55 protein-coding genes, 1 riboswitch and 1 other annotated feature (1 of these 57 cut by a window edge) are annotated in these 56,350 nt (G+C 54.9%); of the genes, 40 read left to right on the top strand and 15 right to left on the bottom strand.

Annotation, left to right across the window (positions count from 1 at the left end; translation table 11 throughout):
- Positions 1-1,696: the 3' portion of a hypothetical protein gene (locus DI44_RS02785; protein ID WP_033026075.1), read on the top strand. It extends 383 nt beyond the left edge of the window; 1,696 of the gene's 2,079 nt are visible here — the last part of the coding sequence; its start codon lies off the left edge, out of view; its stop codon occupies positions 1,694-1,696.
- A gap of 96 nt (positions 1,697-1,792) precedes the next feature.
- Entirely contained in the window at positions 1,793-3,751 is a 1,959-nt protein-coding gene (locus DI44_RS02790; protein WP_033026073.1) for a beta-propeller fold lactonase family protein, read from the top strand.
- A gap of 216 nt (positions 3,752-3,967) precedes the next feature.
- On the opposite strand, the gene DI44_RS02795 is transcribed toward DI44_RS02790, so the two are convergent.
- Together DI44_RS02795 and yidD are read right to left on the bottom strand one after the other, a co-directional pair.
- Positions 3,968-4,954, bottom strand: a complete 987-nt coding sequence (locus DI44_RS02795) for a metal ABC transporter substrate-binding protein (RefSeq protein WP_033026045.1) — start codon at positions 4,952-4,954, stop codon at positions 3,968-3,970.
- A gap of 103 nt (positions 4,955-5,057) precedes the next feature.
- Positions 5,058-5,303: a membrane protein insertion efficiency factor YidD gene (gene yidD / locus DI44_RS02800; protein WP_011232336.1), complete on the bottom strand. Its 246-nt coding sequence runs from the start codon at positions 5,301-5,303 to the stop codon at positions 5,058-5,060.
- Positions 5,304-5,516: 213 nt separating this feature from the next.
- On the opposite strand from yidD, the gene DI44_RS02805 reads away from it, so the two are divergent.
- On the top strand, positions 5,517-5,993 hold the full coding sequence (locus DI44_RS02805; RefSeq protein ID WP_011232335.1) for an S-ribosylhomocysteine lyase: 477 nt from the start codon (positions 5,517-5,519) through the stop codon (positions 5,991-5,993).
- Positions 5,994-6,015: 22 nt separating this feature from the next.
- Here DI44_RS02805 and ytzI read toward each other — a convergent pair whose 3' ends face one another.
- The gene (gene ytzI, locus DI44_RS18320) at positions 6,016-6,177 is read right to left on the bottom strand and encodes a YtzI protein (protein WP_080706505.1); all 162 of its coding nucleotides are present in this window, start codon (positions 6,175-6,177) and stop codon (positions 6,016-6,018) included.
- Positions 6,178-6,730: 553 nt separating this feature from the next.
- On the opposite strand from ytzI, the gene DI44_RS02810 reads away from it, so the two are divergent.
- From DI44_RS02810 to ytkD, 4 genes are all read left to right on the top strand, one after another.
- Positions 6,731-7,171 carry a Dps family protein gene (locus tag DI44_RS02810; RefSeq protein WP_011232333.1) on the top strand — a complete coding sequence of 147 codons (441 nt, stop codon included), beginning with the start codon at positions 6,731-6,733 and terminating at the stop codon, positions 7,169-7,171.
- A 153-nt stretch (positions 7,172-7,324) separates the two neighbouring features.
- Positions 7,325-7,720 carry a phage holin family protein gene (locus DI44_RS02815; RefSeq protein ID WP_011232332.1) on the top strand — a complete coding sequence of 132 codons (396 nt, stop codon included), beginning with the start codon at positions 7,325-7,327 and terminating at the stop codon, positions 7,718-7,720.
- A 61-nt stretch (positions 7,721-7,781) separates the two neighbouring features.
- Positions 7,782-8,114, top strand: a complete 333-nt coding sequence (locus DI44_RS02820) for a hypothetical protein (RefSeq protein ID WP_011232331.1) — start codon at positions 7,782-7,784, stop codon at positions 8,112-8,114.
- Between the two features lie 58 nt (positions 8,115-8,172).
- Complete coding sequence (gene ytkD, locus DI44_RS02825; RefSeq protein WP_033026044.1) at positions 8,173-8,640, top strand: RNA deprotection pyrophosphohydrolase; 468 nt, start codon at positions 8,173-8,175, stop codon at positions 8,638-8,640.
- Between the two features lie 115 nt (positions 8,641-8,755).
- Here ytkD and DI44_RS02830 read toward each other — a convergent pair whose 3' ends face one another.
- The 3 genes from DI44_RS02830 to DI44_RS02840 are packed head-to-tail and all read right to left on the bottom strand — an operon-like array spanning position 8,756 to position 11,363.
- Entirely contained in the window at positions 8,756-9,565 is an 810-nt protein-coding gene (locus tag DI44_RS02830) for an ABC transporter permease (RefSeq protein ID WP_033026041.1), read from the bottom strand.
- Positions 9,549-10,340: an ABC transporter ATP-binding protein gene (locus tag DI44_RS02835; RefSeq protein ID WP_033026039.1), complete on the bottom strand. Its 792-nt coding sequence runs from the start codon at positions 10,338-10,340 to the stop codon at positions 9,549-9,551. The genes DI44_RS02830 and DI44_RS02835 overlap by 17 nt, the downstream gene beginning before the upstream one ends.
- Before the next feature lie 18 nt (positions 10,341-10,358).
- A complete protein-coding gene (locus DI44_RS02840; protein ID WP_033026038.1) occupies positions 10,359-11,363 on the bottom strand; it encodes an ABC transporter substrate-binding protein in 1,005 nt (334 codons plus the stop codon).
- 291 nt (positions 11,364-11,654) lie between these two features.
- On the opposite strand from DI44_RS02840, the gene DI44_RS02845 reads away from it, so the two are divergent.
- From DI44_RS02845 to DI44_RS02855, 3 genes are all read left to right on the top strand, one after another.
- Positions 11,655-12,443 carry a prolyl oligopeptidase family serine peptidase gene (locus DI44_RS02845; protein ID WP_033026036.1) on the top strand — a complete coding sequence of 263 codons (789 nt, stop codon included), beginning with the start codon at positions 11,655-11,657 and terminating at the stop codon, positions 12,441-12,443.
- A gap of 92 nt (positions 12,444-12,535) precedes the next feature.
- A complete protein-coding gene (locus tag DI44_RS02850) occupies positions 12,536-12,778 on the top strand; it encodes a DUF2584 domain-containing protein (protein ID WP_033026035.1) in 243 nt (80 codons plus the stop codon).
- Positions 12,779-13,057: 279 nt separating this feature from the next.
- A complete protein-coding gene (locus tag DI44_RS02855; RefSeq protein WP_033026033.1) occupies positions 13,058-14,008 on the top strand; it encodes an Rpn family recombination-promoting nuclease/putative transposase in 951 nt (316 codons plus the stop codon).
- 272 nt (positions 14,009-14,280) lie between these two features.
- Here the strand turns inward: DI44_RS02855 and DI44_RS02860 are convergent, their stop codons facing one another.
- Positions 14,281-15,528, bottom strand: a complete 1,248-nt coding sequence (locus tag DI44_RS02860; protein WP_033026031.1) for an MFS transporter — start codon at positions 15,526-15,528, stop codon at positions 14,281-14,283.
- Between the two features lie 811 nt (positions 15,529-16,339).
- Between DI44_RS02860 and DI44_RS19505 the strand changes: the two genes are divergently transcribed.
- Positions 16,340-17,221 (top strand): HEXXH motif-containing putative peptide modification protein, encoded by an 882-nt coding sequence (locus DI44_RS19505; protein WP_025949573.1) that lies wholly within the window; start codon positions 16,340-16,342, stop codon positions 17,219-17,221.
- Between the two features lie 193 nt (positions 17,222-17,414).
- Here DI44_RS19505 and pckA read toward each other — a convergent pair whose 3' ends face one another.
- Positions 17,415-19,001 carry a phosphoenolpyruvate carboxykinase (ATP) gene (gene pckA, locus DI44_RS02865; protein ID WP_033026029.1) on the bottom strand — a complete coding sequence of 529 codons (1,587 nt, stop codon included), beginning with the start codon at positions 18,999-19,001 and terminating at the stop codon, positions 17,415-17,417.
- 218 nt (positions 19,002-19,219) lie between these two features.
- A riboswitch (SAM riboswitch) is annotated at positions 19,220-19,334 on the top strand.
- A gap of 129 nt (positions 19,335-19,463) precedes the next feature.
- Here pckA and metK point away from each other — a divergent pair.
- Positions 19,464-20,675, top strand: a complete 1,212-nt coding sequence (gene metK, locus DI44_RS02870; RefSeq protein ID WP_014196594.1) for a methionine adenosyltransferase — start codon at positions 19,464-19,466, stop codon at positions 20,673-20,675.
- Positions 20,676-20,697: 22 nt separating this feature from the next.
- Here metK and DI44_RS02875 read toward each other — a convergent pair whose 3' ends face one another.
- Complete coding sequence (locus tag DI44_RS02875; RefSeq protein WP_013144421.1) at positions 20,698-21,246, bottom strand: gamma carbonic anhydrase family protein; 549 nt, start codon at positions 21,244-21,246, stop codon at positions 20,698-20,700.
- 338 nt (positions 21,247-21,584) lie between these two features.
- Between DI44_RS02875 and DI44_RS02880 the strand changes: the two genes are divergently transcribed.
- On the top strand, positions 21,585-22,694 hold the full coding sequence (locus tag DI44_RS02880) for a tetraprenyl-beta-curcumene synthase family protein (RefSeq protein WP_014196592.1): 1,110 nt from the start codon (positions 21,585-21,587) through the stop codon (positions 22,692-22,694).
- A 57-nt stretch (positions 22,695-22,751) separates the two neighbouring features.
- On the opposite strand, the gene DI44_RS02885 is transcribed toward DI44_RS02880, so the two are convergent.
- On the bottom strand, positions 22,752-23,339 hold the full coding sequence (locus tag DI44_RS02885; RefSeq protein WP_014196591.1) for a class I SAM-dependent methyltransferase: 588 nt from the start codon (positions 23,337-23,339) through the stop codon (positions 22,752-22,754).
- 285 nt (positions 23,340-23,624) lie between these two features.
- On the opposite strand from DI44_RS02885, the gene DI44_RS02890 reads away from it, so the two are divergent.
- From DI44_RS02890 to DI44_RS02925, 9 genes are all read left to right on the top strand, one after another.
- Positions 23,625-23,888 carry a YtzC family protein gene (locus DI44_RS02890; RefSeq protein ID WP_011232317.1) on the top strand — a complete coding sequence of 88 codons (264 nt, stop codon included), beginning with the start codon at positions 23,625-23,627 and terminating at the stop codon, positions 23,886-23,888.
- An 18-nt stretch (positions 23,889-23,906) separates the two neighbouring features.
- The gene (locus tag DI44_RS02895; protein WP_011232316.1) at positions 23,907-24,071 is read left to right on the top strand and encodes a hypothetical protein; all 165 of its coding nucleotides are present in this window, start codon (positions 23,907-23,909) and stop codon (positions 24,069-24,071) included.
- A 210-nt stretch (positions 24,072-24,281) separates the two neighbouring features.
- A complete protein-coding gene (locus tag DI44_RS02900) occupies positions 24,282-25,481 on the top strand; it encodes an MFS transporter (RefSeq protein ID WP_015375657.1) in 1,200 nt (399 codons plus the stop codon).
- Positions 25,482-25,974: 493 nt separating this feature from the next.
- Positions 25,975-26,196 (top strand) — a binding site (T-box leader).
- Between the two features lie 76 nt (positions 26,197-26,272).
- The gene (gene leuS, locus DI44_RS02905) at positions 26,273-28,690 is read left to right on the top strand and encodes a leucine--tRNA ligase (RefSeq protein ID WP_014196589.1); all 2,418 of its coding nucleotides are present in this window, start codon (positions 26,273-26,275) and stop codon (positions 28,688-28,690) included.
- Between the two features lie 57 nt (positions 28,691-28,747).
- Entirely contained in the window at positions 28,748-29,062 is a 315-nt protein-coding gene (locus DI44_RS02910) for a rhodanese-like domain-containing protein (RefSeq protein ID WP_013144427.1), read from the top strand.
- A 345-nt stretch (positions 29,063-29,407) separates the two neighbouring features.
- The gene (locus DI44_RS02915; protein ID WP_014196588.1) at positions 29,408-30,682 is read left to right on the top strand and encodes a helix-turn-helix transcriptional regulator; all 1,275 of its coding nucleotides are present in this window, start codon (positions 29,408-29,410) and stop codon (positions 30,680-30,682) included.
- Positions 30,683-30,697: 15 nt separating this feature from the next.
- Complete coding sequence (locus tag DI44_RS19675; protein ID WP_014196587.1) at positions 30,698-30,826, top strand: hypothetical protein; 129 nt, start codon at positions 30,698-30,700, stop codon at positions 30,824-30,826.
- A 378-nt stretch (positions 30,827-31,204) separates the two neighbouring features.
- Positions 31,205-32,845, top strand: coding sequence for a M4 family metallopeptidase (locus DI44_RS02920; RefSeq protein WP_014196585.1), 1,641 nt, complete (start codon positions 31,205-31,207; stop codon positions 32,843-32,845).
- A 115-nt stretch (positions 32,846-32,960) separates the two neighbouring features.
- Positions 32,961-33,140, top strand: a complete 180-nt coding sequence (locus DI44_RS02925; RefSeq protein ID WP_008880941.1) for a sporulation protein Cse60 — start codon at positions 32,961-32,963, stop codon at positions 33,138-33,140.
- A 193-nt stretch (positions 33,141-33,333) separates the two neighbouring features.
- On the opposite strand, the gene DI44_RS02930 is transcribed toward DI44_RS02925, so the two are convergent.
- Positions 33,334-34,644: an NAD(P)/FAD-dependent oxidoreductase gene (locus DI44_RS02930; RefSeq protein WP_033026072.1), complete on the bottom strand. Its 1,311-nt coding sequence runs from the start codon at positions 34,642-34,644 to the stop codon at positions 33,334-33,336.
- A gap of 112 nt (positions 34,645-34,756) precedes the next feature.
- Between DI44_RS02930 and DI44_RS02935 the strand changes: the two genes are divergently transcribed.
- On the top strand, positions 34,757-36,382 hold the full coding sequence (locus DI44_RS02935; RefSeq protein ID WP_025039247.1) for a polysaccharide biosynthesis protein: 1,626 nt from the start codon (positions 34,757-34,759) through the stop codon (positions 36,380-36,382).
- Positions 36,383-36,598: 216 nt separating this feature from the next.
- Here the strand turns inward: DI44_RS02935 and DI44_RS02940 are convergent, their stop codons facing one another.
- On the bottom strand, positions 36,599-36,811 hold the full coding sequence (locus tag DI44_RS02940) for a hypothetical protein (RefSeq protein WP_011232307.1): 213 nt from the start codon (positions 36,809-36,811) through the stop codon (positions 36,599-36,601).
- Between the two features lie 104 nt (positions 36,812-36,915).
- Here DI44_RS02940 and DI44_RS02945 point away from each other — a divergent pair, with 104 nt between their 5' ends.
- Positions 36,916-37,662, top strand: a complete 747-nt coding sequence (locus DI44_RS02945) for a pseudouridine synthase (RefSeq protein WP_011232306.1) — start codon at positions 36,916-36,918, stop codon at positions 37,660-37,662.
- 95 nt (positions 37,663-37,757) lie between these two features.
- On the opposite strand, the gene DI44_RS02950 is transcribed toward DI44_RS02945, so the two are convergent.
- The gene (locus tag DI44_RS02950; RefSeq protein WP_008880936.1) at positions 37,758-37,979 is read right to left on the bottom strand and encodes a DeoR family transcriptional regulator; all 222 of its coding nucleotides are present in this window, start codon (positions 37,977-37,979) and stop codon (positions 37,758-37,760) included.
- A 250-nt stretch (positions 37,980-38,229) separates the two neighbouring features.
- On the opposite strand from DI44_RS02950, the gene pepV reads away from it, so the two are divergent.
- The 6 genes from pepV (at position 38,230) to DI44_RS02980 (ending at position 45,917) form a co-directional block, all read left to right on the top strand.
- Positions 38,230-39,645 (top strand): dipeptidase PepV, encoded by a 1,416-nt coding sequence (gene pepV / locus DI44_RS02955; RefSeq protein ID WP_081823193.1) that lies wholly within the window; start codon positions 38,230-38,232, stop codon positions 39,643-39,645.
- A gap of 68 nt (positions 39,646-39,713) precedes the next feature.
- Positions 39,714-40,898: a maltose permease gene (gene malA / locus DI44_RS02960; protein WP_033026027.1), complete on the top strand. Its 1,185-nt coding sequence runs from the start codon at positions 39,714-39,716 to the stop codon at positions 40,896-40,898.
- The gene (gene thpR, locus DI44_RS02965) at positions 40,895-41,473 is read left to right on the top strand and encodes an RNA 2',3'-cyclic phosphodiesterase (RefSeq protein WP_033026025.1); all 579 of its coding nucleotides are present in this window, start codon (positions 40,895-40,897) and stop codon (positions 41,471-41,473) included. The genes malA and thpR overlap by 4 nt, the downstream gene beginning before the upstream one ends.
- 11 nt (positions 41,474-41,484) lie before the next feature.
- The gene (locus DI44_RS02970) at positions 41,485-42,423 is read left to right on the top strand and encodes a hypothetical protein (RefSeq protein WP_014196578.1); all 939 of its coding nucleotides are present in this window, start codon (positions 41,485-41,487) and stop codon (positions 42,421-42,423) included.
- 101 nt (positions 42,424-42,524) lie between these two features.
- Positions 42,525-44,681 carry a type I pullulanase gene (gene pulA / locus DI44_RS02975; RefSeq protein ID WP_033026023.1) on the top strand — a complete coding sequence of 719 codons (2,157 nt, stop codon included), beginning with the start codon at positions 42,525-42,527 and terminating at the stop codon, positions 44,679-44,681.
- Positions 44,682-45,134: 453 nt separating this feature from the next.
- Positions 45,135-45,917, top strand: coding sequence for a phosphotransferase family protein (locus DI44_RS02980; RefSeq protein WP_031206346.1), 783 nt, complete (start codon positions 45,135-45,137; stop codon positions 45,915-45,917).
- A gap of 109 nt (positions 45,918-46,026) precedes the next feature.
- Here the strand turns inward: DI44_RS02980 and DI44_RS02985 are convergent, their stop codons facing one another.
- Positions 46,027-46,296, bottom strand: a complete 270-nt coding sequence (locus DI44_RS02985) for a YtzH-like family protein (RefSeq protein ID WP_033026022.1) — start codon at positions 46,294-46,296, stop codon at positions 46,027-46,029.
- Positions 46,297-46,504: 208 nt separating this feature from the next.
- Between DI44_RS02985 and trmB the strand changes: the two genes are divergently transcribed.
- The gene (gene trmB, locus DI44_RS02990) at positions 46,505-47,158 is read left to right on the top strand and encodes a tRNA (guanosine(46)-N7)-methyltransferase TrmB (protein WP_011232297.1); all 654 of its coding nucleotides are present in this window, start codon (positions 46,505-46,507) and stop codon (positions 47,156-47,158) included.
- 80 nt (positions 47,159-47,238) lie between these two features.
- Positions 47,239-48,087 (top strand): MBL fold metallo-hydrolase, encoded by an 849-nt coding sequence (locus DI44_RS02995; protein WP_015375642.1) that lies wholly within the window; start codon positions 47,239-47,241, stop codon positions 48,085-48,087.
- On the opposite strand, the gene DI44_RS03000 is transcribed toward DI44_RS02995, so the two are convergent.
- Positions 48,082-48,381: a PepSY domain-containing protein gene (locus tag DI44_RS03000; RefSeq protein ID WP_011232295.1), complete on the bottom strand. Its 300-nt coding sequence runs from the start codon at positions 48,379-48,381 to the stop codon at positions 48,082-48,084. The two genes, DI44_RS02995 and DI44_RS03000, sit on opposite strands and share 6 nt — an antisense overlap.
- Positions 48,382-48,497: 116 nt before the next feature.
- Here DI44_RS03000 and DI44_RS03005 point away from each other — a divergent pair, with 116 nt between their 5' ends.
- The 8 genes from DI44_RS03005 to DI44_RS03035 all read left to right on the top strand — a co-directional run bounded on the left by DI44_RS03005 (position 48,498) and on the right by DI44_RS03035 (position 56,271).
- Positions 48,498-49,574 (top strand): M42 family metallopeptidase, encoded by a 1,077-nt coding sequence (locus DI44_RS03005; RefSeq protein ID WP_011232294.1) that lies wholly within the window; start codon positions 48,498-48,500, stop codon positions 49,572-49,574.
- Positions 49,575-49,619: 45 nt separating this feature from the next.
- Positions 49,620-50,150: a DUF84 family protein gene (locus DI44_RS03010; RefSeq protein ID WP_033026021.1), complete on the top strand. Its 531-nt coding sequence runs from the start codon at positions 49,620-49,622 to the stop codon at positions 50,148-50,150.
- A 45-nt stretch (positions 50,151-50,195) separates the two neighbouring features.
- On the top strand, positions 50,196-50,369 hold the full coding sequence (locus tag DI44_RS19240; RefSeq protein WP_014196573.1) for a hypothetical protein: 174 nt from the start codon (positions 50,196-50,198) through the stop codon (positions 50,367-50,369).
- Positions 50,366-51,163: a DUF1444 domain-containing protein gene (locus DI44_RS03015; RefSeq protein ID WP_033026019.1), complete on the top strand. Its 798-nt coding sequence runs from the start codon at positions 50,366-50,368 to the stop codon at positions 51,161-51,163. Before DI44_RS19240 ends, DI44_RS03015 begins: the two co-directional genes overlap by 4 nt.
- 20 nt (positions 51,164-51,183) lie before the next feature.
- Positions 51,184-51,789 carry a YtpR family tRNA-binding protein gene (gene ytpR / locus DI44_RS03020; protein ID WP_013144448.1) on the top strand — a complete coding sequence of 202 codons (606 nt, stop codon included), beginning with the start codon at positions 51,184-51,186 and terminating at the stop codon, positions 51,787-51,789.
- Positions 51,790-51,895: 106 nt separating this feature from the next.
- Positions 51,896-54,253 (top strand): DNA translocase FtsK, encoded by a 2,358-nt coding sequence (locus DI44_RS03025; protein WP_033026015.1) that lies wholly within the window; start codon positions 51,896-51,898, stop codon positions 54,251-54,253.
- Positions 54,254-54,406: 153 nt separating this feature from the next.
- Positions 54,407-55,711, top strand: coding sequence for a UDP-N-acetylmuramate--L-alanine ligase (gene murC, locus DI44_RS03030; protein WP_011232289.1), 1,305 nt, complete (start codon positions 54,407-54,409; stop codon positions 55,709-55,711).
- A gap of 146 nt (positions 55,712-55,857) precedes the next feature.
- Positions 55,858-56,271: a DUF948 domain-containing protein gene (locus DI44_RS03035; RefSeq protein WP_033026013.1), complete on the top strand. Its 414-nt coding sequence runs from the start codon at positions 55,858-55,860 to the stop codon at positions 56,269-56,271.
- Positions 56,272-56,350: the final 79 nt, after the last annotated feature.

The raw sequence follows: 56,350 nt of genomic DNA, 5'->3' as shown, positions 1-56,350 counted from the left end.
GGCCGAACAGCGGCATCAGCCAGCCGATCAGGCGCTCGCCGACCGTTTTTATGAGCTTGCGGACAGCGTCGGCTATCCGCGCGAGGAAATTTTCCGCAACATGTTCCCGACCTTCATCGAGTACGCCGGCGGCGATCCGCATTATGCGCAAAAGGTTGACACGGACGTGTACGCGGAAAATGATGACGGTACATACGTTCCCGTCTATCAAGTCGATTTCCAATCGCTTCGTTGGGATCGCGGAAAAATGGACAAAGTGCTCACGCCATCGGCTTACGGCGGCGTCTTTTTGAAGCAAGCGCTTTGGGCCGGCGACTTTTTGGGGAATTTTCATCAAAAAGACAGCGATGAAGAGGTGGAGGCGAAAACGCCAAACGACGATCAAAGCGGGAACATCGCTCTTGGCGTCAGCTCCGCCGACGGGATGCAAGGGATGATTTTGACGGAACAAATATGGAACAAGCTGGCTTTTATCCGTGACCATTTATTTTATGATGCGAAGCAACAGGCGTTGACGAAGGCAGCCGGCAGCCGCTACAACCCAAGCGGGGGATTCGTCTATTTGCCGCACGCGGTGGAAGTGGCTGAAGGGGGAAGCGAGCTGGCGCCGGATGCGGCGAAGTTGGTCGTCAAAGATCCCCGCAGCTTGCTTGAGGACCAATGGCTCATGCTATGGCCGGCGGCGGAGTTTTTCGGCATGACCGACCAGCGGCCGGAAAACAAAAACCAAAACCCCGCGTTTTTGGCCGTGTTTGACGGAAAACCGTTCCCGAAAGCGGCAAAAGAAAATGTGGATGCCGATCCAGCCAACGACCGCGTGGCCGACGACCCGTATTCCGTCAACCGCGACGTGCTGCTGCAAGTGTTCCGCAACATCGATGCCATGCATTTCAATGAAAAAGCGGGCGCGTTTGTGACAGAACATGACGGGCGAACGCAAGGAAATCGGGTCGATACGTTCCAAGCCGGCTATACAATGGAAGCGCTCCGCATCTTCGAACGGGCGATTGACGGGATGCCGGTCGGCTATGCGAGCGGAGAGAGCGCCAAAGGGCTTGGCACGCCGGAAGGAAAGCGGGCGCTTGAGCTCATCCGCCGGCAAGCGGATTTTATCATGCACAACTTGATGCGAAAAGACGGGCTTGTCGCCAACGGCTATACGATCGGCCAAGGGCCGGATCAAGACGAGCCGACGCTTCTTGCCCAGCTTGGCGCGATCCGCGGGCTGACGGCGGCGTTTTTGGCGACGAAAGACGAAGCATACCGCGATGCGGCGCGCCGTGTTTATGAGGCAATGGACAAACATTTTTGGGATCAAAAATGGCACGTGTACCATACGGGAGAAAAAGAGGACAAGTACACCCCGTGGCTCGCCGGCGCGTTGTCGGGGGTGTTCCGCGTGGCCTTGCAAAACTTGAACAACGACCAAGCGGATGAGACGGCGAAATCCCTTGACCGCGAAACGATCATCTCCCGCTACGTCGACTTTTACGACCGGATCGTCGATGGCCCGACGCTTCAGGAAGGGATGCAGGCAAGTGAGTTTTGGGATACGGGAGATGTCTACATCAAAGGGAAAAAATTGGGCAACACTGACCGCGACCATGTCCCGCAAGTGCAGGCGGCCGGCGGCCCATACGGCGTGGCGCCGGTGTTGCGGACGGTCAAGGTCAACGTTGGATCCGCCAACAAATAACAGAAAGAAAGCGGCGAATACGATTGAGATTCGCCGCTTTTCTTTGTAAAATTGAGGATGGTTATCATTTTCGTGAAAAAACGGGGGAATATTGAAATGCGAAAATGGTGGTTCGCCGCGGCGATCGCCGCGCTGTTGGCCGGCTGTCAGGACGAAAAGGCATGGCATGAGCAGCCGAAAGTGGTCAGACATGCCCCGGCGCACGGCGACAACATCGCCGTAAGCAGCGACGGGCGCCATGTCTACACCGCCAACATCGATGTGGATACAGTGACAATCATCAACGCGAAAACGAAAACGAAGGAAGCGGAAATTCCCGTCGGCCGCGAACCGCGCCAGCTGGCGCTCAGCCCGGATGGACGGACGCTGTATGTTTCCTGCATGTACGATGATGAAGTGGACGTCGTGTCGCTTGACAAGCGGAAAGTCGTCGACCGTTGGAAAACGGGGATCGAGCCGTTCGGCATCGTCACCAGTCCGGATGGGGCGGAAGTATATGTCGCCAACTACCGCTCGGGCACGGTCTCGGTGTTTGACGCTGAGAGCGGGAAGCGGACGAAAGACATCCAAGCGGGCGATCGGCCGCGGGCGCTGGCGCTGACAGCGGACGGAAGGAAGCTGTACGTGACGCAATATTTGGCGGCCAAAGTCACCGTGATTGACACAAAGAAACGGCGGGCGGTCAAGGAAATCGCCCTCGCCCCGTCGCCGGACAAAGCCGATCGAAAAAAGAGCCAAGGCGTTCCGAACACGCTTGAGCAAATCGTCATCGCCTCGGACGGCAAAAAAGCGTATATTCCGCACTTATTGACGAACATCGATACGCCGATCCAATTTGAGGAAACGGTCTTTCCGGCCATCTCGGTCATTGATGTGACGAACGACGTTGAGTTGCCGGACGAGCGGAAAGAGCTGTTTGCCGCGATCAATGTCACTGATGTTCATAACGAGACGATCATCGTCTCCAATCCGTACGATGTGGCGTTTTCCCCGGACGGCGGCAAAGCGTACGCGGTCATGTCTGGAAGCGAGGACCTCGTCGTCTTTGACTTGCGCCGCGGCGGCAAGGCGACGCAAATTTTGCGACGCATCCACGGCAACAATCCGCGCGGGATCGCGATTTCGCCGGATGGGAAGACGCTTTACGTCCACAACGCCATGAGCCATGATTTGGCCGTGATCAAAACCGGAGGAAAAAGCCCATATGCGAAAGCGAAGCAGGAGAGCGGCACGATCCGCCTCATTGCGAAAGATTCGCTCTCCCCGCTCGTGCGTGAAGGAAAAACGATCTTTTACAGCGCCAACAGCGACGAGTTTGCCATCAACATTACAGGAAACAATTGGATGAGCTGCGCTTCGTGCCATAGCGACGGCGACATCAACGGCTTGACGCTCATGACGGCGAAAGGGCCGCGCAACGTGCCGAGCAATATTTTGGCGACGAAAACCGGGCTGTTTATGTGGGATGGTTCGCGCGACGATTTTACCGACTACATTCATACGGTGCAAGGCGAGATGGGCGGCATGACGGCGATCGACCCGTCCAAGCCGCTGCCGCCGAAAGTCCAGCATATGTTTGACGCCATTCTCGCCTACTTGAACGACCCGCGTTCGTTCCCCGTGCCGAAAAGCCCGTATCGAAAGGCGGACGGCAGCTTGACGGCGGAAGCGAAGGAAGGGGAGCGCCTGTTTAACGGGAAAGGGAATTGCTTAAGCTGCCATGGGGGCGAGTATTTCACCGACAGCGTCAAGGCGGTCGGGCCGGACGGGAAATTGACGACTGCCAATACCGCCTACTTGCACGATATCGGCACGGCCAATCCGAAGGACCGCGCCTCCAAAGGCGACGCCCGCGCCCGGTTCACAAACCCGCGGACGCCCAAACAGTGGGATACGCCGACGCTGCGCGGCGTATGGGCGACAGCCCCGTATTTGCATGACGGCAGCGCGAAAACGATCGAGGAAGCAATCCGGCGCCATCGGACGAAAGAAGTGCAAACATTGACGCCGGGAGAAATTGCGGCCATTGCGGCCTATGTCCGCTCGCTGCAATAGTGAGAGTGATGGGTGAGGAAAAGGGTGCTTTTCTTTCTGCAGGGCAGAAGATCGCACGTCATAAAGGAAGGTGTCCCACGCTCGTTGGGGACACCTTTTTCCTTGTTATTTTGGCCGTACATAGCGCTTATCGTGCATAAACAAACGCCAGAAATAGACGAAGCCGGGAAACAAAATGAGAAAGCCCACGAATCGAAAGAGACAGGCGGTTGTATTTTAATAAAGGGCTTTTTGCAGCACGCGGAGATTCTCGGCCATAAGAGCAAAGTAATCTTTGTGGGCTTTTCGATCTTCATCGGTCAGCGATTCCAAGTTATGCAGACGGAGCGGCTTGGCGCCGATTTCGTTCTGAATCACTTCCGCCGTTTTGGGATGAACATTTTGTTCGAAAATGACATAGCGGATGTGATGCTGTTTGGCTGTCTGGATGAGCTGAGTCAGCTCTTTTTGCGATGGTTCGTTGCTCGGAGAAAGCCCGGAAACGCTCAGCTGTTTGATTCCGTAGCGGTCTTCCCAATATCCGTAGGCTTGATGGGAAACGAGCATCTCTTTTCTGGGAGCTTTCTCCACTGTTGAACGGAATTGCCCGTCAAGGCGCTCGAGTTTCATCTTTAACGTTTCAAAGTTTTGCATAAACAGGTCTTTTTTGTCAGGTTTCAGTTCAATCAGCAAATCGCGGATGTTCTCGGCGATCGCAATGGAGCGGATGGGGTCAAGCCATACGTGAGGATCTTTGTCTCCGTGTTCATGGCCATGTTCTTCCTCATGTCCCTCTCCGTGTTCGTCTTTGTGCCCTTCGCCATGCGCATGCTCCTGTTCATGGTTCGAGTCAAGCAATTCGATGCCGTTTGTAGCAACGAGAAATCGGACATGCTCATGCTGCAGCGTTTCCTGCAGTTTTTCGGCGAACGGTTCCATCCCGTGGCCAATGTAAATGAAGGCGTCCGCATCGGCAATCTGCTGCACGGTTTTGGTTGTCGGTTCGAACGTATGGGCTTCCACTCCCGGCGGGTAAACGCTTTTGACGTTCACGGCGTCGCCGCCGATTTTTTTCGTAAAGTCTTCAAGCGGATAGACGGTTGTATAAATCGTTAGCTGATCGTTCGATGTTTGGCCCTCTTTTGTTTCTGGCTTCGATTGACAGCCGTATAGCAAGGCGCTCGTCGCCAAAAGGAAAGACAAAATGATGGACGTTGCTCTCATGTTGAACTCCTTTCTGGAATCAAGATGTCCGCATTTATTATATCGTAATCATTACGATTTACAAGATCGATCATACAAAAAAATAAAGCAAATGGCAAGGCCATTAAGTGATTTTGTTTCTTTTCGCGTGTTCTGATGATTCAGGAACGGGATCAAAACCGCCCGGATGGAACGGATGGCATTTCAAAATGCGCTTCGCCGTCAGCCATCCCCCTTTTATGGCGCCAAAGCGCCGGATCGCTTCGATGCCATAGTTCGAGCAGGTCGGATAAAAGCGGCATGTCGGCGGCTTGAGCGGAGAAAGGAAGCGTTGATAAAAGCGGATGCACCAAATCAGCCATTGGCCCATGCCCAGTTCTCCTTTCTGTGATCATCATGATTACAATAGAACAAACCTTTCTTTTGTTCAAGCAAAACGACTGTCGTTCGCTCGGAATGGGGGCGCTCGCCCAGACCTTGCTTTTTGGGCATAGACGCCAAGCGAGAGGCAAAAAAGATGCGGGACGCCCCTCGTTTTGGTTATGATAAAGAAAGAGGATCAAAATAGCTAGGAGTGATTGACATGCCTTCACCGGTGGAAAGCTTTGAATTGGACCATTGCGCGGTCAAAGCGCCGTACGTTCGGCATTGCGGCGTTCACAAAGTCGGCAGTGACGGCGTCGTCAATAAGTTTGACATTCGCTTTTGCCAGCCGAACAAAGAAGCGATGGACCCGGCCGCGATTCATACGCTCGAACATCTGTTGGCGTATACGCTGCGCCGACATGCGGCCAAATATGATCATTTCGATATTATCGACATCTCGCCTATGGGTTGCCAAACCGGGTTTTATCTTGTCGTGAGCGGCTCGCCGACCGTGGACGAGATCATTGATTTGTTGGAAGAAGCCATGAAGGACGCGCTCGCCGCGACGGAAGTGCCAGCCGCGACCGAGCGGCAATGCGGCCAAGCGAAGCTGCATGATCTAGAGGCGGCCAAACAGCTGATGCGCTTTTGGCTTTCGCAAGAGAAAGAAGAGTTGAAAAAGGTGTTTGGTTGATGAACAAGCCAGCCCCGCGCCGCTACTGCGGCTGCTTCGGGCCGGCTTGTTGTTCGCCGCCGCGTTCATTCGGGAGCGGATCGACCGTATGCTTGTAGGCATACGCTTTGGACGTCGTGACGACCGCCAGCGCAAGAACGACAGCGGCGATGATGAGGCAAACGATCAAGGTCCAGTACATCATGACGCCCGCCTTTTTTCTTTTTATTATACCATATCTGGCAGAGCTGGCGTTCATATTTCCGGTGAAATCGGGCAAGCTATCCATCGACACGTTTTCCATGTTTCATCTCTATTTCGCGCAGGAGACTCCCACTCAACGACCAAAGGGAGTAAGTGGGAGAGGAATGCGCGTTCCCCCTTTCTTTTGTGTATGATAGAATAAAGACGTGGAGAAAACCGTTCAATAAAGGCACTCCAATAACGGCTGCTCGATGGATGGAGTTGGTTGCAGGAAACGTTGCAACCGTCAAACATCGAGCGTAGGTCTGTCTGTTGTGTGTGGAAGCCAAGTACTGCCAACAGACACACCGAGAGAATCGGTAACGATGCAGGCATGACCTGCGTCGTTGGGTAGTTGTCAACCTGCCCCCTGATGCAACCCCAAGTCAAGGAAGGAGGACGAAGTCCGCTCGCACTTCTGGGGAGTTGCAAGCCCCCACTTCAAGCGTTAGCTAAGTGGGGGTAGTTGACCAACAAGCCAGCTGGGTACAAGAACCATGAGGAGGAGTGAGAGGATGACAACTCGACTGATCGATCTTGTCAACAAGCAAATCGCCAACTGGACTGTGTTGTACGTGAAATTGCACAACTATCATTGGTATGTCACCGGGCCGCAGTTTTTCACGCTGCATGAAAAATTCGAAGAGCTGTACAACGAAGCCGCGACCCACATTGACGCACTGGCCGAGCGGCTGTTGGCCTTGGGTGGCAAGCCTGTGGCGACGATGAAAGACTGCCTCAAGCAGGCGTCCGTCAAAGAAGCAGCCGGGACGGAAACGGCGGAGCAAATGGTCGCTTCGATTGTCGGCGACTTTGAAACGATGATCGGCGAATTGAAAGAAGGCATGCAGCTGGCGGATGAAGTGAACGATGAAACGACGGGGGATATGCTGCTTGGCATTCATCGCAGCTTGGAAAAACACGTCTGGATGTTGAAATCGTTCTTAGGACGATAAGAATAAGGAGGCTGTCCTCAGGCCGGGGGACGGCCTTTTGCTTCGTCCTTTCTTTGTCGAAAAAGGGCGATTTTTTAGGGAATGCGCCGCGCCGCGTTCTCCCCTCCGGGCATACGATAGTTATGCGTATCCTATGTTCAAGGAGGGGGGAGCGTGAACAAGCCGATCCCGATGGTTGCCGTGTCGCTGTTCGGTTCGTTTTTGTCGCTGTTTGTCGGCAGCGTGGACTCATTTGTCGTGATTTTGCTTGCTTTGGTCATTGTCGACTACCTCACCGGCATCGCCGCCAGCGCGGTTGAAGGCAAGCTATCAAGTCAAGTCGGCTTTCGCGGCATCATCCGCAAACTGTTGATTTTCATTCTGGTGGCGGCATCGCATCTCGTCGATTTGGCCATTGGATGGAACATGCATGTCATCCGCGATGCGATCATTTTTTTCTATATCGCCAATGAGTTTATCTCGATTGTGGAAAACGCCGGCCGGGCGGGCGTTCCGATCCCGTCCGTGCTGCGCAAGGCGATCGAGCTGTTGAAAGATGAAATAAAATGAGCATAGTTTTCCCCGATTGCCCCACACTAAGCAAAAAGAGCAAAAGAAGGAGTGGACGAAGGTGGCAGACGAACGAAAAAAGACGTATTACGTCTCGATGGCAACCGGAGAAATCTCGCAGTTGAAAACCGCTTCGCCGTGGGACTTCCAAATTGAAGCAACGGATGAGGAAATCACCCAGCTGCGCGAATATTTTGATCAAAATTATTCGACCGACTGGCAGGCGTTTTGGCGCACCCATGTGCCGTACATCCAATACCATTATGATCGGGAAAACGATGCTTACGACCGGACGTTGACGAAAATTTATGAAATGATTTACCGCCTCGGCAACGAGGAGGCGAAGGAGCATATCCGCTCGCTCGGCATCCTTCCTGACGAAAAAGAAGAGTAAACGCCGCGAGTCGAGCGGCGTTTTTCTGTATAATGGGGAGAGGAAAGGGGAGAGTCTGATGCATGAATTTCGCGATTACTACGGACATCGCGTTCGGCTGGCCTTTTCGAATCATCCGTTTTCCCCCTCCCCCGGGCATGTATGGGTCATTTGCCGCTATGGCGGGCGATGGCTGTTGACGGATCATCCGCGCCGCGGCCTTGAGTTTCCCGGCGGCAAGGTGGAAGAAGGGGAAACAGCGGCGGAAGCCGCGGCCCGCGAAGTGATGGAAGAAACGGGGGGAATCGTCGGCCGGCTCGAATACATCGGCCAATATGAAGTGGAGCCCGATATCGTGAAAAACATGTATTTTGCCGACATCGCTGCGCTCGTCGAGCGGGGGTCGTATTTGGAAACGAACGGCCCGGTGCTGCTTGAGGCGCTGCCGGATGACATCCGCGCCGATCAGCGTTTCAGCTATTTCATGAAAGATGACGTGCTTTCACTGGCGCTTGCCAAGTTGAAACAGCGCGGGCTGATCGATTGAAAAGGGGCGCCGATCGGCGGCTCCCGAAGATGGGCTTCCCAAAAGCGGCGGATGCCGGCTCATTGGGACGACAGGAATGAAACGAGACGCCCGTCAACATTCGGCGAGCGTCCCGCTAGCGGCGGTTTCCCCATTTTTTTTCGATCAAGGCGACAAGCTGATACATAACGGTCGACAGCAAGGCGACGATGAGCAGGCTCATCAACACAAGCGTGAAGTTGAACACTTGGAAGCCGTAAATGATTAAATACCCAAGCCCTTGTTTCGAGACGAGAAACTCGCCGGTGATGACGCCGACCCAAGCGAGGCCGACGTTTACTTTCAACGTCGAAATGATCGCCGGGAACGACGCCGGCAGCACCGCCTCTTGAAAGCATTGGTAGCGGGTGGCGCCGAACGTCCGCAATACTTTCAAATAGTTCGGATCGACCTCTTGGAACGCCGAATAGACGACGATCGTCGTGATGATGATGGAGATGACGACGCCCATGGCGATGATGGACGTAAATCCCGGTCCAAGAGCGACGATCAAAATCGGCCCGAGGGCGACTTTTGGCATGGCGTTGAACACGACCAAATACGGATCGAGCGTTTTCGCCAGGCGCGGAAACCACCAAAGAAGCGCGCCAATCAGCGCCCCGCCGGCTGTGCCGATGAAAAATCCAAGCAGGGTCTCAAACAGCGTCGCCCATGTATGGGCGAACAGAGAGTGGTCGCTCATTTTTTCGACAAACAGCTTGGCGATGGCGGATGGAGAGCTAAATAGAAGGGGATCGACCCAATGGAAGCGGCTTGCCGCTTCCCAGACGGCGAAAAAGGCGACAAGCAGCACCGTCTGCCAAAGGCGGATGATCCGCTGTTCTTTGCGCAAGACGGTGAGGTATTCTGTGTGCAGCGCTTCAATGCGTTCATTGGGCGGATTCAAGGGCCTCCATCTCCTTCCAAATGGATTGAAAGAGCGCCGGAAACGATGGCTGCTGGCGGGCGGCAAGCGGCGGGCGGCCGCGCAGTTCATCCGGGATGACAAACGTCCGCACAAGGCGCCCAGGGCGCGGTGAAAACAAGAAAATGCGGTCGCTCATGGCGATGGCTTCTTCGATGTCATGGGTGACGAGCACCGCTGTTTTTTCGTATTGTTTTAACGTCTTCCAAACGAGTTCTTCCAGTTTCAGCTTTGTTTGTTGATCGAGGGCGGAAAACGGTTCATCAAGCAAAAGCAGCTTCGGGTCGGTCGCCAACGTGCGCACGAGCGCCGCACGCTGGCGCATGCCGCCGGACAGCTGGCTCGGGTAATACGACTCGACGCCGGCTAGGCCGATCTCCGCCAGCAGAGCGAGCGCCCGTTCTTTGGTTTGAGCAGTTAGCGTTCTAGTCATTTTTAAGCCGAGAAGGATGTTTTCTTCGATCGTTTTCCATGGGAATAGGTAGTCTTGCTGAAGCATGTAGCCGACCGCGCGCCGCGCCGTCGGCGCGGCCGTTCCGCTCGGCCAAATCGGTTGGCCTTCGATGTGGACCGCCCCTTCCGTCGGCTCAATCAGCCCAGCGATGATCGACAAAAGCGTCGTTTTGCCGCAGCCGCTTGGGCCGAGAAAGGAGACAAATTCTCCTTTCTCGACGGACAGCGACACGTCATCGAGCGCAGTGACAGCGGTCGTTTTCGTCAAATACGTATGCGAAAGGCGGTCGATCGAAAGAAACATGACGTTCACCCGCTTTCGTCAATCGTTCATCGCTTTTTTGGCAAACGACGAATCGACAAGCGTATTCAGGTCGATGCGCTTCGGCAGCTCGCCGGCTTCGGCCATAATGTCTTGCAAGTGGTTCCATTCTTCTTCATCCAAAATCGGATCGGTCGCGTAGGTCCCTTGGCTTTTGTACCGGTCGACGACTTTTTCGATCAAAGCCAAATCGGTGTCTTTGAAATACGGCTGAATAGCTTTCGCGATCTCGGCGGCGCTGTGCGATTCGACCCATTGCTGCGCTTTGTAGATCGCGCGCGTAAATTTTTCAATGACGTCTTTGTTCGCTTTGATGTAGCTTCGTTTCGCCATATACGACGTGTACGGCACGCGCCCGGATTCGGTGCCGAATGAAGCGACGATATAGCCTTTTCCTTCTTGTTCAAAAATGCTCGCCGTCGGTTCAAACAGCTGGACGAAATCGCCCGTCCCGCTCGCAAAGGCGTTGGCGATATTGGCGAAATCAACGTTTTGGATCAGCTTCAAATCTTGATGCGGGTCAATGCCGTGTTTTTTCAGCACAAACTCGCCGACCATTTGCGGCATGCCGCCTTTCCGTTGGCCGAGGAACGTGCTTCCTTTCAGCATCTCCCATGTAAAGTGGTCGATTTTCTCGCGGGAAACAAGAAACGTCCCGTCGGTTTGCGTGAGCTGCGCGAAATTGATGACCGGATCGTCCGTCCCTTGCGCATAGACATAAATGGATGTTTCCGAGCCGACAAGGGCGATGTCCGCGCCGCCGGAAAGCAGCGTCGTCATCGTTTTGTCGCCGCCCCATGTCGTCGTCAGTTCGACATCCAGCCCCTCTTCTTGAAAGAAGCCTTTTGCCAGGGCGACGTACTGCGGCGCGTAAAAAATCGAGTGCGTCACTTCGGCGAGCCGCACTTTTTTGAGCGGCTTTTCGCTTTGGCCCCCGTCATTCGTGCAGGCGGAAAGCGGCAAAAGCAAGAGAAGCGAGCATAACCATACGGCCCATTTTTTCATGTTCGTTAACCCCCTTGGTTCGCATGCGGTAAACCGTGGTTTCACCTTATCGTATGCACGCAGCAAAAATGTGTGAATGCCTAGAAAAAATGGGCGGTCAGCCGAGAACGGGCGGCGGTCGGGACGCTCCTCGCGCTCCAGGGCTTTTTCAAGATGACGCTCGGCCAAGGGGAGGCATGCAAGAGCGGCGAGGCAGTCGGACATCCCCACTTGTCCTAATGAAAGAAGGCGTTGGGGGATGATGACGGGTGGTTCGCATCATCTGTTTTCGCATAGGAAGGAGGCAGGCGTATGGACGGGGACATCATCGACCAATACCGGTTTCCGTCGCCGCATCCGGGAATCGATGTGTTCTTTGTCACCTATATGTCCCAAGGGCTGAAGGTGAAAGGATTTTTAGCGGCGCCGAAACAAAATAAGGTGTATGACGGCTTCTTGTATTTGCGCGGCGGGATTAAAAATGTGGGGCAGGTGCGAGTGCCGCGCCTTGTCCAATTCGCTTCGCAAGGGTTTGTCGTCTTCGCTCCGCTTTACCGCGGCAATGGGGGTGGAGAAGGAAACGAAGATTTCGCCGGCGACGACCGTTATGACGCGCTCGCTGGGTTTTATCTCCTTCGCCGCCATCCGCTCGTCCATCCCGGGCGCGTTCACATGTTCGGCTTCTCCCGCGGCGGGGCGATGGCGCTCCATGCCGCCCTAATGGCCGAGGGGGTCTGTTCGGTGGCGGTCTGGGGAGGGGTGGCGGATCTGGAGCTTACGTATTGGGAGCGGCCTGACTTGCGGCGAATGATGAAGCGCGTCATCGGCGGGACGCCGAACAAATGCCCGGAGCGCTACCGGCATCGAACCCCGCTTTATTATCTCGAGCGGCTCCAAGCCCCGGTGCTCATCATCCACGGCGGGCGCGATGAGAACGTATCGATTGAGCACGCCTATCGGCTTGAGCGGCGGCTGAAGCAGCTCGGCAAACCGGTCACGGCTTGGTACTTCCCTGAGTTCACCCACTATTTTCCGCCGCAAGCCAATCGCGAGACGGTGCAAAGGCTCACGGAATGGATGAAACAACAGCCGACGATGTGATACGATACAACTAGAGGGGCGGCTGCGTGCGCCGCTCGGGTGGCGGCGCGGCCGCCAACGAATCGATGGGGTGCCAAGGAGGTTGGAATCATATGGGCATGCCGATGGAGCTGCAGACGGTCATTGTGACAAAAGGAAAGGAACAGCGCGTTCAAGGAAATGTGTTTGTGTTGAAAAAAGAAGGCTACCGCTTGTATCCGCTTGACGTGCCGCTTGAAGTGCGCCGGACGGTGCAAAGCGAAGCGAGCGGCGTTGCGGTCGTGAGAAAGCTTGAGTGGAAAGACAGCCGGACGACGGTGACGTATGAGCTCGTCAGCCTGTATTCGACGAATTGAACGAGGCTGCACACCACGAAGCGGCTGAATGAGAGCTGAACGGGTTCATCGGACAGGAGCGCAAACGGAAGAACGGTTTGCGCTCTTGGCTCAAGTTTTTTCCGTCTATAGTTAACTTGTGGCGTCAGGCCGATTCAGACAAGCATAAAAATAGCCTTTGCTTGAGGACTTCCTGTGCGACGTTTGATCATACCATAAAAAAGTAGGGGGGAGGAGAAGGAGTTTGGCCGCGGAGAGCGAATATCATACGATGAATTCGATGCCGCAAGGAGGGAAAACGTGGCGAAAAAGCGAATCGATCACGACCGGTTGTTCAAGGAGCTGCTGTCGACGTTTTTCGAAGACTTTTTGCTTCTTTTCTTTCCTGACGTGTACGAGCACATCGACGTTCACCATCTCTCTTTCCTCTCCGAAGAGCTGTTCACCGACGTGACAGCCGGGGAGAAGCACCGCGTCGACTTGTTGGTCGAAACAAAGGTAAAAGGGGAAGACGGGCTCGTCATCGTTCACGTCGAACATCAAAGCTATAAGCAGCGGACGTTCCCCGAGCGAATGTTCCTCTACTTCAGCCGCTTGTTTCAAAAACACCGCCGCCGCATCCTCCCGATTGCCATCTTCAGCTACGACGAACGCCACGACGAACCTTCCTCATTGATGATTCAATTTCCATTTTTGACGGTTCTTGACTTCCGCTTTCTGACGGTGGAACTGCGCAAACTGCCGTGGCGCGAGTACATCCGCCGTGACAATCCGGTTGCCGCCGCCTTGTTAAGCAAAATGGGGTATAATGAAAGCGAGAAGGTGGAAGTGAAAAAGGAGTTTTTGCGCATCCTAGTCCGCCTCGAGCTCGATGAGGCGAAGCAGCGGCTGTTGTTTGGGTTTTTTGAAACGTATTTGCGGTTGTCCGAAGCGGAGGAAATCCAACTGCGAAACGAGGTGAGCCAAATGGAGACGAAGGAAGCGAAACAAGTGATGGAGCTCATCATCTCATACGAACAGCGGGGAATCGAGAAAGGCATTCAACAAGGAGTCAAACAAGGAATCGAACAAGGGTTGAAACAAGGAATAAAGCAAGGGATGAAGCAAGGGATTGAACAGGGACGCCAAAAAGGGATCGAGGAAGGGAAAATCGACATCGCGAAGAAAATGTTGGCGAAAGGGTACGATGTCGACACGATCCACGAGCTGACCGGGCTGCCGGCGGAAAAGATTGAACAGCTGAAGAAGTAAACCCGCCTTCGCGTTGTCGTCGACCTCCAATCATGCCAAAACCCCGGGGGATCGACGACAATCATTTTATGCGTTCGAACCTTACGGCCATCGAGGGTAAAGTCTATTGACAGAATTTGTCGGCGACGTTCATCGTCCCGATTGGCGTTTTGATTCTAATGTTGAAAAGGCAGGAGCGCAAACAATCCTTCGGTTTGCACTCTGCCATATGATGAAGCAAGACTGATTTCTTTGCTTTGTTCTGAAATAAAGTGATCATTTACAGAGGGAGCTCACAAAATAGTTCCCGTGATTTCTCCTTTTTGGTTCTCCTTATAACTCCAGATTTTCCGCTGACGGTAGCTGATCCAGCCGCTGATCAAAAAGCAGCAAACAGACAAATAAAACGAAAAGCGAATCCCGTAAACATCGGCTATAAAGCTCATCAATAAGGCGGAAATCCCGAACGTTACGGAACTAATGACTCCCTGCACGGAAAAAACATGAGGCAGCGCGTCCATCCGGGCATTTTTTTGCAAAATCGTCTGAAGGCAAATCACCTTCCATTGTTCGATGATCCCGTACAGGGCGGAATACAGAAGCGCCAACGCACCGTGCGTCGTTGTGCCAAATAACAGTGTGACAATAGCGATACAAAACGGGCCAAACAATACAAAAAATTGCTGGTTTTTTTCAACCGATTGACTAAACGTAACGCTTAACAATCCCCCTATCACCATGCCGCCAAAGAAAACAGAGTTAATATATCCCCACCATTCCTCTCCTACATGTAATTGTTCTTTCACATAAATATAAAGGATGGCCGAAATCCAGACGCCATTTCCGATTCCTTCAAAAAATGACATGAAGCTAATCGATTTCGCGTGCACATTTCTCCACGTGTATTCCCATCCTAGACGGATCGAAAGGAGAAAGTTCTTTAGGCCTTTGTCTTGGACCGTATTCTTCTTTGTATGTTCTTGTATAGGCAACAGAAACATGAGAATGCTTGAAACGATATAGAACAATAAGGTGATATGGATTAAAAGGAACGGCGATCCCGCACTGACAATCAAACTCCCGATCGGCCATGCGCTAAGTTTGATAAATTGGTCTAACGTGTTTAAAAAACTGTTGGCTTTCAAGATTTCCTCCTTGGAAACGATAAACGGAACGAGGGAGTTTTTAATCGGATTATTGATCCCGTCTAAAAAAGCGATCAATGATACAAAAACGTAAACGATTGCAATGTGATGTTCCGCACCCCATTGCAAAAACAGCGAGAGAAAAAGCAGCAGAAATGTTTTACACAGTTGTCCGTAGGACAGTAACGTTTTTTGTTTATAGTTTTCAAAAAATATCGGTGCGACGATTCCACTAATAAATAACGACAATGTAACGAAAAAAGGGACTAAGGTGGCAGCCATGGCTTTCGATGTCAAATGATATAGGCAAGAGACAACGGAAACAATGTAGAACACATCTCCGAAATTCGCGAAAGATTGTCCGATCCAAAGGAAATGAAATGGTTTCTTTTTCATGACCTCAATCCTCTCTTTGATCATCGAAACGATTGGTAATGGAATCGTAAACACGAACCAAAAGCCAGCTCTTCAGTTTTTGATAAAACGAGCTTTTTGTCGCGCCCCTAAGAGAGGAGGCGAAAGAAAGCGGATGGATTTTCAACAATTTCCTAAAGGCGAATGGATATACTGAAGCAATGGAAGCCTCCCCCTTATTCTGTTTAGAGTCCATTTTTATTCCTATGGTGCTGGTTGAGCATCAGCGCTCAACTAGCACCACAGGTATAGAATAATTTTATTTTTTTGATTGTTGTAATTATACATTTTTTTGTTAAAATGGCAATGAATACAAATAGAAGGAGGTGTTATTCCATGAATAAAAAGCATGTCGAAAATATTAAACGTTATGTTGAACATTATTTAAAAAGTAATGCACAAATGTCTCTTGTAGTACAACCACTTAGAATGCAAATTCATTTGACAAAGTAGTTTGTTCAATTTATGAAAAAAATGGGGCTAGTTGATCGCTAAAACTCAACTAGCTCCAGGAACATCGCGAAAAGTCCAACCTCGACGGTTACGACCCATGGGAAGGGGAGCGCTCCTTCACCCGTGGGGACATCACCCAAGAGCCTAAAATGGCCTCAAAACTGTCGAACTCGGGTGAAAGATGTACTTGACTTTTAGGAACAAACATGATATTGACCCTCCCAGTTGAACAAAATAACAAAAAATGGAAATTGATCTTTTTGACGTTATGAAAAACGTTTTTTGTCAAGTGTATTTTGTGGTGAAGAGCCATAAATATACCGTGAATAGGGGGAGTAGTATGTCAAGTATAGTTCAGACAGAATCAAAAATCTTTTTACCATTTCTGCATAAATCACACATTATCGAGAATATCGAGATTCTAAAAAATTATGTCGAGCAGGAAAGTGGAAAGAAATTCCCATTAGGTGTCACGTTAAAAGAGAAATATTTTGAAGCCATAAATTATATTCAAGATGTTCCTGTTCCATACTCAAACGAAAAAATACATGTTACATATTTTGATAAAACATTGCAAAATAAATTACTTAGTTTGGGTATGATTGACAAAGAGGATTTGGAAAACGATAAACACATTTATTCACAACAAGAGCAAGAAGTAATTACTGATAGAATTGAAAAAGCATTAAAGTTGATCAAAGTATTGCATAATGATTTGTATGATTTAATTAATACACTTATTGGTACCTTTTTGATTTTAAAAAAAGATTTGTTTGGTGGAGGATCAGTGTCCAATGTTATGGGATTAGTATGGTTAAACCCTCAATCTGATTGGTCAATCATTGAATATGCAGAGGCCATTTATCATGAGTTTATCCACCAAAGTATCTTCTTGGATGATATGATTAACTGTATGTTTCCTAATGCTAATGAATGTGCAAAAGAAGAAGCTCTAGTTACATCAACCATCTTGAAAATCAAAAGGCCTTTAGACAGAGCATATCATGCTGCTGGAGTTTCTATAGGAATTATGCATCTTTATCACTTGTTTAATGATTCTAAAAATTCTGAGAAGTATATGGATGATTTGCGGAAAACAGTTGAAGAAATAGAGGCAAGAACACAATTCTTGGGGGAACAGGGAGTAAAAACTTTAGAAATCATGCGCAAGTTCATTAATCATCCATCTTTTGATGACATTACGTATTCCTTACAGAACTAATGGCCATTGCGACAAATGAAAACACAGAAGCCCATTGCGTTTGATCGAGTCCGGTTGTTTTGAGGTTGTTTGAGGCGAATGAAACGGATCGACGTACAGAAATGCTTAAGGATTCAGTGTCGGAGTCCAAAGCAAAGGAAAGAAATAAAAAACAGCCGGACAGGGAACGGTTCCCTGTCCGGCTGGGTTCTTGTTAAACGAGCGGTCCGCCGAGTTTTTCGATGGACGGATCGATGTGGGCGAATTTTTGGAAGTTGGCGCGGAATTTTTGCGCTAGCTCTTTTGCTTTTTGTTCGTATGCTTGTTTGTCGGCCCATGTGTTTTGCGGCTGCAGGACGTCATCGGGCACGCCCGGGACGTGCGCCGGGATGGCGAGGCCGAAAATCGGATCTTTGACTGTTTCGACGTTGTCGAGCTCCCCTTCGACGGCGGCTTGCACCATCGCTCGGGTGTAGGCGAGCTTCATGCGGCTGCCGACGCCGTACGCCCCCCCTGTCCAACCGGTGTTGACCAAAAAGACGCGGACGTTGTGTTCAGCGATTTTTTGCCCGAGCATTTCCGCGTACTCGACGGCCGGGCGCGGCAAAAACGGTGCGCCAAAGCACGTTGAGAACGTTGCTTCCGGTTCGGTGACGCCGCGTTCGGTGCCGGCGAGCTTGCTTGTGTAGCCGCTTAAGAAATGGTACATCGCTTGTTCGCGCGTCAGCTTGCTGATCGGCGGCAGGACGCCGAACGCATCGGCTGTCAAAAACACGATCGTGGACGGATGGCCGGCGACGCTCGGGTCGATGATGTTTTGGATCGCCTGAAGCGGGTAGGCGGCGCGTGTGTTTTCCGTCAGCGTGCCGTCGTCGTAATTCGGCACCCGCGTCGCGTCATCGAGGACGACGTTTTCGAGCACCGCGCCGAAGCCGATGGCGTCAAAAATTTGCGGCTCTTTCTCGCGCGATAGGTTGATGCATTTCGCATAGCAGCCGCCTTCGATGTTGAAAATGCCGCGGCTTGACCAGCCGTGTTCATCATCGCCGATCAAGCGGCGGTTCGGGTCGGTCGAGAGCGTCGTTTTTCCCGTTCCCGACAAGCCGAAAAAGAGGGCGACGTCGCCTTCCTGGCCGACGTTGGCCGAGCAGTGCATCGGCAGGATGCCTTGTTCCGGCAGCAAATAGTTCATCACCGAGAAAATCGATTTTTTCATTTCGCCGGCATACTCGGTGCCGCCGATCAACACGGTGCGCCGTTCAAACGAGATGATGATGAACGCTTCCGAGCGCGTGCCGTCGACTTTCGGGTCGGCTTTAAAGTTCGGCGCGCAAATGACGGTGAATTGCGGCTCATGCACGGCGAGCTCTTCGACGTTCGGCCGAATGAACAGCTGATGGACGAACAAGTTGTGCCAGGCGAATTCGTTGACGACTTGAATCGGCAGCCGGTATTTCGGATCGGCGCCGGCAAAGCCTTTAAACACGAACAGTTCATCTTTCTTCATTAAATAGTCGAGCACTTTGTCGTACAGTTTATCAAACGTCTCCGGAGACATCGGCTGGTTGACCGCTCCCCAGTCGATCGTTTGCTTCGTTGACGGTTCTTCGACGATGTATTTGTCTTTCGGCGACCGCCCTGTGTACTTGCCGGTCGTGACCGCGACGGCTCCGGTGTGCGTCAGCCGTCCTTCGTTCCGCTGCAGGACTTTCTCGACGAGCTCGGCGACGGACAGTTGATGATGCACGTACGGTTTTTGCAGCAATACATCAAGCTTATTCGTCATGTTTGCGATCCCCATATTCAAAACCTGCCTTCTTTTTGAAATCACTCTTGAAAATAGTATAACACATTTTTATTAATAGTCCATACTAATTGTGTGGGTTTTTCAAACTTTATTTTGCCCAATGTGTCGATTTCCTTGAGGAAAGAATTTTCTCGGCTGGAAATGATAAAAAATGAATTTTGATAGTTGACTTTGCCGATTCCATTGCGATAAGATAAGTCATTGAACGGATACTCTTATCCCGAGCCGGTGGAGGGACAGGCCCGATGAAGCCCAGCAACCGTCACAACTGTACATGTGTGAAATGGTGCTAACCTGTGGCAAGGCGCAGTCCTTGAACGATAAGAGTGAAAGGAAGCAATACGATTGCCATGACCTTTCCTCAGCCGTTACAGGAAAGGTTTTTTATATTGCGAAGGGAAAAAGGGAAATGAGTTCCGTGTCGCCACATTATGCCAAGAGGAGGAAACAAACCGAATGTCAGCCAAACGCCGCTTGTTTACTTCAGAGTCTGTGACGGAAGGACATCCGGATAAAATTTGCGACCAAATTTCTGACGCCATTTTGGATGCCATTTTGGAAAAAGATCCGAACGCCCGCGTCGCCTGCGAAACGAGCGTCACGACCGGGCTGGTGCTCGTGAGCGGGGAAATCACGACATCAACATACGTGGACATTCCGCGCATCGTCCGCGATACGGTCCGGGAGATCGGCTACACGCGCGCCAAATACGGATTTGACGCCGATACGTGCGCGGTGCTGACGTCGATTGACGAACAATCGCCGGACATTGCGATGGGGGTGAACCGGGCGCTTGAGGCGCGCGAAGGTCAGATGACTGACGAGGAAATTGAAGCGATTGGCGCCGGCGACCAAGGATTGATGTTTGGGTTCGCCTGCAATGAGACGGAAGAATTGATGCCGTTGCCGATTTCGCTTGCGCACCGCTTGGCGCGCCGATTGGCGGAAGTGCGCAAAACGGATGTCTTGCCGTACTTGCGGCCGGACGGGAAAACGCAAGTGACGATCGAATACGATGAAAACGGCAAACCGGTGCGCGTCGATACGATCGTCGTTTCCGCGCAGCACCATCCGGAAATTACGCAAGAGCAAATCGAGCGCGACATTAAAGAACAGGTCATCAAGCCGGTCGTGCCCGCAGAGCTGCTTGATGAGAACACGAAATATTTCATCAACCCGACAGGACGGTTTGTCATCGGCGGTCCGCAAGGGGATGCTGGGTTGACGGGGCGCAAAATCATCGTCGATACGTACGGCGGCTACGCCCGCCACGGCGGCGGCGCGTTCTCGGGCAAAGATCCGACGAAAGTCGACCGCTCGGCGGCGTATGCGGCCCGCTATGTCGCGAAAAACATCGTCGCGGCAGGACTGGCCGACAAATGCGAAGTGCAGCTTGCCTACGCGATCGGCGTCGCCCGCCCAGTTTCGATTTCGATCGATACGTTCGGCACCGGCAAAGTATCGGAAGACATTTTGATTGAGGTCGTGCGCAACAACTTCGATCTCCGCCCGGCGGGCATCATCAAAATGCTCGACCTTCGCCGCCCGATTTACAAACAGACGGCTGCTTACGGCCATTTTGGGCGTACGGACATCGACCTGCCGTGGGAGCGCACCGACAAAGCCGCCTTGTTGAAAGAACAAGCGCTGGCGTTGGCGGACAAGTGATGAAAGAAAAAGAGCTGCCTGATCACGGCAGCTCTTTTTTGTTGGCGCACGATGTCCGCTGTTGCTGCAGCGCTTTGTAATACTGCCCTTTCTCGACATATTCGCGGCGGATGCGCTCCATTTCACGGATGTCGTCTTCCGTCAGTTCGCGGACGACTTTCGCCGGCCGGCCGAGGGCGAGCGTGTTGGGCGGAATTTTTTTGCCCGGCGGCACTAAACTGCCGGCGCCGATAAACGCGCCTTCCCCGATTTCCGCGCGGTCCAAAATGATCGAGCCCATGCCGATGAGCGCGTTTTTGCGAACGATGGCGCTGTGCAAAATGACTTGATGGCCGACTGTTACACCGTCTTCAATGATAAGCGGATTGTTTGGACTTTGATGCAAAATTGAGTTATCTTGAATATTGACCCGGTTGCCAATCACCGTTGGCGCCACATCGCCGCGAATGACGGTATTGAACCAAATGCTCGTCTCTTCGCCGATCACGACATCGCCGGTGATCGTCACATAGTCGGCGATAAAGGCGGAGGCGGCAATTTGCGGCGTTTTGCCTTTGTATGGGTAAATCATGGGCGTTCGTTCCTTTCTGCTGCAAAATCGATCGTTCACCATGTATTGTACAACGCTGCGTCCAAATCGCCAACGAAAGTGAGCGCGCCTGGTCGGGATTGGTGAAAAACGTTTCGTTTCGCCCGATGAGTGGTTGGGATCGGGAAAGAAGATCCGATTTCACAAAGCTTCTCAACGTGAGAAGAACCGTTGTTGAGCGGTTTTTTCATTCCATCGCCAACCCTTTTATGGTTTGCCCCGCCCGCATTGATGGCAATACTGGAAGACGAGATCGCAGGCTGTTCAGACGCGAAACGATTTTGGTTGCTGATAAGATGGAAATGCTAGGAGACGAGACCATGGTGTTTGCACCTGAGGTGAGCCGATTGAACATTCCGAAAAACCCCATCGCCTTGATGAAAATGGTGTATCGTGACGTGCTTCCGCTTGTCCACCGCGAGCTTGCCTATTGGCGGCGCCAGGCCGAGCGCATTCCCGACCCGGAATTGCGGCGCCAGGCCTTGGCGAGCATCGCTTCGAAAACGTTCCATTGCGAAGGCGGCTCCATTTTGGCGCTCTTGGCCGGAGAAAACATGGAGGATTGCATCCGCTTTATCGTGGCTTACCAGACGATCAGCGATTATTTGGATAATTTGTGCGACCGCAGCACCTCGCTCGATCCGCTCGACTTTCGCGCCTTGCACGATTCGATGCCGGACGCTTTGACGATCGGCGCGGAGCCGTCGAACTATTACCGCCATCGCCGCGAACAGGAAGACGGCGGCTATTTGCCGGCGCTCGTCCGCACGTGCCAAGAGGTGCTCGAGACGGTGCGCCATTATGAGACGATCGCCCCATTTTTGCATGAATTGGCCGGATATTATTGCGACTTGCAAGTGCATAAACATGTCGAAGCGAGCGAGCGGGTGCCGCGGCTGGAGAAATGGTTCGCGCAATACAAAGACGCCTTGCCGCCGATGGAATGGTATGAGTTTTCCGCCTGCTCCGGTTCGACGCTCGGCATTTTCTGCCTCGTCGCCTATGCGTTTGGCGAATCGCTGCCGCCGGAGATGGCGAGACAAGTGCGCGACGGTTATTTTCCGTACATTCAAGGACTGCACATTTTGCTCGACTATTTGATCGACCAGGAGGAAGACCGGGACGGCGGCGATTTAAACTTTTGCTTTTACTATCCGAATGAAACGGTGATGCTTGAGCGGCTTTGCCATTTCATCGAAGAGGCCGACCGCCATGTCGGCGCCCTTCCGCACGGCGAGTTTCACCGCCTTATTCACCGAGGGCTTCTTGGGTTGTATTTGTCGGATGCCAAGGTGAAAAAGCAGCGCGGGCTGCGCCGGCTGGCGCGCCGGCTCGTCCGCGCCGGCGGGGCGGCGTCGCAGTTTTTCTATTGGAACGGAAAAGCATACCGCTTTTGGCAGGAGCGGCAAAAACGGCTGTCCTTTTCATAAGGGCGGCTGTTTGCTTGTATTGGCAAGAGCAGTGGTTCGTCGGCGGATCGGACGGAATCAGGCGCCCCCATCCGCCCGATTCTCGAGCGCGAGCAAAAACGGCGGGTTGTTTTGCCGATTGATGAATTCGTATTTCAAGGCATGGACGCGCCGTTGATCAAGAGAACGGACGTAATCAAGGAGCGCGTCGCGTTCGCGCTTTCCTTCCGGATGGCCGTGGTAGACGACAAGAACGATGACGCCGCCCGGCTTCATGACGGAAAGCAACTGGCGGACCGCTTCGATCGTCGATTCCGGCTGGGTGACGATTTGCTTATTGCCGCCCGGCAAATAGCCGAGGTTGAACACCGCGCCGGCGATGCGCCCGTGTACATCGGCGGGAAGCGCCTCAAGCAGTTCACTATGGCTTCGCTCGAACAACGTCGCCCGCCCGCATAGCCCATGTTCCGCGAGGCGGGCGGAAGCGGCGGTGATGGCCTCAGGCTGAATGTCAAAGCCGAACACATGGCCTGTCTCCCCGACGCGTTCGGCCAAATACACGGTGTCGTGCCCGTTGCCGACGGTCGCGTCGACGGCGATGTCGCCTTCGTTGACCGCTTGATCAAGCAAAAAGCGGGCAAACGGCAAAATGTTCATCAAAGCCATCGGTTGGCCCCTCCTTGTGATCGTTTCATCGTTTACGTTGGCAGGCGTGGCGTTGCGCCAAAGTGTCGGATGCCATCGCTTTTCCCCTAAACTTTCCATCCTCTGCGCCGGCGTGACAGAAAACCTTGAGCTGACCGACATTGATCGAGCTGAACGAAGATCCTCACGTCGGCATTGTAACAAAAACTTCATGGAAAATCGACCGCTGCCAATCATTGGCGTGATACGGCCGGCCTATGCGGCGCATAGTAAACATGAGGGAATATCACGAAACGAGGTGAGCGCATGGCGACAAGACAATCCGTTGAGGAATTTTTGCAGCGGTGTGAAGATGTGATCCGCTACGCGAAAGAGCAATATACGGAAGCGCAAAAGCAGGAGCATTACAACATCACCGAATACACCAACGCCCAGCAGATGCTCGAGCAGACGGTCATCGATTTAGCGCACTTGGCGCGAAGCTGCAACGCCCAGCAGCGTGAGCAGCTGCATCGGATGCGGCTCCAGCTCGAGCAATTGCAAAATGACATGATTTTGCTTGACCGCTGAAACGAGGAGGAACACAACATGAAGCGACGCTTGAAACAAACGAATCCGGAACAAAAAACACGCAACGGCCAAAACAATAACGATTTGGAGCTTGGTCAAGACTTTGACCCGGTGAAGCTGGCGAAAAAGCAATACGAGGAAACGGGCGGCCAACCGATCCGCTCCAAGCAGCGGAACGGGTGACGACAAGCCAAAGGGGCGAAAGCCGCTCCGTCTTGTTCTTCTTTTCGCGCAGGAGCCCCGCTTCAAAAGCCATTGTTTCCGTGGGGAGTTAGTTTGGCAAAAAAGTGGCGGACGCATCGGAACGCTCCGCCTTTTTGATTGCATTTTTTCCTGTTTTCCCCTACAATTATTTCGGAACTCAAAATAAAAACCAGAAAAGGATGATGACCGATGCCCCGCGCTCTTTGGTGGCTACTTGTCGGCATGGCGCTCAATGTGACAGGGGCGTCGTTTCTATGGCCGCTAAACACGATCTATTTGCACGAACAGCTCGGCCAGCCGCTCGCTGTCGCTGGTGTCGTGCTCATGCTCAACTCTGGGGGAAGCGTCATCGGCAGCTTGGCCGGCGGCTTTTTGTTTGACCGGATCGGCGGGTTTCGCGTTTTGTTGGCCGGAGCGGTGTTGACGATGGCCGCGCTCGGCGGCTTAAGCGTTTGGCACGGTTGGCCGCATTATGCGGTGTTTTTGGCGTTTGTCGGCGTTGGCAGCGGCGTCGTCTTTCCGGCGGCGTCGGCGTACGCCGGGGCGATTTGGCCGGAAGGGGGGCGGCGGGCGTTCAACGCCTTGTATGTCGCGCAAAACATCGGCGTCGCCGTCGGGTCGGCGCTTGGCGGGCTTGTCGCTTCATATTCGTTCTCGCTCGTTTTTTTCGCCAATCTTTTGTTGTATGCCGCGTTTTTGTTTACGGTTGTGGCCGGGCTGCGCCGCGTTCCGCTCTTGCCGCCGCCGAGAAAGAAACGATCCGGAGAAGCGGAAAGAGCGCCATCCCGCTCCGCGGGCTGGGCGCTTGCCCTCCTTTGCGCCGGCTATGGACTGTGTTGGTTGAGCTATGTCCAATGGTCGACGACGATCGCCGCCTATACACGCGAGCTCGGGATACCAGTCGGGCAGTACAGCTTGCTTTGGACGATCAACGGGGCGTTGATCGTCTTGGCCCAGCCGCTGTTGTCAGCGGTCATCCGCCGCTTCATGCCGACGTTGAAGCGGCAAATCGTGATCGGTTTTTTTATTTTCGCCGTTTCGTTTGCCATGCTGTTGGGGGCGCATTCGTTTGCAGAGTTTGCCGCGTCCATGATGGTGCTCACGATCGCCGAGATGATCGTCTGGCCGGCGATTCCGGCCGCGGTGAACGAATGGGCGCCCCCGGGGAAAGCCGGGTTTTACCAAGGAATCGTCAACGGGACGGCCACGGCCGGACGGATGATCGGACCGGTCATCGGCGGCTCGGTCGCCGATCTGTTTGGAATGAAACTGCTCATCATGATGTTAGCATTGTTTGCCTTATTGGCGGTGCTGGCCGCGCTTTTGCATGATCGTCGGCTCCCGAAGCGGACGGAGAACGCGGATGAAAAAACCGCGGCTTCCGTATAGATTTCGGCTTGCAATTGATCGACAAATTTTTTAAAATAATAATAAATTTGTCATTCTGTCCACTCATCGCTCGATTCATCCTATTTCGCGCAGGAGACTCCCACTTCAACGACCAAAGGGAGTAAGTGGGAGAGGAATGTGCGTTCCCCCTTTCTTTTGTGTATGATAGAATAAAGACGTGGAGAAAACTGTTAAATAAAGGCACTCCAATAACGGCTGCTCGATGGATGGAGTTGGTTGCAGGAAACGTTGCAACCGTAAAACATGAGCGTAGGTCTGTCTGTTGTGTGTGGAAGCCAAGTACTGCCAACAGACACACCGAGAGAATCGGTAACGATGCAGGCATGACCTGCGTCGTTGGGTAGTCGTCAACCTGCCCCCTGATGCAACCCCAAGTCAAGGAAGGAGGACGAAGTCCGTTTGCACTTCTGGGGAGTTGCAAGCCCCCACTTCAAGCGTTAGCGAAGTGGGGGTAGTTGACGTGCGAATAAGGCGAATAACGGTGAAGAGGAGCAGTAGCGGGCCCGACGGACGGCAGAGAGTTGACGGATGGTGCGAGTCAACCGAAGTCGGCTCGTGAACTCGCCTCGGAGTTGCCGGCGTGAACGGTCATCGACAGCGCCGGCCGTCCATCCGCGTTAAGGAAGAAAGCGGGTGCGCCGTTTGGCGCGCCAAAAAGGGTGGTACCGCGGGAAGCGCGCCTCTCGTCCCTTTGCTGTGGGGATGGGGGGGTTTTTTTGTACATATTTTCGTCAATGATGCAAGTAGAACTTGATAGGAGGAGTGCTGCGATGAGCTTCAACCACCGCGAAATTGAACAAAAATGGCAGGACTATTGGGAGAAAAACAAAACGTTCCGCACGTCCGATGATGATGACAAGCCGAAGTTTTACGTTCTCGACATGTTCCCGTATCCATCCGGCGCCGGCTTGCACGTCGGCCATCCGGAAGGATATACGGCGACCGATATTTTGGCGCGCATGAAGCGGATGCAAGGGTACAACGTCCTTCACCCGATGGGCTGGGACGCGTTCGGGCTGCCGGCCGAGCAATATGCGCTCGATACCGGCAACGACCCGGCGGAGTTTACGCAAAAAAACATCGACAATTTCCGCCGGCAAATCAAATCGCTTGGCTTTTCGTACGACTGGGACCGGGAGATCAATACGACCGACCCGAACTATTACAAATGGACGCAATGGATTTTCTTGAAGCTGTATGAAAAAGGGCTCGCCTACATGGATGAAGTGCCGGTCAACTGGTGCCCGGCGCTCGGCACGGTGCTGGCGAACGAAGAGGTGATCAACGGCCGGAGCGAGCGCGGCGGGCATCCGGTCATCCGCAAGCCGATGCGGCAATGGATGCTGAAAATCACCGCCTATGCCGACCGCTTGCTTGAAGATTTGGAAGAGCTCGACTGGCCGGAAAGCATTAAGGAGATGCAGCGCAACTGGATTGGCCGTTCGGAAGGAGCGGAAATCGAGTTCGCCGTCGACGGCCATGACGAAACATTCACCGTGTTCACGACGCGTCCGGATACGCTGTTTGGCGCGACGTACACCGTCTTGGCGCCGGAGCATCCGCTCGTTGAAAAAATCACGACGCCGGAGCAAAAGCCAGCCGTTGACGCCTACTTAAAGGAAATTCAAAGCAAAAGCGACCTTGAGCGCACCGATTTGGCGAAAGAAAAAACGGGCGTGTTCACCGGCGCGTACGCCATTCACCCGGTCACCGGCGATCGGCTTCCGATTTGGATCGCTGACTACGTCTTGATGAGCTACGGCACCGGAGCGATCATGGCCGTGCCGGCGCACGATGAGCGCGACTACGAGTTTGCGAAAAAATTCCACTTGCCGATGAAAGAAGTCGTCGCCGGCGGGAATATCGAAAAGGAAGCGTACACCGGAGATGGCGAGCATATCAACTCCGAGTTTTTGAACGGCTTGAACAAGCAGGAAGCGATCGACAAAATGATCGCCTGGCTTGAGGAGCACGGCAAAGGGCGGAAAAAAGTGTCGTACCGGCTGCGCGACTGGCTGTTCAGCCGCCAGCGCTACTGGGGCGAGCCGATTCCGATCATCCATTGGGAAGACGGCACGATGACGCCGGTGCCGGAAGAGGAATTGCCGCTTGTGCTGCCGAAAACGGATGAAATCCGTCCGTCGGGAACGGGCGAGTCGCCGCTGGCCAACATCGAAGAATGGGTCAATGTTGTCGACCCGAAAACCGGGAAAAAAGGGCGGCGCGAAACGAACACGATGCCGCAATGGGCTGGAAGCTGCTGGTATTATTTACGCTACATCGACCCGCACAACGACAAGCAGCTCGCCGATCCGGAAAAGCTGAAAAAGTGGCTGCCGGTCGATGTTTACATCGGCGGGGCGGAGCACGCGGTTTTGCATTTGCTTTATGCCCGCTTCTGGCATAAGTTTCTCTATGACCTTGGCATCGTGCCGACGAAAGAACCGTTCCAAAAGCTGTTCAACCAAGGGATGATTTTAGGCGAAAACAACGAAAAAATGAGCAAATCAAAAGGCAACGTCGTCAACCCGGACGACATCATCGAAAGCCATGGGGCCGACACCTTGCGGCTGTATGAAATGTTCATGGGGCCACTTGAGGCGTCGATCGCTTGGTCGACGAAAGGGCTTGACGGGGCGCGGCGCTTCCTCGACCGCGTCTGGAGACTCTTTGTCACCGAGAATGGCGAACTGAACCCGAACATTGTCGACGAACCGGCGAACGATACGCTCGAGCGCATCTATCACCAAACGGTGAAAAAAGTGACGGAAGACTATGAAGCGCTCCGCTTTAACACCGCCATTTCGCAGCTTATGGTGTTCATCAACGAAGCGTACAAAGCGGAGCAAATGAAAAAAGAATACATGGAAGGCTTCGTCAAGCTCTTGTCGCCGGTCTGCCCGCACATCGGCGAGGAGCTGTGGCAAAAGCTTGGCCACACGGACACGATCGCCTATGAACCGTGGCCGACGTATGATGAAACGAAGCTTGTGGAAGACGTCGTGGAAATCGTCGTGCAAATCAACGGCAAAGTGCGGTCGCGCTTGCACGTGCCCGTTGACTTGCCAAAAGAAGCGCTCGAGGAGCGGGCGCTCGCCGATGAAAAAATCAAAGAGCAGCTTGAGGGCAAAACCGTGCGCAAAGTGATCGCCGTCCCCGGCAAGCTCGTCAATATCGTCGCCAACTGATGATGAGGGCGGGCTTCGGCCCGCTCCCTATCCACCAACGAAAGGGGTCGATCTGCCATGGAAGAGATCAAGGAAATCACGCCGGCTGAAGTGAAAGAAAAACTCGAACGCGGGGAAAAGCTGAACATTGTCGATGTGCGCGAAGACGAGGAAGTCGCCCTCGGCATGATCCCCGGCGCCAAACATATTAAAATGGGCGACATCCCCGATCGGCTTGAGGAATTCGACCGCAACGAAGAATATATTTTCGTCTGCCGCTCCGGACGGCGGAGCGAAAACGTCTGCCGCTACTTGCAAGAGCTTGGCTATCGCGTCCGCAACATGACGGGCGGCATGCTCGAGTGGGAAGGCGAAACAGTGCCGAAGCGATAAGCGCTTCCGGCTCAAAGAACAGGGCATGGCGGCGGGCCGTCATCCAAGTGATCCCGTTTTTGTCGAGACCAAAACGACGGAACGTGTCAGCGGATGGGAAATGGATCCATCCGAACGGCCCCGTTCAGTCAAGAGGCAGAGGAATGGCTGGCTGCCGCGGGCCTTTTCATGCGTCGGCGGCTTGCGCTTCCCCGGTCCGCTTGCGGGGTAGGAGCGAAAAAGCGTCCCAGCTTTTAGGGGCGCTTTTTCCATTTTGTTTTAGTACCAAAGTGTGATGCAAGAAAAAAAAGGAAAGGATATAATTTTCGGTAAAATCAGACACTTGTTCGAAGGAGGAGCTCTCTGTTGAAACTCGGCGACCGCTTGAAATTCGCCCGCTTGATGAAAGGCCTGACCCAAGAAGAAACGGCTGAAGGCATTATTTCGGTTTCTTATTTATCGAAAATTGAGAATAACCAAGTCATACCGAGCCAAGAGGTGCTCGAATGGCTGTTTCGGCGGCTGGACATCCGGCCGGGTGGAAACGAAACAATGCCTTCATGGTTCGAATGGGTGATGTCGTGGTATAAGGCGATGACGAACCGTGATGTGCCTGCCGCGCGGGAACTGTATGAAACGGTCAAAGAACGATGCGAGCAGTCTGGGGATGCCGAAGCCATGATTTATTTTCAGCTGATGCGAATCCGGTATTGGCTGCTTCTTGGCGACAAAAAGGGGGCGGAAACGGCGGCGCAAAGCGTGCGGGACTGGTATGGGTCGTTGAGTGATGACATGCGCTATTATTATTGGAAGTTTTTTGGGCTTTTATATTATTGTCAAGAAAAATATGACGACGCCTTGCATTGTTATCAAAAGGCAGAAGAGTTGTTGAAGGGAGAATGGAAAACGAGCGGGGAGGAGGCCGATTTGGCTTACTTGTCGGCGCTTGCATGCAGCCGTCTGTGGAAATGGTTTCAATGCCTTCATTACGCCGAGCGCGCGCTGGCGCTCAGCCAGGCGGAATACGACTTGCGGCGGAGCGCCGAATGCCATGTGCTGCTGGCGATTTGCCATCGGCGCTGCGGGGAGATCGATAAAGCGGTTGACCATTGTCTGCTGGCCCAAAAGGCGGCGAGGATGGTGGATGATCGACGGCTTCTTGGGATTGTGGAACACAATCTCGGCCACTTGAAAGGAATGAAACGTCAATACCGCGAGGCGGTGCAACATTATGAGAACAGTTTGATCTATAAAGAGGCCGCTCCGCTGGATTCCCGGCTCATCACGCTTTTGTCGCTCGTGCGCGTGCATTGTGATGCCAAGCATTATCGCAAAGCGTTGATGGCTGTCGAGGAAGGGTGGAAACAGCTCGAACAAGCCCCTAACGGCGCGTCCGAGCATTATGAGTATTATTTGCATTTTTCCATTTACCGGCTGCTTTTGAGCGAAGAAGATGAACCGTTGGAGCGGCTGCTCAAACAGGAGGCGATTCCCTATTTCCAAAAAAAGAAGGAGTATGACGACGCGTCATTGTATGCCGAATATTTGGCGGATTGTTATATGCGGAGGCGCCAATACAAGCAGGCGGCCCAATATTATCAATTAAGTTGCGCTCTCTTGCGGGCGCAAACAGGCGTTTGAAAGGAGGTGAAGCTCGTGAAAAAGCGGGTCGTTGTGATCATCGTTCTCGCCGTCCTTGGCCTCGCTTCAGCCTTTGGCCAAGGCATCGGGGTGAAAGAAGCGGCTAAAGATGAGCATCCGCCGCCGACGGTGATCGCCCGATAAAAGAAGCGGCTGGATTGGCGCTTTGCCTGTCTGTGTTGATCTTCTTCGAACCGATCCGTCTCCTGTTTTCGCCATGGGGCGAAAGCGGGGGATGAGTCGGTTTTTTGTTTCGTCCGTCAAAGCACGTTCTGTGGAAATCCGTCGGCTCAAGCGAAAAAGATCAATCGTTTTTTCCGCTTGGCAGCTTCGCTGTCGGTCGTGTTTCACTTTGGCTGTTTTGTCGCAGGCGGAAAGCCGCAAAGAGGGAAAAACGGAAAATAGGCTGCCGGATCAGGACGCATGTCGCCCGATCATTTTCCCAATACCCAATCAAAATATATTGTAATAAAATTTTTACTAGAATAAATAATTTGAAAATATAAGAAAGGGGTAAAGGGAATGAACAAACGGGCGATGCTTGGCGCGATTGGGTTGGCGTTTGGATTGATGGCTTGGCCGTTCGGGGCTTCGGCGAAGGAAAAATCAATGGTGTGGAACGAACAGTGGAAGACGCCGTCGTTCGTTTCTGGTTCGCTGTTAAAAGGCGAGGATGCTCCGGAAGAATTGGTTTACCGTTATCTTGATCAAGAGAAGAATACGTTCCAGCTTGGTGGACAAGCCCGCGAACGGCTGAGCTTGATTGGCAAACAAACGGATGAACTCGGCCATACGGTCATGCGTTTTGAACAGCGCTATCACGGCATCCCAGTGTATGGCGCCGTGCTCGTTGCCCATGTCAACGATGGCGAATTGTCCTCTTTGTCGGGTACGCTCATTCCGAATTTGGACAAACGAACGTTGAAAACAGAAGCTGCCATTTCCATTCAACAAGCGGAAATGATCGCGAAACAAGATGTGGCTGATGCGGTGACGAAAGAACGGCCGGCGGCCGAAGAGGGAAAACCAACGCGGCTTGTCATCTATCCGGATGGGGAGACCCCGCGCCTCGCCTATGAAGTCAATGTCCGCTTTTTAACCCCTGTCCCAGGCAACTGGATCTACATGATCGATGCCGCAGACGGAAAAGTGTTGAACAAATGGAACCAAATGGACGAGGCGAAGCCGGGCGGCGGGCAGCCGGTCGCCGGCACGTCGACGGTCGGCGTGGGCCGCGGTGTGTTGGGGGATCAGAAATATATCAATACGACGTATTCCTCGTATTATGGCTACTACTATTTGCAAGACAATACGCGCGGCAGCGGCATTTTTACGTATGACGGACGAAACCGCACCGTTTTGCCCGGCAGCTTATGGGCCGATGTCGACAATCAATTTTTCGCCAGCTATGACGCGGCGGCCGTGGACGCCCATTATTACGCCGGCGTCGTGTATGATTACTACAAAAATGTGCACGGCCGGCTAAGCTATGACGGCAGCAACGCCGCCATCCGTTCGACCGTCCATTACGGCCGCGGCTACAACAACGCGTTTTGGAATGGTTCGCAAATGGTGTACGGCGATGGCGACGGACAGACGTTTTTGCCGTTTTCCGGCGGCATTGACGTCGTTGGGCATGAGTTGACCCATGCGGTGACGGATTATACGGCCGGGCTTGTTTACCAAAACGAATCCGGCGCCATCAATGAAGCGATGTCCGATATTTTCGGCACGCTCGTGGAGTTCTACGCCAACCGCAACCCGGACTGGGAGATCGGCGAAGACATTTACACGCCGGGAATTGCCGGCGACGCGCTTCGCTCCATGTCGGATCCGGCGAAATACGGCGATCCGGATCATTATTCCAAACGGTACACCGGCACACAAGACAATGGAGGAGTCCATACAAACAGCGGCATCATCAATAAAGCGGCGTACTTGCTCAGCCAAGGCGGCGTCCATTACGGCGTAAGCGTCACCGGCATCGGCCGCGACAAAATGGGGAAAATTTTCTACCGGGCGCTTGTCTACTATTTGACGCCGACGTCGAACTTCAGCCAGCTGCGCGCGGCCTGCGTGCAAGCGGCCGCTGATTTGTACGGGTCGACAAGCCAAGAAGTCAACTCGGTGAAACAGGCGTTCAATGCGGTTGGAGTGTATTAAGACGAATGAAGTTTCTGACGTCACGCGTCCCGCTGTTCGAGGGCGCGTGACGCCTTTTGTGGGCAGGATTTTCCCTAAATGCGTGGAAAAGGAAAAAGAAAACGGGGGAATGGAGATGTACAAAGTGAAAGTGTTTGATAAAGAGCATGAAAAAGATTTGGAAGCGGCGGTCAATGATTTTTTAGCCCGATTGAAAGACGGACAGTTGATCGATGTCAAGTACAGTGTGGCGGCGATGGAATCGGAAGGCGAGCAAATCTACTGTTTTTCCGCCATGGTCATTTACCGGACTTGACACTCCACACGGCTCCAGACCGTGGGATTCTTTGGGCCGTTTTCGTGCTGATCCCCCCAAAGCGGGCGACGCTTTTTTCATTGCGGCATTTCCATTTCAGGCGGCGAAATTTTGCGATCGCCCGCCTTGAAGACGGGCGTTGTCGGAATGTCAGCGGACGCCCCGGAGCACCCGAGGGGCATGAGGACGGCGGTCAATTCGTTGCTGTCTGCCCCGCGGAGCCGCTCGCCCCGTTTTTTTCCGCCAATGCATAGCGGGCGGCGTTCACGCCGGCGAGCCGCCCGGTGACAAGGGCGGCGGTGATGTTGTAGCCGCCCGTGTAGCCGTGAATGTCCAAAATTTCCCCGCAAAAGTAAAGGCCGGCCATGCATTTGGAGGCCATTGTTTTCGGCTCAATTTCTTTGACCGACACGCCGCCGCCGGTGACGAATGCTTTCTCAAGCGGCAGCGTGCCGTGGACGTAAAAGGTAAATTGTTTGCACTGTCGGACAAACGCCCGCAGCGCCTCATGGCCGACCGTGCCGGCAGAGGCGTGCGGGTCGATGCCGGCCCGCTCGAGCAAAAAGACGGCGTACCGCTCGGGAAGCACCGTTTTGGCGATCGTTTTCATCGCCTTTTTCGGCTCCTCTTTGCACAGCTTGGCGAACTGTTGAAACAGTTCTTCCTGCGTCACGTCCGGAAGCGCGTCGATGCTCATTTTGACCGCGCCGTCCGTCGCTTTTTTCAACGCCTTAACGACAAACTGGCTGCAGCGGAGAGCAGCTGGGCCGGAAATGCCGAAGTGCGTAAACAGCATATCCATCCGGTGGGTGATGATCGGTTTGCCATTCGGCTTTAAGACGCTTAACGCGACGTCGCGCAGCGACAAGCCTTGCAGCGTCCGCTCTCGGATGAACGGCTCATGCGAGACGATCGGAACTTCGGTTGGAAACAATTCGGTCACCGTGTGGCCCGCTTTTTCCGCCCACGGATAGCCGTCGCCTGTTGAGCCGGTTTGCGGCACCGATTTGCCGCCGACGGCGACGACAACCGCACGGGCGTGGATCGTCTCCCCGCTTTTCAGCGTGACACCGACTGTTTTTCCTTGTTCATACAACACGTCCGCCACTGGCGATTCAAGCCGAACATCGACGCCAAGGCGCGACAATTCGCGAACAAGCGCGTCGACGACCGACTGGGCGCTGTCGCTTTTAGGAAACATGCGGCCGTGGTCTTCCTCCTTGAGCGGCACGCCGAGCCGCTCAAAAAAGCGGATGATGTCTTCATTGTTAAATACGGAAAAGGCGCTGTATAAAAAGCGGCCGTTGCCGGGAATATGGCGGACCATTTCATCCACCGGCAGCCGATTCGTCACGTTGCAGCGTCCGCCGCCGGAGATGGCGAGCTTGCGCCCGAGCTTCGTTCCTTTTTCCAACAAGAGCACCTTCGCCCCTTCTTCGCCGGCGCCGATGGCCGCCATGAGCCCGGACGGACCGCCGCCGATGATGATGACGTCGTATCCCATGTTCATTCCACCCTCTCTTTCTGCGCGTGGCCGATATTTTTCGTTCCATTGACAACTATGGTAAAATAGATACGTTGTTATTTTCAACGTCCATGGCTAGGGAAGGGGTCATATGTCAACATCGAAGCTGCTGCGCGGCACGTTTATTTTAACGGCTGGCGTGATGATTTCTCGCCTTCTTGGTTTATTTTACGTCATCCCGTTTTACCATCTTGTCGGCGAGCGTGGCGGGGCGTTGTACGGATACGGCTATGTGCCGTACCAAATTTTTTTGAGCTTGGCGACCGGCGGGCTGCCGGTGGCGGTGTCAAAGTTTGTGTCGAAATACAACGCGCTTGGGGAATACGGCGTCGGCTATCGGCTCTTTCGCTCCGGCCTTGTCTTGATGATCGCAAGCGGCATCGCCTCATGGCTCATTTTGTACGCCCTGGCGCCCATCTTGGCGCCGCACGTCATCGATGCGAAAACGAACGTCAACTCGGTCGACGACGTCACGGCCGTCATCCGCGCGGTCAGCTTTGCGCTCCTCATCGTGCCGGTGATGAGCTTGATCCGCGGATTTTTCCAAGGACATGAGTCGATGGGCCCGACGGCGCTGTCGCAAGTCGTCGAACAAATCGCGCGCATCGCGTTTTTGCTTGGGGCGTGCTACGTCATTTTGCGCCTGATGGACGGCTCGATCGTCTCCGCTGTGAGCGCGGCGACGTTTGCCGCGTTTGTCGGGGCGGCGGCGGGGCTTTTGGTGTTGCTTGTCTATTGGTGGAAGCGGCGTCCGTATTTGCAGTCGCTGCTTGCGCGTGACCGCGGCGAAGCGGACGTATCGCTTTTGGCGATGTACAAAGAGCTGCTTCTGTCGTCCATTCCGTTTGTGTTTGTCGGCTTGTCGATGTCGCTGTACCAGCTCGTCGATCAGTTTACGTTCAATCACGCGATGGCGGCGGCGGGCCGCGGGAACATCTCGGAGCACGCGTATTCCGTGTTCAACATGTGGGCGCAAAAGCTCGTCATCATACCAGTGACGCTCGCGACCTCGTTCAGCTTGGCGCTCATCCCGACGATTACGAAAGCGTATGTCGCGCAAGATCGGAAAGCGCTGCGGCAATATTTGAACCAGACGTTTCAAGTGCTCATGTTTTTAACGCTCCCGGCGGTGATTGGCATGGCGGTGCTTGCAGGGCCGGTGTACAGCTCGTTTTACAGCTATGATCCGCTTGGTGAACAAGTGTTGCGCTGGTATGCGCCGGCGGCGATTTTGTACGCATTGTTTTCCGTGACGGCCGCCATCATGCAAGGCATCAACGAGCAGCGGTTTACGGTCGTCAGTTTGGCTGCCGGCTTGCTTGTGAAGCTTTTGCTCAACACGCCGCTCATTATGAAAGGGTCGGCCGTCGGAGCCATTGCGGCCACGATGGCGGGCTATTTCGTCTCGGTGGCGTTCAACTTATGGGTCATTCAGCGCCGCACGCGCTACCGCTATCGGTTTGTCGCCCGCCGGACGGCGTTTATGGCCATCCTGACGGCGGCGATGTCAGCGGCGGTTATGGGGGTCGAGGCGTTGGCGTCCCGATGGATCGATTACCGCGCCGGCACCGCTGAATCGGTGGGCGCTGTTTCCATCGGCGCAGCGGTCGGGGCGGCCGTCTACTTGTTTCTCAGCATCCGCTCCGGGTTGTTTTCGGCGCTGTTTGGCGACCGGTTTGCGTTTTGGCGCCGGAAAGAGAAAAAGGCGGTATCGTAGACGAGGGTGTATGGGGGGATCGGCCGTTGACCGGACGGCCGTTTCCTAGAAGCGGCTCGTTTAGGCCGGGAGCCCGGCGGACGGCGCTTCTTGCGAACGTCGCGGCGCCCGAGCGAAAGGGTTCGACGACGGCTGTTTTTCGCCCTCCCCCATGCCGTTCGGCTTGCGGCAAAAAAAGAAGAAGGCGGTCGTCCCCGCCTTCTTTCTCCATTTCGCTTACGACAGGCCGAGCCGGCGTTCGATGCGATCGAGGCGGCTTTCCACCCGGTCGAGCCGGCGGTCGAGCCGTTCGACGGCCCGCTCAAGCCGTTCGATGCGCCGCGCCCAGTTGGCGAATGGCCCGCCTGGGTATCCGGGCCAAAATTGGCTGGCTGGCGGCTGTTGACGGTAATCATCCAACGTTGGGACATAATAGTAATATTCATTCATCGGCAAATCCCCCTTCTTGATGTTTCCTTCACAGTGTATGGGGGGAAGGCGGAAGCGGACTAGATGAACGCCTAATGAAGGCCATATTTTTAGGAGGGAGATTTGTGGAGCTGCGCATTGACAAGCTGCTCGCCCATATGGGGTATGGGACGAGGAAGGAAGTGAAAAAGCTGCTCAAGTCCGGAGCGGTGAAAGTGGATGGCGCGCCGGTTCGTGATGCGAAAACGAAAGTGCGGCCGGATGAGCAAATCGTGACCGTTTGGGGAGAAACGGTCGAGTACAAGCCATTCATTTACTTGATGATGAATAAGCCTTCGGGGGTCGTTTCCGCGACGGAAGATGCCGTGGAAGAGACGGTCGTCGATTTGCTTGAAGAAGAAGACCGGGCATTTTCCCCGTTTCCGGTCGGGCGGCTTGACAAAGATACAGAAGGGCTGCTGCTCTTGACGAATGACGGCCAGCTCGCCCATCAGCTGTTGTCGCCGAAAAAACACGTGCCGAAAACGTATTTTGCCGTCGTGGACGGGGAAGTGACGGAAGCGGATGTCGCGGCGTTTCAGCGCGGCGTCGTCCTTGATGACGGCTATGAAACAAAGCCGGCCAAGCTCGTTGTGTTGAAATCCGGCCTTCGTTCCGATGTCGAGGTGACGATCACCGAAGGGAAGTTCCATCAAGTGAAGCGGATGTTCCAAGCGGTCGGCAAGCGGGTCGTCTATTTAAAACGAATTCAAATGGGGCCGCTGCCGCTTGACCCGGATTTGGCCGTCGGCGAGTATCGGGAATTGACGGATGAAGAGGTGGGCATGTTGAAGCAATACCGGCCAGAGACGGACGAAAAAAAAGGAACCTGACGCGGTTCCTTTTTTATGGAAAAATAGTGGATATTCATCTGTGGAAAAATGGTTTGCGTTCATCTCTCATCTTGCCTACCCTATTGGCACCGGGTTTACGAAGAGATGCGCACTTTTTTGTTTGTGGTCGTCCATTTGCCCTTGCTTGGGCTGCGAACGAGATCGTTGTACATAAGCACGTTCAAGTCGCGCTGGATCGTTCGTGGGGTGGTGCCGAACTCATCAACAAGCTCTTGGGTCGTAACCGTTCCTTTTTCGCTAATGTACATATACACGGATTTGATGCGGGTAAGCATCCGATGTGTTGAAGGTTTCAAAAGACCACTCCCTATCTTAGCATCATTCGCATGGCACAACCGACCGCTAGCAGATGAGAGATGTCTTTGTCTGTTTACTACCATTGTACACGAAATGAGAGGGAAAATGCTACCCGGTTGCCTCTATTCACGAAAAATTTCAACATTTTGTCATGAAACGGAAATCGATTTGCAACGAATGAAACATTTTGACTTCCTGTTTTTGATATGATACGTTGGCAACAAAGGGTGTTGAATAAGGAAAGGAAGAATGGCGTTGAACATCGACTGGATGAACGAAGCGAAGAAACGAAAAGACGATCTTGTCCGCGACGTGCAAGCGCTTGTCCGCATTCCGAGCGTCCGCGATGACGGCGGGGCGAAACCGGGTGCGCCGTTTGGGCCCAAGGTGGCCGAGGCGCTTGAGCATATGCTTCGCCGCGGCCGGGAGGAAGGGTTTCGCATCAAAAATGTGGACGGGTTTGCCGGGCATATCGAAATGGGGCATGGGGAGAAACTTGTCGGCGTGCTCGGCCATATCGACGTCGTGCCGCCTGGGGACGGCTGGACGATGGATCCGTTTGCCGCTGAGGTGCGCGATGGCCGCCTTTACGGGCGCGGCGCGATCGATGACAAAGGGCCGACCGTCGCGGCGTTTTACGCGATGAAAATCATCCTTGAACTCGGGCTGCCGCTTGGCAAGCGGGTGAGGCTCATCATCGGGGGCGATGAGGAAAGCGACTGGCGCTGTGTGGAGCATTATTTTCGCCATGAGGAAATGCCGGATGTCGGATTTGCGCCGGATGCTGATTTCCCGATCATTTATGCTGAAAAAGGAATCATTGACGCCGATTTGGCATACCGCCCGCTTGAATCGGTGGAGGCGGAAGGGCTCGCGCTTGCCTCATTCCAAGCCGGGCGCCGCTACAATATGGTGCCGGATGCGGCCGAAGCGGTGGTGGAAAGAGCGGGACGGACGGAGGAGCTGCTTGGCCTCTATGAACAGTTTTGCCGGGAGCGCGGCGTAAAGGGGAGCATGAGGCAAAGCGAAGGGGCCGTCGTCTTTCAATTGGAAGGGGTGTCCGCTCATGGCGCCGAGCCGGAGCGCGGCAAAAACGCCGGCGTCTATTTGGCTCAGTTTTTGGCGTCGCTTCCGCTCGATGGCCGAAGCCGGCCGTTCGTTCAGTTTGTGGCCTCCGCCTTTTTCGGCGATGCCCGCGGCCGGCGGCTCGGCCTTGCGTATCGGGACGAACAAAGCGGCGACTTGACGGTCAACGTCGGGGTGCTGTCGTATGACCGGCGGCATGGCGGAACGATTGGGCTGAACATCCGCTATCCGGTGACGGCCGACGGTGACGCGATCCGCCGGACGCTCGCCGGCGCTGCGGCTGAACATGGATTCGCGCTCAGCCGGTTCAGCGATACGAAGCCTCATTATATCGATCCGAGCCACGAGCTTGTCCGCACGCTTCAGCGCGTCTACGAAGAGCAGACGGGCGAGCCGGCCCGGCTTTTGGCCATCGGCGGCGGCACATACGCCCGCGCCTTGACCGCCGGGGTGGCGTTTGGCGCGTTGTTTCCGGGCCGTCCGGATGTCGCCCACCAGAAAGATGAGTATATCGAAATCGACGATTTGGTGAAAGCGACCGCCATTTACGCGCAGGCGATCTATGAGCTGGCAAAATAAACGGCGGTCCGCCGCCCCGGCGAAAAAGAGAGCGGGGCGGGCGTTGTTTTAATGAAAGGGGGAACGGGATGGAAGCGGTATTCAAACGGGGGGCGGCGGCACGAAAACCGGTGTTTCCGCTCTTTTATTTTCTCATCTTTTTTGCTTTTGGCGCCTTGTTTCCGCTTTTGTCCGTCTATTTGCAGGAAGAGGCGCGCCTTCCGGGGGCGGCGATCGGCTGGATCATGTCGCTTCCCCCGATCGTGACGATGGCGGTCCAGCCGCTTTGGGGGATGGCGACCGATTACACGCGCAAACCGATCGGCCTTTTGATGGCGTCGTTGGTGTTGGCGGCGCTGTTTGGATTGATGTATTCGCTCGCCGGCAGCTACCGGTTGTTTGCTGCGCTCACGGTGCTGCTGTCGGCGATGCAAAGCGCCATCGTTCCGCTTTCTGACAGCCTCGCTCTTCGCCATGTGCACGAACAGGGCGGAAACTACGGGGCGATTCGGCTTTGGGGATCGATCGGGTTTGCCGCGGCGGTGCTGGTTGTCGGATGGCTGTCCGATCATGTCGCGTTTGAGGTCATTTTTTACGCCTTTTCGTTGGCGCTGCTCGCCGCGTCGGTTTTGGCCGCCCGCCTGCCGCGCTACCCGATGGCGGCGCCGGGGGCGTTGACGCTTCGGGATGTGCGCCGGCTGCTGTCCGTCCGCTCGTTTCAGCTCCTGCTTGTCGCAACATTTTTGCTGTTTGGTCCGATTTTGGCCAATAACTCGTATTTCGGGCTGCTCATTCATGAGTTGGGCGGGACGTTAACTGGCATCGGCCTCGCCTTTTTGTTTGCCGCTGGCAGCGAGGCGCCGTTTATGAAAGCGGCGGATCGGCTCATCGGCCGTTTCGGCATGGTGCGGCTTCTTCTATTGGCGGCGCTCATCTCGGCAGTCCGCTGGTTGTCGTATGCGGTCGACCCGCCGCTTTGGTTTGTGTATGCAACGGCGGTCGTCCAAGGCTGCTCCGTAGGTCTGGCGATTCCGACGGCGCTTCAATATGCGCGCCGCTTGGCGCCGGAGCGGGTGCAGGCGACGGCGGTGGCGTTATACTCAGCGGTCGGCAACGGCCTTGGCGCGTGGTTTTGCACGTTGGTGGGCGGATATTTGCTTGAGCGTTGGCAGATCGGCGCTGTCTACTTGTTTTTTAGCATCTGCACGATCGTGGGTGTGCTCGTGCTCCTTTTGCTCGCAAAACGAGAACGAACGGCAGGTGAAGAGAAGTGAAACGAAGCCATTATTTTATCGCTGTTCCGCTGACGTCTGAAGCGAAACAAGCCATTGCCCGATTTTCGGGGGATGCGTCGTCATCGCTGCCGTTTCGCACATGGGTGCATGAAGAGGATTATCATATCACCCTCGCGTTTTTAGGCGATGTGCCGCCGGGGAAAATGGCGCCGCTGTGCGAAGCGATGGCCGCCGTCGCCGCCAAAAGCGCCCCGTTTTCCCTCGCGCTTGCCGGGCTTGGGACGTTCGGGGAGCGGACGGCGCCTCGCGTTTTTTGGCAAGGAGTCGAAACGGAAGAAGCGTTGAATGGATTGCGGCGCGACGTGTATGAAGCGTGCATGAAGCTTGGGTTTTCCTTGGACCGGCGGCCGTTTGCCCCGCATATTACGATCGCTCGCAAATGGCAGGGAGCCGAACCGTTTCACCCGGATCGCCTCCGTTCGCTTGCCGCGGCCAAGGCGGTGTTTTCGGTGCCTGAGATCGTGCTGTATCGGACGAATATGGAACGGACGCCGAAGTACGAAGCGATCGCCGTGTTCCCGTTGCTTGGCGCGCCGATGAATGGCCGGAAATAGCAGGTGAAACAATGGGTCAGCTCGTGAAACTCATGGATTGCATTTCCCGCTACGAAACGGATGTGTACTATTATGTGCCGGAGTTCATCCGGCTGAAGCAGCGGCAATGGGAGCAGGCAAAAGCGCGGTGGCAAGCCGAACGAACGGCTGAGGCTAGCGGATGGCTTGAAACGGGCGAGACGTGGAATGCTTGGCTTGACAAACCGTCATGGTGGGAACGGCTGACGAAACGATGGCGCCGCCGTGCCGCGCTTACGGAAGAAGAGACGTTTTCTCTTGCGCCGATGGCTCGTCCGGCGGCTACTCTGGAGGAATTGAAACAGCAGTTTTTGGATGAGTTGTTCGAGTTGCAGCTGAAATGGGCGAGTTCCACGATGATGTACGTTTCCTCCCTCGATGAAGCCGTGTATGGCGATGAGACGTTGAAATATTTTTTGCAGCGGTTTCCGGATACGCATTTATGCTTTTACCGGCCTGTGGCGATGGTCGGCAAGGCGCCGGTGGAGCTGGAGACGATGATGTTGACGCCATCCGCGCTCTGGTGCATTGCCTTCGTCGAAGGAAGGCCGGACAACATCGTCATGGCGTCAACCGGCCGGTTTTGGGTGGAACAAGCCGGAACGAACGAAACGAGGCTGGTCAACCCGGTCGTGTCGCTGCGGCGGACGGAGCAGATCGTTTCGGAGATTTTTCGCAAACATGAGGTCGATTGGCCGATCCACCTCGTGCTGTTAAACCGCTCCGGCTACATTGACAGCGGCGGTCTTTTTCCGTTTATCCGCTATATTGATAAGCGAAATTATGACGAGTGGTTTTCCCGCCTGCGCCGCTCCGCTCTCCCGCTTCGGCACGGGCAGCTGAAAGCGGCTGAGGCGCTGCTTCGCCATTGCGCCAGCTTTTACGACCGCCGCCATGACGGGAATATGAGCGGCGAGGAAGGGCAACAATAGAAACATCTGTGCATCGATAGGGCGACCGGCCGATGATTTGGCACCGCCCTTTTTCTTTTACGTATGATGGTATTAACGGGAGAAAAAAGGGGTGAACGCACATGCTTCACATCAGCCGAACGTTTGCCGCCTATTTGGACGAGATGGATCAAATCGTTGTGCTTGCGCCGAAATCGCTCGGCTTTGATGGAATGGCGCCGTTTACGCTCGTGGCGCCGAGCGGCGAGGAGATTCCGCTGTCCGTGCAGCACGTCGAGGATGTTGGGGAGACGGTGAAATATGTGTGCCGGTTTGCATCCGCGTTCGAGTTTGGAGCGACATACTGGGTGCGTTCTTGCCGCGGGGAGGAGACCGATGTTCAAATCGGCGCCGTTGTGCGCACTCCCGCATTTGATGATCGGTTTTTCTATGATGGGCCGTTAGGAGCGGAGTATTTCAAAGAACAGACCGTATTTCGCGTCTGGGCGCCGACCGCCACCGCGGTTAGCGTCAAGCTGGTTCATCCGCATCTCGACGAGATCCGCTGCGTGCCGCTTGTGCGCGGCGAACGCGGCGTATGGTCAGCCGTCGTCCCCGGCGATTGGGAGCGAGCGCGTTACACATATATCGCCTGCATCAACCGCGTATGGCGCGAGGCGGTGGACCCGTATGCGACCGCGGTTTCGGTCAATGGCGAGTTCGGCGTCGTGATCGACTGGGAGAAAACGAAGCTGGCGCCGCCCTCTTTGCCGCTTCCACCGCTCTGTTCGCCGACGGATGCCATCATTTATGAGCTGAGCATCCGCGACTTTACCAGCCACCCGGACAGCGGCGCCGTCCATAAAGGGAAGTATCTTGGGCTGGCCGAAACGAACACGAGCGGGCCGAACGGGACGGCCACCGGGCTTTCGTATGTCAAAGAGCTGGGCGTCACCCATGTGCAGCTCATGCCGTTTATGGACTTTGCGGGCGTCGATGAGCGCGACCCACAAGCGGCTTACAACTGGGGATACAATCCCCTTCATCTATATGCGCCGGAAGGGAGTTATGCGACCGATCCAGCGGATCCATACGCGCGCATTGTAGAATTGAAGCAGGCGATCCACACGCTGCACGAAAATGGCTTGCGCGTCGTGATGGATGCGGTCTACAACCATGTCTATGACCGGGAGCAATCGCCGCTTGAGAAGCTCGTTCCCGGTTATTACTTCCGCTACGACGCCTATGGCCAACCGGCCAACGGCACCGGCGTCGGCAACGACATCGCTTCGGAGCGGCGGATGGCGCGCCGCTGGATCGTCGATTCGGTGGTGTTTTGGGCGAAAGAATATGGCATTGACGGGTTCCGCTTTGATTTGATGGGCGTGCACGATATCGAGACGATGAAAGCGGTGCGCGATGCCCTCGACGCCATCGATCCGTCGATCCTTGTGTATGGGGAAGGGTGGGATTTGCCGACGCCTCTTCCACCGGAACAAAAGGCGACGATGGCCAACGCCAAGCAGCTGCCGCGCTTCGCTTATTTCAATGACCGGTTTCGCGATGCGGTGAAAGGGAGCACCTTTCATTTGCCGGACCGTGGGTTCGCCCTCGGCAACCCAGGCGGGCGAGAACAGGTGAAGCTCGCCATTGCCGGGAGCTTGCGAGCGCTCGGCGGGCTGTTTTGCCACCCGCGTCAGTCAATCAATTACGTCGAATGTCATGACAACCATACGTTTTGGGATAAGATGGAGGCGGCCAACCATGATGAGCCGGAATGGCTCCGGAGGAAGCGGCAAAAGCTGGCGACGGCGATCGTTCTGTTGGCGCAAGGCATTCCGTTTTTGCACAGCGGCCAAGAGTTTTATCGGACGAAAGGCGGCGATGGGAACAGCTACCGATCGCCGGATGCGGTCAATCAGCTGGATTGGGGGCGGAAAAGCCGCTATGAAGACGACGTCCGCTACGTTCAAGGATTGATCGCTCTTCGCCGCGCGCATGGCGCGTTCCGCCTCGCGACGGAAGCGGAAGTGCTGCGTCATTTCACGTTTCTTGAGCCGCTGCCGCCGTCGGTCATCGCCTATCGGCTGCATGATGTCGCCGTCTATGGGCCTTGGGAGGACATCATCGTCGTGCATCATAACGAGGAGAAAGAGACAGCTATTGCGCTCCCCGACGAGCGCGAGTGGGCGGTTGTATGCGACGGACAGCGATGCGGGACAACGCCCTTTGGCCAAGCGCGCAGCATGCTTCGGCTTGACGGCATCGGCACATGGGTGCTCGTCCATCCTGCAGGGTGACCGCTCAGACGGCGCGCGGGGTTCGCCACAAGACCTTTGGAAGGCCGATGAAAAACGAGTATGTTCGCCAAGCCAATGGGGGTTGTCGGAAAGGAGAAGCCGATTTGGCAATCCTTCTGCACTTGAGAAAGACCGGCGTTGAGCAGGTTGTTTGTTTCAGTCGTCAGCCCTTTGCAAGAGCGGCTGCGCTCGTCTTTGGCGCACCCAATGAACGGTGTTCCAGTTGAGACGAAACGGGAAAGGGCGGCCGATCGGAGTGGGAGCCGCGGGGCACTTCCGCTTTGGCAGTTTTAAGCAGGGCGTTTGCCGAGAAAAATGTTTGCATGCCGGAGCGGTATTTCAGTATAATACAAGTAAAACGGACGGAGGAAGGACGCGGCCTGGCCGTCCTTTTTATTTGGGCGCGAGAAGCAAACGGAGATGTTTCTATTTTTAAGTCGCAGGTGAACACGCTTGGAACAGTTACTAGGTAAGGAGTGGGAGATCACTCCCGCTGGCGGCGCTACAGGGGATGCGTATTTTGCGGAATATGAAGGAAAGAAATTGTTTTTAAAGCGGAATTCTTCTCCGTTTCTGGCTGTATTGTCGGCCGAGGGCATCGTCCCGAAGCTTGTATGGACGAAACGGCTCGAAAACGGCGATGTGTTTACGGCCCAGCAATGGCTGAACGGCCGGGAGCTGAAGCCGTGGGAGATGGGAAGCGAGCAAGTGGCGGCGCTGCTAAGGAAAATCCATCGTTCAAAAGAGCTGGTGACGATGCTGAAGCGGCTCGGCAAATCTCCGCTGCGCGCGAAGAAGATGCTCGCTCTCCTCGCTGAGCAACAGCGGCGCCATCCGGCCGGTGGTTCTGTCGTCTGTCAGGCGCTTGACTGGCTTGAACAGCATGTTTCGTCATTGCCGGATGGCGAATATGTTGTCTGCCACTGTGACATCAATCATAACAATTGGCTGCTGGCCGATGATGGCACGTTGTACTTGATCGATTGGGACGGAGCGATGATCGCCGATCCGGCGATCGACATCGGCATGCTCCTTCATCTGTACATTCCGCGCGCCGAATGGAAGACGTGGCTCGACCAGTACGGATGGGAATGGAGCCAGGAGCTTGGCCTCCGCCTAAAGTGGTATACGATCGCTCATACGTTGCACTCGCTGTTTTGGCCGAAAGGGAAGGACGGCCAAAAAGAAAAGGAGCAGTCGCTTCGGTTATTGAAGCGCGTCATGGTAGAGAGTTGACCAAGCGAGGCCTCAGCGTCCGAACGGCCGGCGCCGGGGGCTGCGCGATCGCTGTGTTCGGCTGCCGCCGCGCCATTTGTTTCCGCTGCCGATGACGGAGACGCCGCGGTCAGGACAGCCCATTCACCCAGTCGGCGAGCTGGCCTTGGTGGGCGGAAATGTGGGCGTTTAAATCAGCGCTGTATTTCCCGCCTTGGCCATAAGCGTAAATATGGGGGAGAATTTGCTTGACTTGGCCGTCCACCTCATCGTTGGCGAGCAGCGATTTAGCGAGCCGTTCAATTTGTTCGCATTCGGAAACCGTTCCGCAGCAATCGAGCTGATGTTCGGATAAAATGTCGCGAAGTACGGTCAATTGATGGTTATAGTTGAGCGGCATGCTGGTCACCATCCTTTCGCCAGGCTGTACGGTTTTATCATGCCCGGATCGAGCCGAGTTTATGATTCGAAACCGAAAAGACCCCCTACTTCTACGCGTGAGCGTAGGTGGGAGAGCGTTCAAGCCCGGGCGTTTTTTCGCGTTTGCTTCTTTGGCGCGAGTGTGGTATCGTCAAACCAACAAACGGAAACAAGGCTGAGGTGTCAATATGCGTTTGCGCAACAAACCGTGGGCGAAAGACAAAATCGCCGCGTATCCGCAATACGTCATTCCCGATCCCGAAACAAAGCGCGGGCGATGGCGCGAGCTGTTCGGCCACGACCAACCGCTCCATGTCGAGATCGGGACGGGGAAAGGCAAATTTATCACGGAAATGGCCAAACTTCATCCGGATGTCAATTTCATCGGCATCGAGCTGTACCCGAGCGTGCTCGTGTCCGCGCTTGACAAACTGATCGAAAGCGGGCTCGCGAACGTCAAGCTGCTGAACGCCAATGCGAAAGATCTGACCGCGTTTTTTGCCGACGGGGAAGTGTCGCGCATTTATTTGAACTTTTCCGACCCATGGCCGAAAAAGCGGCACGAAAAGCGGCGGCTGACGTATCGGGACTTTTTGGCGCTCTATGACCGCATTTTGGCGGAAGACGGAGACATCCATTTGAAAACGGACAATCAATCGTTTTTCGAATACTCGCTTGTCAGTTTGTCGCAATATGGGTTTGTGCTCGCATCGGTCCAGCTCGACTTGCATCAAAGCGGCATGACGGACAATGTCATGACAGAGTATGAGGAAAAATTTTCTGCCAAAGGAAACCGCATTTACCGATGCGAGGCGGTGCGCCCGCCGCGGCGGTCGTCATAGGCCCGAACCGATTGGTCGGGTCTTTTTCTATTTCCGATTGATGGAGAAAATGGTACACTAGTGGAGGGGGGAGAGAGGAAATGGAACAGTTGCGAATTGGACAAGTCACATTGACATGGCTTCGGGGCGGCGTCACCCATCTTGACGGCGGGGCGATGTTTGGCGTCGTGCCGAAACCGCTTTGGTCGAAAAAATATCCGCCGAACGATAACAATCAAATCGAGCTGCGCACCGATCCGATTTTGGTGGAAGCCTATGGAAAACGGCTGCTCATTGAATCCGGCATCGGCAACGGCAAGCTGACCGACAAGCAAAAGCGAAACTTCGGCGTCACGGAAGAATCAGCGATTGATGAATCGCTTGCCAAGCTCGGGCTGACGCGGCGCGACATCGACATCGTCATCATGACCCATTTGCATTTTGACCATGCGTGCGGATTGACCGTTTGGGAAGACGGACGGCTCGTGCCGGCGTTTCCGCGCGCGGCGATCATTACCTCGGATGTCGAGTGGGAGGAAATGCGAAACCCAAACATCCGATCGCGCAATACGTATTGGAAAGAAAATTGGGAGCCGATCGCGGATCAAGTCGTTCCGTTTACAAAGGAAACGGAAGTCGTTCCTGGCATCCGCCTCGTCCATACCGGCGGGCATAGCGCCGGGCATGCGATCGTGCTCATCGAATCAGACGGGGAGATGGCCATTCATCTTGGCGATTTGCTTGGCACGCACGCCCATCAAAACGTCCTTTGGGTGATGGCGTACGACGATTACCCGATGGATTCGATTTTTGCCAAACAGCGATGGCTCCCGTACGGCGTAAAGCAAAATGCGTGGTTTACCTTCTACCATGATGCCTACTATCGGGCTGTGAAATGGCAGGAAGACGGGACGATGGCCGCCGCCGTGAAGCGGGAGCGGCCGCTATGACAGCGGCTTGGCGTCTACGATGGCTCCCGTGTAGGCGTTGATGAAAAACTCGTCATCCCCGTCGTCGCGGCAGACGCCGCCGCGGTATACGGTGTACGCCAGGCCGTTTTTCTCATACCGCTCCGGGGCGGATTGAATCCAGGAACCGCGGATGGCGCGCGGACCGCCAAGCGCGGCTTTCGCCAGCGCCAGCGCTTGTTCCGGGGCAAGGAGCGCCGGTTTGGAAGCGGAGCGGATGGCATAGACGACGGCCGCACCGACGGCGGCGCCGACGAGCCACTGTTTCCAAGCCATGTTTCTTTCCTCCTTTTCGCTTTGATACGGTTTAGTATAGCCGATTTTGGCGGAACATGTAAGAAGGACGGAAAGAAACGGAACGGTGAAATCGAACATAGAAAGGGAGACGCGTGATGAATAAGGACACGCTGCAATTATTCCAAACGTTGACCGAGCTTCCAGGCGCACCGGGTTATGAACATCCGGTGCGGCAGTTTATGCGCCAAGAGCTCGCGAAATACGCCGATGATATTGTGCAAGACCGCCTCGGGAGCCTTTTCGGCGTCAAACGCGGTGATGAGGCGGGCCCGACGGTGATGGTCGCCGGCCATATGGATGAAGTCGGATTTATGGTGACAGCGATCACGGATCACGGCATGATTCGTTTCCAGCCGCTAGGAGGCTGGTGGGATCAAGTGCTGCTCGCCCAGCGCGTGCAGATTATCACGGACGGAGGGCCGGTCATCGGCGTGATCGGGTCGATTCCGCCGCATTTGCTTGATGAGGAGCAGCGCAAAAAACCGATGGAGATCAAAAACATGTTGATTGACATCGGAGCGGAAAGCCGTGAAGATGCCGAACGAGTCGGCATTCGCCCCGGCCAGCCGATCGTGCCGGTCAGCCCGTTTACTTTGCTTGCCAACGGAAAAACCGTGATGGCAAAAGCGTGGGACAATCGGTTTGGCTGCGGATTGGCGATCGAGCTGTTAAAAGAGCTGAACGGCGAAACAGTGCCGAACGTCTTGTACGCCGGGGCGACCGTGCAGGAAGAGGTCGGGCTGCGTGGGGCCCAGACGGCGGCTTCGATGATCAACCCGGACATCTTTTTTGCCCTGGAAGCAAGCCCGGCCAACGATATGTCCGGCGACAAGCAGGCGTTCGGCCATATCGGCAAAGGAGCGCTCATCCGCTTGTACGACCGGACGATGATTACGCACCGCGGCATGCGCGAATTTGTGCTTGATACGGCGGAAACGATCGGCGTCCCGTACCAGTTTTTCATTTCCCCAGGCGGCGGAACCGACGCCGGGCGGGTGCATATCGCCAACCGCGGCGTGCCGTCGGCGGTGATCGGCATTTGCGCCCGCTACATTCATACGCATGCGTCGATCATTCATGTCGACGATTACGCGGCGGCCAAACAGCTCATCGTTGAGCTCGTCAAACGGTGCGACCGGACAACGGTCGAGACGATTCGCCAAAACAGCTGAGGAGAAGCGAGCGCTTCTCCTTTTCCATGACAAGGAGGGCACTGGATGAAAACTGTTGCGGTTGGAACGAACAACGAAGCGAAAATCGCCGCCGTTCGGGCGGTGTTTTCGGAAAAGGAATACCGCATTGTATCGCTTGAGGTGCCATCAGGCGTTTCCGCGCAGCCGCTGTCCGATGAAGAGACGCGGCTTGGCGCCATCGGGCGCGCCAAACGGGCGCTCGAAGCGGCGGAGGCGGACATCGGCATCGGATTGGAAGGCGGCGTGACGAAGATCGATGGGCAATGGTGGCTGTGCAACTGGGGGGCGCTCGCTGACCGAAACGGAGTGGTGGTGGCCGCCGCCGGCGCCCGCCTCGCCCTCCCGCCGGACGTCGGCGCCGGCATCGAGGCGGGGCGCGAGCTCGGCGACGTGATGGAAGCGTACACCGGGCGGAGGAACGTTCGGCGGAAAGAAGGCGCGGTCGGCGTATTGACGAACGGGCGCGTTGACCGATCGGCGATGTTTTCCCACATTGTCGAGCTTTTGGCCGGTCAATATGAATGGCTTTGTCAAAACGGGTCGTTCCATGTATGATAAATAACGAACGGTCAGGTCATGCCGATGATGGCGGGCGGCTGAATGAGCGGGCCGCGCGAGGATCTAGACCGAGCGGCTGGCAACGTCAAACGGTGGAAAACGCCGCACGGGCATGGCCTGGCATTGTCAACGCCGGATGCGCCTTTGGCCAAGTCCCGGCCGAAAGAGGGAAACGGAAGGCACGGCCGCCGGCAAAACAAGGAGGAACACGAATGAACAGCCGGCAAATGTATGAGAAGATTAAAGAGCGCCTCGTCGCCCACCGGCACTGGACGTTTCGCTTTGACGCCAAGCAAGACGCGATGCGCGTCGAAGACCGCCGCACGAAAAAAGGCGTCACGATCTCGCTTCCCGGCGTGATCGCCAAATGGCACGAACAAAAAGATGAGGCGGTGCGCGAAGTCGTTTATTATGTAGAGGAAACGTTGAAAACGATGGAGGAAGACGCGGCGCTTTCCGGCAACGAGCGAAACATTTATCCCGTCATTCGCTCGGCGTCGTTTCCGACGGAGACGAAAGAAGGCATTCCGTTGCTGTTTGATGATCATACAGCCGAAACGCGCATTTACTATGCGCTTGATCTCGGCAAAACGTATCGCTTGATTGATGAGCGCATGCTGGAGAAAGACAACTGGAGCCGCGAGCGGGTGAAGGAAATCGCCCGTTTCAACGTTCGGTCGCTGCCGACGCCGGTGAAAGAGGACCGGGTGGCGGACAACGTGTTTTATTTTGTGAACACCAATGACGGGTATGATGCGAGCCGCATTTTAAACGAATCGTTTTTGGCCGGCATGCGGGCGCGCGTGGAAGGAACGATGGCCGTCGCTGTTCCGCATCAAGATGTGCTTGTTATCGCTGATGTCCGCAACGACATCGGTTATGACGTGCTCGCGCAAATGACGATGAGCTTTTTTGCCGGCGGCCGCGTGCCGATCACGGCGCTGTCGTTTTTATACGAAAATGGGAAACTTGAACCGATTTTTATTTTAGGAAAAAAACGGAGAACGTAGCGGCAAGGAGGAATGAAGCGATGAACGTGTTTTACAACCGAGAAGGGGTCGGCGACGTGCTGCTCGTGTCGCTGAAACCGGCGGCGGATGAGGAACGGACGTTTGTCAGACAAGGCGATGTCGTCCGCATCATGTCCGAACGGACGGGCGAGACGGTCGGCTATAACATTTTTTCCGCGTCTTCGTACTATCCGTTTTCCGGCAACGGTCCGCTGGAAGTGAATGAGGAGCTCGTCGGCGTCATCAACGACATCTTGGCGAAAAACGGTTTTGACGAACCGATCGAAGCTGACTTGTCGCCGAAGTTTGTCGTCGGATATGTGAAAGAGAAAACGAAGCATCCGAACGCCGATAAATTGAGCGTCTGCCAAGTCGATGTCGGCGGTGAGGTGCTGCAAATCGTCTGCGGAGCGCCGAACGTCGCCGAAGGGCAAAAAGTCGTCGTCGCCAAAATCGGCGCCGTGATGCCAAACGGCCTCGTCATTCAAGAAAGCGAGCTGCGCGGCGTCCGGTCATCCGGCATGATTTGTTCGGCCCGCGAGCTTGGGCTGCCAAACGCCCCGCAGGAGAAAGGCATTTTGGTGCTGTCCGATGAGTATGAGGTCGGCCAGCCGTTCGTTTTTTGACGTTCCGACGGGCGGTGCAGACGGATTCCGACTGTTGTTTCGCCACTGGAACGACGCCAGTGGCGTTTTTTCCGACAATGAAGGCAAAGAAAGAGTGACGTGATGGATGAAATTTTGGAAACGATGGCTTCGTTTTCTCACGAGCGATGAGGAAGAGGAAGGGAACGAACAGCGAGCGAATTCCCCTCTGTCGGCCAGCATGCCCGAACGCGGCGCGGTGAATGTCATTTACCAATATCCGCAAGGCCGCTTCCGCTTTCCGTTGATTCCGGATGACCAGCCCGGTGAAAATCGGGAAAGGTCGGGGCGGGCGAAAAGCGAGGCATCCCGGCCGCTGCCGAGTCGGCGCCCGTCGGCTGGCGTTTCAAGGGAAATAGCGGAAAAACGGCCGTTCCGCCCGTCCGATGTGCCATCCCCGGTTTTTGGATATGATCGGAATCGGGGGAAACAGCGGCAACGAGCGGATGAACCCGGGCTGACCGGTGCGGGGGACATGGAGAATCGGAGCGATGAGGCGGTTCGGGAAGAGGCCCTCCGCGGCGAAGCGACACGGCGAGACGCGCGAGAGGGCACGGAAAGCCGGGCGGCTGAACCGCCAAAAGAAGAGGCGCCTTTGGCCAAGGGGGCAGAGGAATGGAACGAAGACGCGAGCGGAGCGATGCCCGCGGCTGTTATGGAAACGGAAGGAAAACATGAGCTGGCGCCGGCGGCAGGGCAGGAAGAACGTGATGCCGAGGCGGATGAAAAGAAAGGGCGGGAGCTGGACGAACGAGGCAACGAACGCGCGCCGCACGCAACAGACGGCGGCTTGGAGAGCGAAGGACGAGGGGTGCCGTCACAGATGAGGAAGAATGGAGACGGAGGGAGCGCTTCTTCGACAGAACAGCGGGAGACGACCCCAGATCGCGAAATCCGTCACTCGGCGGCGCCCGCGGGCCGGGAGGAGGCTTCCCGCCCCGAACGAACGCGCATCCCGTATAATGTGATCATGTTCAAGCAAGATTGGCGCAAACTCGAAGAAAAGGCGGCGAATCGATCGAACGGCTGCGTACTGCCGCCATTGGCGCTTCTTGAACCGCCCGAGAAAGCGGCCGAACGCGACGAGCAGTGGCTTCGCGACCAATGCCAGCGTTTGGACCGGACGTTTGCGAGCTTCCATATCGGCGCCAAAGTCGTTGGGGCGACGCAAGGACCGACGGTGACGCGGTTTGAAGTGCAGCCGGATTTAGGAGTGAAAGTGAGCAAGATTACGAGTTTAATCGATGATATCAAACTCAGTCTGGCGGCGAAGGACATTCGCATCGAGGCGCCGATCCCGGGAAAACGGACGATCGGCATTGAAGTGCCGAACCGAACGAGCCGTCCGGTGCGCCTGCGGGAAATTTTAGAAAGCGAAGCGTTCCGTAAAAGCCCATCGCCGCTTACCGTGGCGCTTGGGCTTGACATTAGCGGTGCGCCGGTCGTGACTGACATCCGAAAAATGCCGCATGGGCTGATCGCCGGGGCGACCGGGTCGGGAAAAAGCGTATGCATGAACGCGATGCTTATCAGCATGTTGTATAAAGCAGCGCCGCACGAAGTGAAATGGCTGCTTATTGATCCAAAAATGGTCGAACTGGCGCCGTACAACGGGCTGCCGCATTTGCTCAGCCCGGTGATCACCGAGGCGAAGGCGGCGGCGGGGGCGCTCAAGTGGGCGGTCGGCGAAATGGAACGGCGGTATGAACAGTTTGTCCACGCCGGCGTGCGCGATATTGAAAAGTATAACGCCCATCTTCGCGAACGCGGAAGCAGCGAGCCGCCGCTGCCGTACATCGTCATCGTCATTGATGAGCTAGCGGACCTCATGATGGCCGCTCCAGCCGATGTCGAAGAATCGATTTGCCGGCTGGCGCAAAAAGCGCGGGCGTGCGGCATCCATCTGCTGATCGCGACGCAGCGGCCGTCGGTCGATGTCCTCACGGGATTGATCAAGGCGAACATTCCGACGCGCATTGCGTTTTCCGTCTCCTCCCAAGTCGATTCGCGCACCATTTTAGATGTGAATGGGGCTGAGCGGCTGCTTGGGCGCGGCGATATGCTGTTTTTGGAAAATGGTTCGGCCAAGCCGGTGCGGCTGCAAGGCTGCTTTATTTCTGATGAGGAGATCGAGCGGGTGGCAGCGCACGTGAAAGAGAAGCAAGGCCCATCCTATCTGTTTGATCCGGACGATTTTCGGCAAACGGCGTCGATGGGCGGCGAGGATGACGAACTGTTCGAGGAGGCGTGCCGGTTTGTCATCGCCCAAGGAGGGGCGTCGACATCGAGCCTGCAGCGTCATTTCCGCATCGGCTACAACCGCGCTGCCCGGTTGATCGAGATGATGGAGGAACGAGGGTTGATTTCGGAGGCGCGCGGCAGCAAACCGCGCGATGTGTTGATGAGCGAGGATGAGTGGGAGCGCTGGCGCGAGCAGAACAGCTGAGGGCGGGCGGCCTCCTTTGGGCGGGCGGTAGTGTTTTGCCTCCTTGCGTGCTATAATGGGGAAATGAATGGTGCACCGCAATGAGAGAAATGGCAAAACGAGATGGATATCATATACTGTCTTACAGAGAGACGATGGTTGGAGGGCTTAACGATGACAGCTTACCATTTTGTAGGCATTAAAGGCACGGGGATGAGCGCGCTCGCGCAAGTGCTTCATGACCTTGGCTATACGGTGCAAGGGTCGGATGTAGAGAAATGGTTTTTCACGCAAAAGGCGCTTGAAGAGCGGGGAATCCCGGTGCTGCCTTTTTCGAAAGACAATATTCGTCCAGGTTATACGGTCATTGCCGGCAACGCATTTCCGGATACGCATGAGGAAATCGAGGCGGCCCGTCAGCTTGGTGTGCCTGTCATTCGTTACCATCGCTTTTTAGGCCAGCTGGCAGGCAAGTTTACGAGCATCGCGGTGACCGGTTCGCATGGAAAGACGACGACGACGGGGTTGCTTGCCCATGTGATGCAAGGAGCCCATCCAACGTCCTATTTGATCGGAGACGGCACGGGAAAAGGAGAACCAGGGAGCAAATACTTTGTGTTTGAAGCGTGCGAATACCGCCGGCACTTCCTTTCCTACTTTCCAGATTATGCGATCATGACAAATATTGACTTTGATCACCCGGATTATTTTGCCAATGTCGACGATGTGTTTTCCGCTTTCCAGCAAATGGCGAATCAAGTGAAAAAAGCGATCGTCGCCTGCGGGGATGATCCGTATTTGCCGAACATTCAGGCGAAAGTGCCGATTTTGTTTTATGGATTCGGCGAAGAAAACGATTTTCAGGCGCGCAATATCGTCAAGACGACGGAAGGGATGGCGTTTGATGTGTTCGTGCGCAACACATTTTTCGCTTCGTTTGCCATTCCGCGCTTCGGCACTCATAACGTATTGAATGCTCTCGCCGTGATCGCCCTCTGCCACTACGAAGGGGTGGATGCGGGCACGATCGCCAAGCGGCTGCAAACGTTCCAAGGCGTGAAGCGCCGCTTCAGTGAAAAAACGGTCGGGCGCCAAGTGCTGATCGATGATTACGCGCATCATCCACGCGAAATTACGGCGACATTGGAGGCGGCAAGGCAAAAATATCCGGGGCGCGAAGTGGTGGCGATTTTTCAGCCGCATACGTATACGCGGACGCAGACGTTTTTGCGCGAGTTTGCCGAAAGTTTGCTGCAAGCGGACCACGTGTATTTGTGCGACATTTTCGGCTCGGCGCGCGAACATGAGGGCAAGCTGACGATCCGTGATTTGCAGGCGCAAATTCCGCGTTCCCAGCTGCTTGAGGAACAAAACGTAGCCGTGTTGAAGCAGCATCAAGATGCGGTGTTGGTGTTCATGGGCGCCGGCGACATTCAAAAGTTTCAACAAGCGTACGAACGGGCCGTTCTTTCCGCCTGACGGCCGACAGGGAACGGGCTGTGATGAAGATGGCCCGTTTTTTCCTGTTTCAAAAAGGAAGCCGTCTTTTCTATGTCGAAGTTTGAAAGCGGGAAAAGATGGGTACAAAGGGAATGAAACGTTCGAATGGGCAAGGAGGGAATCGGGTGGAATGGCTTTTGTATGGAAGCGTGTCGCTCATCGCGCTTGCTTTTTTGCTGCTTGTTGTTTACATAGCCAGGACGCTCATCGTTTTGCAGGAAACGCTGCGCCGGCTGACGGCGGCGATCGACCATGCCGATGAGCAAGTGCAAACGGTGGCGAAAGAAGTTCGTGAACTTCTCCATACGGCCAACGGCATCGCCAGCGATGTGCAAAAAAAAGTAGAAACGCTAAATGGCGCAATCGAAGCGGTCGGAGAGATCGGCGGCACGATTCGTTCGCTCAACCGCGCGCTTCGGCAGGCGGCTGCCGGTTTGTCGGCGCGGGCGGGCCTGGGGCAAGGAAAATGGGGCAAGGCGTTGCGCTGGACAAATGTTTTGCTCGATTTACGGGAAAAATGGAGAAAAAACAATCGTTAAAGGAGCATTCCCGTTAGGAGCTTTTCCGGGGACTTGATCAAAAAAAGCCCTCTTGGTATGATGCAGGGGTGTCAAACAA

Source organism: Geobacillus sp. CAMR5420, from assembly GCF_000691465.1.
In the GTDB taxonomy this organism is placed as follows: Bacteria; Bacillota; Bacilli; order Bacillales; family Anoxybacillaceae; genus Geobacillus; species Geobacillus thermoleovorans.
This window is presented reverse-complemented; position numbering and strand designations above follow the sequence as displayed.

What these genes read in the sequence shown, in the direction of transcription:
- DI44_RS02790 (WP_033026073.1), top strand. Translation starts at nt 1,793, where the DNA reads ATGCGAAAATGGTGGTTCGCCGCGGCGATCGCCGCGCTGTTGGCCGGC.
- DI44_RS02795 (WP_033026045.1), bottom strand. Translation starts at nt 4,954, where the DNA reads ATGAGAGCAACGTCCATCATTTTGTCTTTCCTTTTGGCGACGAGCGCC.
- yidD (WP_011232336.1), bottom strand. Translation starts at nt 5,303, where the DNA reads ATGGGCCAATGGCTGATTTGGTGCATCCGCTTTTATCAACGCTTCCTT.
- DI44_RS02805 (WP_011232335.1), top strand. Translation starts at nt 5,517, where the DNA reads ATGCCTTCACCGGTGGAAAGCTTTGAATTGGACCATTGCGCGGTCAAA.
- ytzI (WP_080706505.1), bottom strand. Translation starts at nt 6,177, where the DNA reads ATGATGTACTGGACCTTGATCGTTTGCCTCATCATCGCCGCTGTCGTT.
- DI44_RS02810 (WP_011232333.1), top strand. Translation starts at nt 6,731, where the DNA reads ATGACAACTCGACTGATCGATCTTGTCAACAAGCAAATCGCCAACTGG.
- ytkD (WP_033026044.1), top strand. Translation starts at nt 8,173, where the DNA reads ATGCATGAATTTCGCGATTACTACGGACATCGCGTTCGGCTGGCCTTT.
- DI44_RS02835 (WP_033026039.1), bottom strand. Translation starts at nt 10,340, where the DNA reads ATGTTTCTTTCGATCGACCGCCTTTCGCATACGTATTTGACGAAAACG.
- DI44_RS02840 (WP_033026038.1), bottom strand. Translation starts at nt 11,363, where the DNA reads ATGAAAAAATGGGCCGTATGGTTATGCTCGCTTCTCTTGCTTTTGCCG.
- DI44_RS02845 (WP_033026036.1), top strand. Translation starts at nt 11,655, where the DNA reads ATGGACGGGGACATCATCGACCAATACCGGTTTCCGTCGCCGCATCCG.
- DI44_RS02850 (WP_033026035.1), top strand. Translation starts at nt 12,536, where the DNA reads ATGGGCATGCCGATGGAGCTGCAGACGGTCATTGTGACAAAAGGAAAG.
- DI44_RS02860 (WP_033026031.1), bottom strand. Translation starts at nt 15,528, where the DNA reads ATGAAAAAGAAACCATTTCATTTCCTTTGGATCGGACAATCTTTCGCG.
- DI44_RS19505 (WP_025949573.1), top strand. Translation starts at nt 16,340, where the DNA reads ATGTCAAGTATAGTTCAGACAGAATCAAAAATCTTTTTACCATTTCTG.
- pckA (WP_033026029.1), bottom strand. Translation starts at nt 19,001, where the DNA reads ATGGGGATCGCAAACATGACGAATAAGCTTGATGTATTGCTGCAAAAA.
- metK (WP_014196594.1), top strand. Translation starts at nt 19,464, where the DNA reads ATGTCAGCCAAACGCCGCTTGTTTACTTCAGAGTCTGTGACGGAAGGA.
- DI44_RS02875 (WP_013144421.1), bottom strand. Translation starts at nt 21,246, where the DNA reads ATGATTTACCCATACAAAGGCAAAACGCCGCAAATTGCCGCCTCCGCC.
- DI44_RS02880 (WP_014196592.1), top strand. Translation starts at nt 21,585, where the DNA reads ATGGTGTTTGCACCTGAGGTGAGCCGATTGAACATTCCGAAAAACCCC.
- DI44_RS02885 (WP_014196591.1), bottom strand. Translation starts at nt 23,339, where the DNA reads ATGGCTTTGATGAACATTTTGCCGTTTGCCCGCTTTTTGCTTGATCAA.
- DI44_RS02890 (WP_011232317.1), top strand. Translation starts at nt 23,625, where the DNA reads ATGGCGACAAGACAATCCGTTGAGGAATTTTTGCAGCGGTGTGAAGAT.
- DI44_RS02895 (WP_011232316.1), top strand. Translation starts at nt 23,907, where the DNA reads ATGAAGCGACGCTTGAAACAAACGAATCCGGAACAAAAAACACGCAAC.
- DI44_RS02900 (WP_015375657.1), top strand. Translation starts at nt 24,282, where the DNA reads ATGCCCCGCGCTCTTTGGTGGCTACTTGTCGGCATGGCGCTCAATGTG.
- leuS (WP_014196589.1), top strand. Translation starts at nt 26,273, where the DNA reads ATGAGCTTCAACCACCGCGAAATTGAACAAAAATGGCAGGACTATTGG.
- DI44_RS02910 (WP_013144427.1), top strand. Translation starts at nt 28,748, where the DNA reads ATGGAAGAGATCAAGGAAATCACGCCGGCTGAAGTGAAAGAAAAACTC.
- DI44_RS02920 (WP_014196585.1), top strand. Translation starts at nt 31,205, where the DNA reads ATGAACAAACGGGCGATGCTTGGCGCGATTGGGTTGGCGTTTGGATTG.
- DI44_RS02925 (WP_008880941.1), top strand. Translation starts at nt 32,961, where the DNA reads ATGTACAAAGTGAAAGTGTTTGATAAAGAGCATGAAAAAGATTTGGAA.
- DI44_RS02930 (WP_033026072.1), bottom strand. Translation starts at nt 34,644, where the DNA reads ATGGGATACGACGTCATCATCATCGGCGGCGGTCCGTCCGGGCTCATG.
- DI44_RS02935 (WP_025039247.1), top strand. Translation starts at nt 34,757, where the DNA reads ATGTCAACATCGAAGCTGCTGCGCGGCACGTTTATTTTAACGGCTGGC.
- DI44_RS02940 (WP_011232307.1), bottom strand. Translation starts at nt 36,811, where the DNA reads ATGAATGAATATTACTATTATGTCCCAACGTTGGATGATTACCGTCAA.
- pepV (WP_081823193.1), top strand. Translation starts at nt 38,230, where the DNA reads ATGGCGTTGAACATCGACTGGATGAACGAAGCGAAGAAACGAAAAGAC.
- malA (WP_033026027.1), top strand. Translation starts at nt 39,714, where the DNA reads ATGGAAGCGGTATTCAAACGGGGGGCGGCGGCACGAAAACCGGTGTTT.
- DI44_RS02970 (WP_014196578.1), top strand. Translation starts at nt 41,485, where the DNA reads ATGGGTCAGCTCGTGAAACTCATGGATTGCATTTCCCGCTACGAAACG.
- pulA (WP_033026023.1), top strand. Translation starts at nt 42,525, where the DNA reads ATGCTTCACATCAGCCGAACGTTTGCCGCCTATTTGGACGAGATGGAT.
- DI44_RS02985 (WP_033026022.1), bottom strand. Translation starts at nt 46,296, where the DNA reads ATGCCGCTCAACTATAACCATCAATTGACCGTACTTCGCGACATTTTA.
- trmB (WP_011232297.1), top strand. Translation starts at nt 46,505, where the DNA reads ATGCGTTTGCGCAACAAACCGTGGGCGAAAGACAAAATCGCCGCGTAT.
- DI44_RS02995 (WP_015375642.1), top strand. Translation starts at nt 47,239, where the DNA reads ATGGAACAGTTGCGAATTGGACAAGTCACATTGACATGGCTTCGGGGC.
- DI44_RS03000 (WP_011232295.1), bottom strand. Translation starts at nt 48,381, where the DNA reads ATGGCTTGGAAACAGTGGCTCGTCGGCGCCGCCGTCGGTGCGGCCGTC.
- DI44_RS03005 (WP_011232294.1), top strand. Translation starts at nt 48,498, where the DNA reads ATGAATAAGGACACGCTGCAATTATTCCAAACGTTGACCGAGCTTCCA.
- DI44_RS03010 (WP_033026021.1), top strand. Translation starts at nt 49,620, where the DNA reads ATGAAAACTGTTGCGGTTGGAACGAACAACGAAGCGAAAATCGCCGCC.
- DI44_RS19240 (WP_014196573.1), top strand. Translation starts at nt 50,196, where the DNA reads ATGAGCGGGCCGCGCGAGGATCTAGACCGAGCGGCTGGCAACGTCAAA.
- DI44_RS03015 (WP_033026019.1), top strand. Translation starts at nt 50,366, where the DNA reads ATGAACAGCCGGCAAATGTATGAGAAGATTAAAGAGCGCCTCGTCGCC.
- ytpR (WP_013144448.1), top strand. Translation starts at nt 51,184, where the DNA reads ATGAACGTGTTTTACAACCGAGAAGGGGTCGGCGACGTGCTGCTCGTG.
- DI44_RS03025 (WP_033026015.1), top strand. Translation starts at nt 51,896, where the DNA reads ATGAAATTTTGGAAACGATGGCTTCGTTTTCTCACGAGCGATGAGGAA.
- murC (WP_011232289.1), top strand. Translation starts at nt 54,407, where the DNA reads ATGACAGCTTACCATTTTGTAGGCATTAAAGGCACGGGGATGAGCGCG.